Annotated in this window: 52 protein-coding genes and 1 tRNA gene (1 of these 53 only partly in view); 10 read left to right on the top strand and 43 right to left on the bottom strand. The window is 38.8% G+C overall.

Translation table 11 applies throughout. The features are described from left to right. Nucleotides 1–111: 111 nt before the first annotated feature. The 22 genes from ATS74_RS02855 to ATS74_RS02750 all read right to left on the bottom strand — a co-directional run bounded on the left by ATS74_RS02855 (nucleotide 112) and on the right by ATS74_RS02750 (nucleotide 23,210). Nucleotides 112–324, bottom strand: coding sequence for an EF-hand domain-containing protein (locus ATS74_RS02855; protein ID WP_058547421.1), 213 nt, complete (start codon nucleotides 322–324; stop codon nucleotides 112–114). A 622-nt stretch (nucleotides 325–946) separates the two neighbouring features. Then, nucleotides 947–1,162: a TIGR02450 family Trp-rich protein gene (locus ATS74_RS02850; protein ID WP_058547420.1), complete on the bottom strand. Its 216-nt coding sequence runs from the start codon at nucleotides 1,160–1,162 to the stop codon at nucleotides 947–949. Nucleotides 1,163–1,258: 96 nt separating this feature from the next. Then, nucleotides 1,259–1,612 carry a cupredoxin domain-containing protein gene (locus ATS74_RS02845; RefSeq protein WP_058547419.1) on the bottom strand — a complete coding sequence of 118 codons (354 nt, stop codon included), beginning with the start codon at nucleotides 1,610–1,612 and terminating at the stop codon, nucleotides 1,259–1,261. A 10-nt stretch (nucleotides 1,613–1,622) separates the two neighbouring features. Continuing rightward, nucleotides 1,623–3,866: a heavy metal translocating P-type ATPase gene (locus ATS74_RS02840; RefSeq protein WP_058547418.1), complete on the bottom strand. Its 2,244-nt coding sequence runs from the start codon at nucleotides 3,864–3,866 to the stop codon at nucleotides 1,623–1,625. After that, entirely contained in the window at nucleotides 3,859–4,299 is a 441-nt protein-coding gene (locus ATS74_RS02835; protein ID WP_058547417.1) for a MerR family transcriptional regulator, read from the bottom strand. Before ATS74_RS02835 ends, ATS74_RS02840 begins: the two co-directional genes overlap by 8 nt. Nucleotides 4,300–4,505: 206 nt before the next feature. Beyond that, a complete protein-coding gene (locus tag ATS74_RS02830) occupies nucleotides 4,506–5,003 on the bottom strand; it encodes a DUF2059 domain-containing protein (RefSeq protein WP_058547416.1) in 498 nt (165 codons plus the stop codon). Nucleotides 5,004–5,130: 127 nt separating this feature from the next. Then, nucleotides 5,131–5,463, bottom strand: coding sequence for a Na+/H+ antiporter subunit G (locus ATS74_RS02825; protein WP_058547415.1), 333 nt, complete (start codon nucleotides 5,461–5,463; stop codon nucleotides 5,131–5,133). A gap of 9 nt (nucleotides 5,464–5,472) precedes the next feature. After that, nucleotides 5,473–5,742: a K+/H+ antiporter subunit F gene (locus tag ATS74_RS02820; RefSeq protein WP_013464545.1), complete on the bottom strand. Its 270-nt coding sequence runs from the start codon at nucleotides 5,740–5,742 to the stop codon at nucleotides 5,473–5,475. Beyond that, entirely contained in the window at nucleotides 5,736–6,272 is a 537-nt protein-coding gene (locus tag ATS74_RS02815) for a Na+/H+ antiporter subunit E (RefSeq protein ID WP_058547414.1), read from the bottom strand. The genes ATS74_RS02820 and ATS74_RS02815 overlap by 7 nt, the downstream gene beginning before the upstream one ends. Then, on the bottom strand, nucleotides 6,272–7,789 hold the full coding sequence (locus ATS74_RS02810; protein ID WP_058547413.1) for a monovalent cation/H+ antiporter subunit D: 1,518 nt from the start codon (nucleotides 7,787–7,789) through the stop codon (nucleotides 6,272–6,274). Before ATS74_RS02810 ends, ATS74_RS02815 begins: the two co-directional genes overlap by 1 nt. Then, nucleotides 7,786–8,139 (bottom strand): Na+/H+ antiporter subunit C, encoded by a 354-nt coding sequence (locus ATS74_RS02805; RefSeq protein ID WP_058547412.1) that lies wholly within the window; start codon nucleotides 8,137–8,139, stop codon nucleotides 7,786–7,788. The genes ATS74_RS02810 and ATS74_RS02805 overlap by 4 nt, the downstream gene beginning before the upstream one ends. Next, nucleotides 8,139–10,931, bottom strand: coding sequence for a monovalent cation/H+ antiporter subunit A (locus ATS74_RS02800; RefSeq protein ID WP_058547411.1), 2,793 nt, complete (start codon nucleotides 10,929–10,931; stop codon nucleotides 8,139–8,141). The genes ATS74_RS02805 and ATS74_RS02800 overlap by 1 nt, the downstream gene beginning before the upstream one ends. A 218-nt stretch (nucleotides 10,932–11,149) precedes the next feature. After that, nucleotides 11,150–12,325 carry a hypothetical protein gene (locus ATS74_RS02795; protein ID WP_058547410.1) on the bottom strand — a complete coding sequence of 392 codons (1,176 nt, stop codon included), beginning with the start codon at nucleotides 12,323–12,325 and terminating at the stop codon, nucleotides 11,150–11,152. After that, a complete protein-coding gene (gene nlpI, locus ATS74_RS02790) occupies nucleotides 12,312–13,190 on the bottom strand; it encodes a lipoprotein NlpI (protein ID WP_058547409.1) in 879 nt (292 codons plus the stop codon). Before nlpI ends, ATS74_RS02795 begins: the two co-directional genes overlap by 14 nt. Before the next feature lie 141 nt (nucleotides 13,191–13,331). After that, on the bottom strand, nucleotides 13,332–15,458 hold the full coding sequence (pnp, locus tag ATS74_RS02785; protein WP_058547408.1) for a polyribonucleotide nucleotidyltransferase: 2,127 nt from the start codon (nucleotides 15,456–15,458) through the stop codon (nucleotides 13,332–13,334). An 824-nt stretch (nucleotides 15,459–16,282) separates the two neighbouring features. Further along, the gene (gene rpsO, locus ATS74_RS02780) at nucleotides 16,283–16,552 is read right to left on the bottom strand and encodes a 30S ribosomal protein S15 (RefSeq protein ID WP_004585888.1); all 270 of its coding nucleotides are present in this window, start codon (nucleotides 16,550–16,552) and stop codon (nucleotides 16,283–16,285) included. Between the two features lie 144 nt (nucleotides 16,553–16,696). After that, nucleotides 16,697–17,656, bottom strand: a complete 960-nt coding sequence (gene truB, locus ATS74_RS02775; RefSeq protein WP_058547407.1) for a tRNA pseudouridine(55) synthase TruB — start codon at nucleotides 17,654–17,656, stop codon at nucleotides 16,697–16,699. Further along, nucleotides 17,656–18,063, bottom strand: a complete 408-nt coding sequence (gene rbfA / locus ATS74_RS02770) for a 30S ribosome-binding factor RbfA (RefSeq protein WP_008467148.1) — start codon at nucleotides 18,061–18,063, stop codon at nucleotides 17,656–17,658. Before rbfA ends, truB begins: the two co-directional genes overlap by 1 nt. A gap of 109 nt (nucleotides 18,064–18,172) precedes the next feature. Beyond that, nucleotides 18,173–20,833 (bottom strand): translation initiation factor IF-2, encoded by a 2,661-nt coding sequence (gene infB, locus ATS74_RS02765; protein ID WP_058547406.1) that lies wholly within the window; start codon nucleotides 20,831–20,833, stop codon nucleotides 18,173–18,175. Between the two features lie 25 nt (nucleotides 20,834–20,858). Further along, nucleotides 20,859–22,358, bottom strand: coding sequence for a transcription termination factor NusA (gene nusA / locus ATS74_RS02760; protein WP_058547405.1), 1,500 nt, complete (start codon nucleotides 22,356–22,358; stop codon nucleotides 20,859–20,861). A 38-nt stretch (nucleotides 22,359–22,396) separates the two neighbouring features. Next, nucleotides 22,397–22,852, bottom strand: a complete 456-nt coding sequence (rimP, locus tag ATS74_RS02755) for a ribosome maturation factor RimP (RefSeq protein ID WP_058547404.1) — start codon at nucleotides 22,850–22,852, stop codon at nucleotides 22,397–22,399. A gap of 281 nt (nucleotides 22,853–23,133) precedes the next feature. Further along, nucleotides 23,134–23,210, bottom strand: a tRNA-Met gene (locus ATS74_RS02750). Nucleotides 23,211–23,616: 406 nt separating this feature from the next. Between ATS74_RS02750 and ATS74_RS02745 the strand changes: the two genes are divergently transcribed. Both ATS74_RS02745 and ATS74_RS02740 read left to right on the top strand, forming a co-directional pair. Continuing rightward, nucleotides 23,617–24,078: a globin domain-containing protein gene (locus ATS74_RS02745; RefSeq protein WP_058547403.1), complete on the top strand. Its 462-nt coding sequence runs from the start codon at nucleotides 23,617–23,619 to the stop codon at nucleotides 24,076–24,078. Between the two features lie 261 nt (nucleotides 24,079–24,339). Further along, nucleotides 24,340–25,896, top strand: coding sequence for a cryptochrome/photolyase family protein (locus ATS74_RS02740; protein ID WP_058547402.1), 1,557 nt, complete (start codon nucleotides 24,340–24,342; stop codon nucleotides 25,894–25,896). 60 nt (nucleotides 25,897–25,956) lie between these two features. Here the strand turns inward: ATS74_RS02740 and ATS74_RS02735 are convergent, their stop codons facing one another. From ATS74_RS02735 to ATS74_RS02695, 9 genes are all read right to left on the bottom strand, one after another. Next, entirely contained in the window at nucleotides 25,957–26,403 is a 447-nt protein-coding gene (locus ATS74_RS02735; RefSeq protein WP_058547401.1) for an Hsp20 family protein, read from the bottom strand. Between the two features lie 235 nt (nucleotides 26,404–26,638). Next, entirely contained in the window at nucleotides 26,639–27,169 is a 531-nt protein-coding gene (locus tag ATS74_RS02730; protein ID WP_058547400.1) for a redoxin domain-containing protein, read from the bottom strand. A gap of 110 nt (nucleotides 27,170–27,279) precedes the next feature. Beyond that, nucleotides 27,280–28,677: a sigma-54-dependent transcriptional regulator gene (locus ATS74_RS02725; protein WP_058547399.1), complete on the bottom strand. Its 1,398-nt coding sequence runs from the start codon at nucleotides 28,675–28,677 to the stop codon at nucleotides 27,280–27,282. Between the two features lie 9 nt (nucleotides 28,678–28,686). Then, the gene (locus ATS74_RS02720) at nucleotides 28,687–29,061 is read right to left on the bottom strand and encodes an Hpt domain-containing protein (protein WP_058547398.1); all 375 of its coding nucleotides are present in this window, start codon (nucleotides 29,059–29,061) and stop codon (nucleotides 28,687–28,689) included. Between the two features lie 127 nt (nucleotides 29,062–29,188). Further along, nucleotides 29,189–30,001: a putative bifunctional diguanylate cyclase/phosphodiesterase gene (locus ATS74_RS02715; protein ID WP_227006918.1), complete on the bottom strand. Its 813-nt coding sequence runs from the start codon at nucleotides 29,999–30,001 to the stop codon at nucleotides 29,189–29,191. A 540-nt stretch (nucleotides 30,002–30,541) separates the two neighbouring features. Next, the gene (locus ATS74_RS02710) at nucleotides 30,542–30,832 is read right to left on the bottom strand and encodes a hypothetical protein (protein WP_058547397.1); all 291 of its coding nucleotides are present in this window, start codon (nucleotides 30,830–30,832) and stop codon (nucleotides 30,542–30,544) included. Between the two features lie 335 nt (nucleotides 30,833–31,167). After that, the gene (locus ATS74_RS02705) at nucleotides 31,168–33,978 is read right to left on the bottom strand and encodes a PAS domain S-box protein (protein ID WP_058547396.1); all 2,811 of its coding nucleotides are present in this window, start codon (nucleotides 33,976–33,978) and stop codon (nucleotides 31,168–31,170) included. Between the two features lie 10 nt (nucleotides 33,979–33,988). Then, the gene (locus ATS74_RS02700; RefSeq protein ID WP_058547395.1) at nucleotides 33,989–34,582 is read right to left on the bottom strand and encodes a cysteine hydrolase family protein; all 594 of its coding nucleotides are present in this window, start codon (nucleotides 34,580–34,582) and stop codon (nucleotides 33,989–33,991) included. Between the two features lie 22 nt (nucleotides 34,583–34,604). Further along, nucleotides 34,605–35,642: a response regulator gene (locus ATS74_RS02695; protein ID WP_058547394.1), complete on the bottom strand. Its 1,038-nt coding sequence runs from the start codon at nucleotides 35,640–35,642 to the stop codon at nucleotides 34,605–34,607. A gap of 256 nt (nucleotides 35,643–35,898) precedes the next feature. Between ATS74_RS02695 and ATS74_RS02690 the strand changes: the two genes are divergently transcribed. The 3 genes from ATS74_RS02690 (at nucleotide 35,899) to ATS74_RS02680 (ending at nucleotide 38,885) form a co-directional block, all read left to right on the top strand. Then, nucleotides 35,899–36,162 carry a GrxA family glutaredoxin gene (locus tag ATS74_RS02690; RefSeq protein WP_004587283.1) on the top strand — a complete coding sequence of 88 codons (264 nt, stop codon included), beginning with the start codon at nucleotides 35,899–35,901 and terminating at the stop codon, nucleotides 36,160–36,162. 161 nt (nucleotides 36,163–36,323) lie between these two features. Further along, nucleotides 36,324–38,165 carry a DEAD/DEAH box helicase gene (locus ATS74_RS02685; RefSeq protein WP_058547393.1) on the top strand — a complete coding sequence of 614 codons (1,842 nt, stop codon included), beginning with the start codon at nucleotides 36,324–36,326 and terminating at the stop codon, nucleotides 38,163–38,165. 129 nt (nucleotides 38,166–38,294) lie between these two features. Beyond that, nucleotides 38,295–38,885 (top strand): hypothetical protein, encoded by a 591-nt coding sequence (locus tag ATS74_RS02680; protein WP_058547392.1) that lies wholly within the window; start codon nucleotides 38,295–38,297, stop codon nucleotides 38,883–38,885. A gap of 80 nt (nucleotides 38,886–38,965) precedes the next feature. Here the strand turns inward: ATS74_RS02680 and ATS74_RS02675 are convergent, their stop codons facing one another. The 8 genes from ATS74_RS02675 to prmB all read right to left on the bottom strand — a co-directional run bounded on the left by ATS74_RS02675 (nucleotide 38,966) and on the right by prmB (nucleotide 46,083). Then, nucleotides 38,966–40,522 (bottom strand): AbgT family transporter, encoded by a 1,557-nt coding sequence (locus ATS74_RS02675; protein ID WP_058547391.1) that lies wholly within the window; start codon nucleotides 40,520–40,522, stop codon nucleotides 38,966–38,968. Between the two features lie 145 nt (nucleotides 40,523–40,667). Next, nucleotides 40,668–40,943 carry a YfcL family protein gene (locus ATS74_RS02670; protein ID WP_058547390.1) on the bottom strand — a complete coding sequence of 92 codons (276 nt, stop codon included), beginning with the start codon at nucleotides 40,941–40,943 and terminating at the stop codon, nucleotides 40,668–40,670. 4 nt (nucleotides 40,944–40,947) lie between these two features. Next, nucleotides 40,948–42,078 carry an ATP-NAD kinase family protein gene (locus ATS74_RS02665; protein WP_058547389.1) on the bottom strand — a complete coding sequence of 377 codons (1,131 nt, stop codon included), beginning with the start codon at nucleotides 42,076–42,078 and terminating at the stop codon, nucleotides 40,948–40,950. Continuing rightward, a complete protein-coding gene (locus ATS74_RS02660; protein ID WP_058547388.1) occupies nucleotides 42,068–42,622 on the bottom strand; it encodes an elongation factor P hydroxylase in 555 nt (184 codons plus the stop codon). Before ATS74_RS02660 ends, ATS74_RS02665 begins: the two co-directional genes overlap by 11 nt. A gap of 101 nt (nucleotides 42,623–42,723) precedes the next feature. Further along, nucleotides 42,724–43,371, bottom strand: coding sequence for a glutathione S-transferase family protein (locus ATS74_RS02655; protein WP_058547387.1), 648 nt, complete (start codon nucleotides 43,369–43,371; stop codon nucleotides 42,724–42,726). A 117-nt stretch (nucleotides 43,372–43,488) separates the two neighbouring features. Continuing rightward, the gene (locus tag ATS74_RS02650; RefSeq protein ID WP_058547386.1) at nucleotides 43,489–43,866 is read right to left on the bottom strand and encodes a DUF4112 domain-containing protein; all 378 of its coding nucleotides are present in this window, start codon (nucleotides 43,864–43,866) and stop codon (nucleotides 43,489–43,491) included. 121 nt (nucleotides 43,867–43,987) lie between these two features. Further along, on the bottom strand, nucleotides 43,988–45,085 hold the full coding sequence (gene aroC / locus ATS74_RS02645) for a chorismate synthase (protein ID WP_058547385.1): 1,098 nt from the start codon (nucleotides 45,083–45,085) through the stop codon (nucleotides 43,988–43,990). 62 nt (nucleotides 45,086–45,147) lie between these two features. Continuing rightward, nucleotides 45,148–46,083, bottom strand: a complete 936-nt coding sequence (gene prmB, locus ATS74_RS02640; protein ID WP_058547384.1) for a 50S ribosomal protein L3 N(5)-glutamine methyltransferase — start codon at nucleotides 46,081–46,083, stop codon at nucleotides 45,148–45,150. A 149-nt stretch (nucleotides 46,084–46,232) separates the two neighbouring features. On the opposite strand from prmB, the gene smrB reads away from it, so the two are divergent. Together smrB and ATS74_RS02630 are read left to right on the top strand one after the other, a co-directional pair. Further along, on the top strand, nucleotides 46,233–46,790 hold the full coding sequence (smrB, locus tag ATS74_RS02635) for an endonuclease SmrB (RefSeq protein WP_058547383.1): 558 nt from the start codon (nucleotides 46,233–46,235) through the stop codon (nucleotides 46,788–46,790). A gap of 16 nt (nucleotides 46,791–46,806) precedes the next feature. After that, the gene (locus ATS74_RS02630; RefSeq protein ID WP_058547382.1) at nucleotides 46,807–47,748 is read left to right on the top strand and encodes an AEC family transporter; all 942 of its coding nucleotides are present in this window, start codon (nucleotides 46,807–46,809) and stop codon (nucleotides 47,746–47,748) included. Between the two features lie 2 nt (nucleotides 47,749–47,750). Here the strand turns inward: ATS74_RS02630 and ATS74_RS02625 are convergent, their stop codons facing one another. From ATS74_RS02625 to sixA, 3 genes are read right to left on the bottom strand one after another with little or no spacing between them, the layout of a single operon-like run. After that, complete coding sequence (locus ATS74_RS02625) at nucleotides 47,751–48,488, bottom strand: SDR family oxidoreductase (protein ID WP_058547381.1); 738 nt, start codon at nucleotides 48,486–48,488, stop codon at nucleotides 47,751–47,753. Between the two features lie 5 nt (nucleotides 48,489–48,493). Beyond that, nucleotides 48,494–48,847, bottom strand: coding sequence for a RidA family protein (locus ATS74_RS02620; protein WP_058547380.1), 354 nt, complete (start codon nucleotides 48,845–48,847; stop codon nucleotides 48,494–48,496). A gap of 19 nt (nucleotides 48,848–48,866) precedes the next feature. Then, nucleotides 48,867–49,337 (bottom strand): phosphohistidine phosphatase SixA, encoded by a 471-nt coding sequence (sixA, locus tag ATS74_RS02615; protein ID WP_058547379.1) that lies wholly within the window; start codon nucleotides 49,335–49,337, stop codon nucleotides 48,867–48,869. A gap of 192 nt (nucleotides 49,338–49,529) precedes the next feature. Here sixA and ATS74_RS02610 point away from each other — a divergent pair, with 192 nt between their 5' ends. Both ATS74_RS02610 and ATS74_RS02605 read left to right on the top strand, forming a co-directional pair. Beyond that, on the top strand, nucleotides 49,530–52,253 hold the full coding sequence (locus ATS74_RS02610; RefSeq protein ID WP_058547378.1) for an insulinase family protein: 2,724 nt from the start codon (nucleotides 49,530–49,532) through the stop codon (nucleotides 52,251–52,253). A gap of 55 nt (nucleotides 52,254–52,308) precedes the next feature. After that, nucleotides 52,309–54,567, top strand: coding sequence for a sensor domain-containing protein (locus tag ATS74_RS02605; RefSeq protein WP_058547377.1), 2,259 nt, complete (start codon nucleotides 52,309–52,311; stop codon nucleotides 54,565–54,567). A 690-nt stretch (nucleotides 54,568–55,257) separates the two neighbouring features. Here the strand turns inward: ATS74_RS02605 and putP are convergent. Next, nucleotides 55,258–56,733 (bottom strand): sodium/proline symporter PutP, encoded by a 1,476-nt coding sequence (gene putP / locus ATS74_RS02595; RefSeq protein ID WP_058547375.1) that lies wholly within the window; start codon nucleotides 56,731–56,733, stop codon nucleotides 55,258–55,260. 333 nt (nucleotides 56,734–57,066) lie between these two features. On the opposite strand from putP, the gene ATS74_RS02590 reads away from it, so the two are divergent. Next, nucleotides 57,067–57,671, top strand: the 5' portion of a protein-coding gene (locus ATS74_RS02590) for an EAL and HDOD domain-containing protein (RefSeq protein WP_058547374.1). The gene runs 619 nt beyond the window's last position; only the first 605 of its 1,224 coding nucleotides appear in the window; it begins with the start codon at nucleotides 57,067–57,069; its stop codon lies beyond the right edge, outside the window.

Raw genomic sequence — 57,671 nt, 5'->3', positions numbered from 1 at the left:
GGTCACTATTCACTTCCTGGTTATTCTTTTTAATAGGCTCCCTTGCCTATTTAGGTTGTCTTTGGCAACTCAGAATTTAGATCGCATCATAGAGCATTAGCTGGTTTTAACTTATGCCTTAGAAAACTCATCTTGTGATAACTCACCGTCTTGGTTTGTATCAAGTTCTTCAAATTGGCCTAAAAGTTCTGCATCTACTGATGCTTCGGCTAGGCTAACTGCGCCATTACCATCTGTGTCTAACGTATCAAAATCTGTTGCTGCAAAAGCCGCTGATGAAGAAGCTAAAGCCATTAGTACTAATGTTGACTGAAATGTTTTCATAATCGTATTCCTTCATTGGGTTGTTGCGATTAAGGCCAGAGGCTTTCATCACGTTTTGCTAATTACATTTAAGGTATTACAACTTCGATGCCATTTTTTATTTTTTATTTAAAAACATACAGTTAAGCTAAAAACGTATCGAAAAAGCATTACGATGGGAGTAATTTTGTTGCTTTTTAGCAACAGCATTCAGTAGGGTTATAAATACATCAATTTAATCAATAAGTTATGATTAATAAAAAAGACACAATAAAGCTAATTACTAACTAGAATAGATAATTTAATGGTTATGAGAATAAACTTACTATGAACAGAAAAGTAAACGGAATTTAAAGCGTAAAGTTAATATACTTAAGCTATTGAAATATAGTGCTTTATAAATAATTTAAAAATAATTTATCGAGATTTTAAGAAATATTTAGAAAAATATGGTTTTGTTGCCAAATGGCGAATTTTATTTGGGCCGCTGTATTTAAAAAAGAAATTTGCAAAGCCTAAGACCTATTAAATCCTCTTTAACATTATGTTTTTTGTAGGGAGTTTAAAATGCAGTACCACCGGTAAAAGCCTTTACTCCGTGGCTTTGCTTATACAATAAATGTAAAGGTTGAATGCATGGAAGCTATTTCCAGCCTTGGCACCACTTTTGAGGGTCTTTTAAATCGCGCCAACTAATTGGGTATTGGTTTTTAGAAAATACCGACTCAGTAACACACGCAATTACATTAGCATCTTCGTCGTATTCAACTTCGACAATAATAAAGTGTTTTTCTTTATTAATGGCTGGTGTTGCGGTCCACTTACTATTAAGTAGTTTTTTTGGGTTTAATTTATTCATCATTTTAAATAATCGTTTTTTTAGTAATACGGCCTAATCCATTGTTTAGCTCAACAAACAGCTAGGCCGTATATATATTACTTAGCTAAGCTTAAGTTACAGAGCAATCAACTTACCTTTATACATTTGCATTTGGCAATGAAAGTCGTATTCGCCAGCTTTTAGTGCAGGCAAGGTGATTTTATTATCATCTCCCATTGCCAAGCTTTTGCTTATATCAAGCGCTGGAAATACAACGGTTTCGGCGCATGGCGCACTGTCTTTTCTATTAAAAGTAAGCGTGACTTGTTTATTGGCCGCAACTTTTATATTACCAGGCTGGTACACGCCGTTATCTACCACTATGGTGACTGTATTGTCATCAGTTTGAATTTGCTTTGGTTTATATAACCAAAACCAGTAAATAATGGCAGCTATTACAATGGCGCCGAGTATATTAATCATCAACATAATTTACTCCCTAGAATTTATTAGGCTTAAAAAAGCGTAAGCGGTTAGCGTTAGTAACCACCGTTAACGATGAAAGCGCCATAGCGGCTCCCGCTACCACAGGGTTTAATAACAAGCCAAAAAATGGATAAAGCACGCCTGCCGCAATAGGAATACCCGCTACGTTATATATAAAAGCACCAAACAGGTTTTGCTTAATGTTACCAATAGTTGCACTGCTTATCGCTATTGCATCAGCTAGGCCATGGAGTGAGCCTCGCATTAACGTTATATCTGCACTTTCTATAGCTACATCTGTGCCAGTACCAATTGCAAAGCCTACATCCGCCTTAGCAAGCGCAGGAGCATCGTTAATACCATCGCCAGTCATACCAACAATCTCGCCCTGCTGCTGACGTTTACTCACTTCGTTTACTTTGTCCTGTGGCAAAACTTCAGCTATAAAATCATCTATTCCTACTTTTTTGGCAACCGCTTGTGCTGTCGCTTTGTTATCACCTGTTAGCATAACAAGGTGAACACCTTTATGTTGTAGACGTTTTATTGCCTCAGCAGAGTCTTCTTTTATCGGATCGGCCACCGCAATTAGCGCCATTAGCTGGTTATCACAAGCAAAATACATGGGCGTTTTAGCCTCTTTTGCAAAGCTGTGTGCTTGCTCAGTAGCCTCACCAACAGCAATCTCGTACTTATCCATAAGTCCTTTATTACCAAATAACAAAGGTTGCCCATTTACCTTACCGCTTACACCTTTACCGGTAATGGCGTCAAAGTCAGTAACCTTACTCAACGTTACGTTTTGTTTTTTAGCATGCTGCATAATAGCCTCTGCCAGAGGGTGCTCAGAGCTACTCTCAAGGCTTGCAACTAGCTGCATAACGTTGTTTTCATCTGCGCTATTAAATGTAACAACATCTGTTACTTGTGGTGCACCTTGCGTGATAGTGCCGGTTTTATCTAAAATCATGGTGGTTATTTTAGAGGTGGTTTGCAATGACTCGCCATTACGAATCAAAATACCCGACTCAGCCGCTTTACCAACGCCTACCATTACCGACATAGGCGTTGCTAAACCAAGCGCACACGGGCAAGCAATTATAAGCACAGTGGTAAGCGCGACCACTGCATAAGCAATCGAAGGCTCTGGGCCAAAGTTTAGCCATGCGAGCGCAGCTAATATGGCAATAATCATCACTGTGGGTACAAATATACCCGAAATAACATCGGCTAAGCGCCCTATTGAAGGCTTTGAGTTTTGTGCCCGTTTTACCATATTAATAATATTAGCAAGGGTGGTTTCGTGGCCAACATGCGTGGCTTCAAATAATAAAGTGCCACTTTTATTTATGCTACCAGCAACAACTTTATCATCGGCTTGTTTGCTTACAGGCATAGGTTCACCTGTAAGCATTGACTCGTCAACACGGCTACTACCTTCAAGTACATTGCCATCTACCGGTATTTTTTCGCCAGGGCGTACGCGCACGTGATCGTTTTTTTGCACATCATTTATATCAATATCTTGCTCTTGCCCCTTGCGTACAACACGCGCAGTTTTAGCTTGCAGACCAATTAAGCGCTTGATTGCCTGCGAAGTGCGCCCGCGAGCTTTTACTTCAAAGGCAAGGCCTAAACTAATTAAACCGATGATCATCGATGATGCTTCAAAATATACGTGTCTTGCCACTTCAGGTAATAAACTAGGTGCAATTACCACAAACATTGAATATAACCACGCAGTACCTGTACCAAGTGCTATTAACGTATCCATATTTGCAGCATGGTTTTTAAATGCCTGCCATGCACCTCTATAAAACTGCTTGCCCGATATCGCCATTACCACAAGGGTAATAATGCCTACAACAAACCATGCAATACGCTGCGTTGTTGTCGATACACTCATATCAAAAATAAGGCCGTAAACCATTAAAGGTACACCTAAACCTAAGGCAAGCATCATATTTCGCATGAGTTTTTTGTAATGCGCATCATCCGATTTAGCTTTTTCGTCAAGAGCGTCTTGATCAGATTTATTACTCATAGGTTTTGCGCCATAGCCTATGTTTTCAACCGCTTTTATTAGTGTGTTTTGCTCCGCGCTTCCCTCTACTCTTACTGTACGCTCTGCAAAGTTCATTTCTACATTGTTTGCGCCTTGCACACTTTTTAGGGCTTTTTCTATTTTAGCAACACAGCTGCCACAATTAGCACCTTCAATCATAAAGTTAAGTTCGGTGTTTTTGCTGCTACTCATCACGCACCTCTATTTTTACAGGCTTTGGAATAGGATCGACAAATGTTTCTATTAAACTGCATACATCACTTGAAACAGCACCATCGGCAGATGCATCCCATTGTTTTAGTGCCGATTGCATACGCGTACGTAATTTAAGCGTTTCTTGAAACAGCACTTCTGTTTCTTCTAAACGCTTGGCTATAATCTTACGCGTAAGTGGGCATGGGCAATTGCCTTGCACTGACTCACCAATAATATGTTGCACATCTTTTATAGAAAACCCCAATTGGCGAGCGCTTATAATAAATTGTAACCGCTGTTTGTCTGCCTTGGTATATTGCTGGTATCCATTGTTTTCACTGCGTATTGGGTTTAAAAGACCCACACGGGTGTAATGACGAACGGTATCAGGCGTCACATCCATTAATTTGGCTAATTGTTTTACATACATAATTTAGCTCCGTGGAATTTCAATAGATCAATAATAAACCTATGTGCAACACATAGGTCAATAGAGGGAGCATTAAAGCATAATTTAAATTTACTGAAGCTGATTTAGCGCAAAAGTAAAAGCGCTCTGACTAGAGCGCTCAAATAAGAGGGATAAAAGTATTAGGGGCTATTGTTCTTTAATACTTTAATTTAAATTAACAGCCTCTAGTTAGCTTGCTCGCGAGAGGCTTTTAGCTCTTCACTTAGCTTGCCTGCTATATCTTGAATTTTTGGCATTGCATCTTGTATTAGACTTTGCGACATTTGCATCGATTCTTGCATTACTACAGGCATTTTTTTAAGAATTTTTTGCCCTGTTTCTGTCTTATAAAACGCGAGCATGTCGGCAATTTCTTGCTCATTGAAGTGCTTGTCGTAAACATTTACCATCATAGGCTGCATTTTTTCCCAACTCATTTCAGATTTAAGCACATTAGTCATATCTGCATAGTATTTATCAAAAATAGCTTGCTCAGAAGGTTTAACGCCCATTTGAGCAGACATATTTTTCATCATGCCCTCAACTTGCCCATACATAGAATCAACCATCGCATCCATGTTCATTACGTTAATTAGCTCATCTATTTTTTGCTGCTTAGTGTTTTGCTCTGCATATAAGCTGCTTGAGAAAATCAACAAAGACAAAAGTAGTGCTTTACCCATAATAATATCCTTTAATTAAATAGTGAGTTTATAGTCACATGATTATTTAGCATTGTAAATGATACTAACAATTACAAAAAAGGCCGAATAAATACAATTTATTCGGCCTTTTTAATACATTACTACCCTAATTATCTTCTATGTTATCAAGCCCTTTTGTGCCTTCTTTAGCTTCAAGTTTATGATGAATAGCCGATTTTATTAGCATATAGCCACTGATTGGTGCGGTAATTAATAAAAATATGGTAATAAGTATTTCTTTAACGCTTAGCCCATGTGCTGAGCTTGCAAAATAAACCATTGCGGCAATTAAAATGCTTGCCATACCTAGCGTTGTAGCTTTAGTTGGCCCATGTAAGCGCATAAAAAAGTCAGGTAGTTTAACTAAGCCTACTGAGCCAATTAAAATAAATACACCACCAAATAACAATAATATTGATACAATCCATTCGCTGATCATGTTTTTACCCTATTCAATTATATCGCCACGAAGTAAATACTTACACACCGCAACCGTACTTATAAAACCTAGCATTGCTATCAGTAATGCAGCCTCAAAGTAAAGTCCTGTTCCCATGCTTATACTATACAAAATAATTAGTGCTATTACGTTTATATACATAGTATCGAGCGCTAAAATACGATCGGGCACTGATGGGCCAATTATAAGGCGCCATAAGTTAAGCAATAGCGATAAACCAATCATTGAAAAAACAATGAGTAATACGGTGTCTAACATTTAAATATCTCCTTTAATGGAGCTTCATAGCGTTGTTTAATTTGTTTGATAAGTGCTTCTTCATCTTTTAAGTCGAGCACATGTATCAGTAAATAGCGCTGAGTTGGCTCTTCACCTTCTGCAAGTGATTCAGGTATAGGATACACTTCGGCGCTTACCGTACCTGGCGTTAATGAAACACAGCTAGCAAGTATAGTAATTGGCATATCGTGCATTAAATCTATAGGCACTTTCACAAAAGCTGGGCGTAACTTTTTAGCTGGGCCCATTATTAATAATGCCACTTGTAAGTTAGCCACAACAATATCGTATAAAACTATAAGCAATTGTTTCAACGCAAGACCAGGCTTCAAAATAAGAGGCTGAGGGTCACGCAAAGAAAAGCTAAGCAGCGGTATAAATATGGCAAAAAGAGTTGCCAGTACCAAATGCCCTGCCGATACACTGTTATTTAGTAACAACCATATTAAAAATAAAAATAAACTACGAAAAGGCGTTGGTAGCCAACGATAACGGGCTTGTAATCTCATTACGCACCTCCTCTAATTACAGCGTTAATACCACCGCTAATATCGTGCAATTGCGCAGCCGCGCCAAGCATGTAATCGGTAATAGGGCCACCAAATATAACCATTAATGGTGAACACGCTAATAGGCTTACAATTATTATTACTTGCAATGGATGTGCATTTTCTCCATCTGTATTTTCATTTTTTTTGTCTTTACGCTCCCAAAACATGGTGGTTCCGGCACGCGAAAGTGCAACTAATAATACAAAACTCGCAAATAAATAAACAGGCCAAAACAGCCACGCTTGTTGAGCATTTAAAGTTGTTTTAAGGATCCACACTTTTCCAACAAAACCCGAAAGAGGTGGCATTCCAACAACCGTGAGTACTGCAATTATAAAGCAGCCGCCTAATAAGTAAGGCTGTGTTACAGCTCGACCAGCAACGAGCCTGTCGCCCACTTTACCGCGTTGTGTAGCTATTAAATCGGCTAATAAAAATAAAGCGGCACATACAAGTGTTGAGTGTACTAAGTAATACAGTAATGCAGCTGTTGCGGTTACGTTTTGCAGCGCAATAAGAGCGACTAACGTACCAACCGATACAACCACTAAGTTTGCAGTTAACTTTCGTAAATCTTGAGCAGCCATTACACCAATTGCACCAACAATTATGGTCGCAATGGCCAAGCCCCACAGCCACGGTTGTGCCATATGCTCGAGCTGTCCAGCTTGTTCGCCAAATATTACGGTGTAAACACGCAACATGGCATATACACCTACCTTGGTCATAATCGCAAATAATGCAGCTACAACAGGCTTTGCGCTAGCATAAGTATTTGGTAACCATAAATGTAGTGGCAGTAACGCTCCTTTTAAACCAAATACAATAAGTAGTAATAATCCCCCTGCTTTAGCTAAATAAACATCATCGCCCGACAGTTGCGATACTTTTAAAGCCATATCAGCAATATTTAATGTACCAAGTACACCGTATAAAATACCTAAGCCAATTAAAAATACACTTGAGCCAACTAAATTTAATATTACATATTGCAAAGCCGCACGGGTATTTTGTTTGTCACCGGCATGCATCAGCAAAGAGTACGAAGCAATAAGTAGTACTTCAAAAAATACAAATACGTTAAATAAATCACCGGTTAAAAATGCACCATTAACACCTAATACTAAAAAGTGAACCAATGGGTGAAAAAAGTTACCTTTAGCATCATCGCCAGCACAACTATATAAAATAACGCCTAAGCCTAGTAGCGATGTAAGTGCTACCAACAATGTAGAAAGCATGTCGGCTACAAGTACAATACCAAATGGTGCAGACCAGTTACCGATAGCGTATACGTTTATCCCTGTATTATGTACATGCAGTAAAAGCAGTACACTAACAGCAAATGTAATAATAGCCATAATAGACGAGGCTATGCGACGAATTGGTAAGCTTTTACCACATGGAGGCAAAAGTAATATAACCGCTGCCAGCATAGGTAATAAAATAGGTAAAGAAGCTAAATGTTGAATCATTTTTGCTCCTTAGTATCTGCCGGGCTTTTAACTATGTGACCATCTACGTGATCACTTCCTAAATCTGCACGACCACGAATAGCTAAAATAACCACAAATGCAGTCATTGCAAAGCCAATTACTATGGCCGTAAGTACTAACGCTTGAGGCAGCGGATCAGCATAATCGGCACCGGTACCCAGTACTACTGCTTTATTAATCGTTAAACGACCTGCAGAAAATAAAAATAAATTAACGGCATATGAAATCATAGTAAGCCCAAGTACTACAGGGAATGTGCGCGCTCTTAATAATAAAAAGATCCCGCAACTAACTAATACTCCAACGCAAGATGCGTACAATAATTCCATTAAATATTTACCTCTTTCTTCTGGGTCTCTGCTGTCATGTTCCCAAGGCTTGCCAAAATCATTAATGTAGCGCCTACAACGGTTAGATAAACACCTAGGTCAAATACAATCGCGCTTGCGAGTTCTGTTTTCCCAATAAATGGAATATCAAAGTAGTCAAACCAAGTAGTTAAAAATGGTTTGTCGAAGAACCAGCTGCCCACGCCTGTAAATAAAGCAATACCAATACCAGAAGCAATAATTTTACGGTAGTTAACCCCAAATCGCTCGCTGATCCACGCAGAGCCATGTGCCATGTACTGTAAAATAAAGGCAATTGATGTCACTAACCCAGCAATAAAACCACCACCAGGTAAGTTATGACCACGTAAGAAAATATACGCTGAAACCAGTAATGCAAGTGGTAATAAACTGTGTGAAATACTGGCAAGCAATATAGGGTGACGTTCTCGTGCCCAAGGGCGTCCTTCACCGTCACTCGCTGGCATAAATAATGGAATTCTAGACAGAACTTTAAATATCCCGAGTGCAGCAATACCTAACACTGTAATCTCACCAAGCGTATCAAAGCCCCTAAAATCCACCAAAATAACGTTTACTACATTGGTACCACCACCGCCGGTTTTAGCGTTGGCGATAAAAAAGTCTGAAATAGATTCTAATGGGCGCGTAAGCAACGCATAACAAATACTCGCAATCACCACACCTAATGTAGAGGCTATTCCTAAATCACGTAAAACACGCAGTGAGCTTGACTCTTTAGGCGTATATTGCGGTAAAAAGAATAGCGCCAGCATAAGTAAAATAACGGTTGCTACTTCCACTGTTAATTGGGTTAGGGCTAAATCTGGCGCCGAAAAGCGCGTAAACGCAACCGATACCATTAACCCCACAATAGAAATCATTAATAACGCAACTACTCGAGAGCGGTGCCAAATAACAGTAGCCAATGCACCAATAATTAGTAAAGCAGCCCCTATCGCATTGTGAACATCAACAGGGGTTAGCGCCATTGTTCCGGCTAACTCTTGCATTTCAAATAGTGGCCAGCCAGCGCACAGTAATACTACGCCCAACATAACAACTAAATAACGCTGTAGTGAGCCGTTTTCTATGTGATTAATTTTAGATTGGCTCCAAGCAATGACCGACAGCACTGCGCGCTCAAAGGTTTTTTTAGCATTAAGCGGAGGTAATGAGGCCTGAAACTGGAACAAGTATTTGCGATTGATATAAATAAATAAACCGCCAGCCACTGCCATTGCACTCATCAGTAGAGGTAAATTAAAGCCATGCCATAAAGCAACTTCGTAATCTGGCATCGCTTTGCCTAATACCGCTGAAGATGCCGCAGATAAAATACCGCCAACAATAAAGTGCGGGAACATACCAACAAGTAAACAAATTACAACAAGGATTTCTATAGGTACACGCATATAACGTGGCGGCTCATGTGGCATACGAGGTAAATCAATTGGGTCGCCGTTAAAAAACACATCATGAATAAAGCGCGCAGAATACGCGACCGAAAACGCACCAGCAATTGTCGCAAGCACAGGAATTAGCCAAGACATTGAGCCTAATACTTGTTGATGTAATGTTTCGGCAAAAAACATTTCTTTTGATAAAAAGCCGTTAAGTAAAGGTACACCAGCCATTGATGCAGCTGCGACCATTGCGAGTGTGGCTGTATAGGGTAAAAATCGCCACATACCATTGAGCTTACGCATATCGCGCGTGCCGGTTTCGTGGTCGATAATACCGGTTGCCATAAATAGCGACGCTTTAAAGGTCGCATGATTTATAATATGAAAAATTGCAGCAACCGTTGCAAGCTCAGTATCAAGCCCTAGTAAGAGTGTAATTAAACCAAGGTGGCTAATTGTTGAATAGGCCAGCAGCCCTTTTAAATCGTGTTTGAATAGCGCTATGTAAGCGCCAAATAATAAAGTAGTTAACCCTGTTAAGCCCACCAAAATAAACCAAGTGTCAGTACCAGCTAACGCAGGGTAAAAACGTGCTAACAAAAATATACCGGCTTTAACCATTGTTGCCGAGTGTAAATAAGCACTAACAGGCGTCGGCGCAGCCATGGCATGAGGGAGCCAAAAATGAAACGGAAATTGCGCAGATTTAGTAAACGCACCAAGTAATACGAGTACTAAGGCAACTTCGTATAAGTCGTGCGATTGAATAATGGCCTTACTTGCTAGAATAACATCAAGGTCGTAACTTCCAACTATATCTGCTATTAGCATTAAACCAGCTAGTAACGCTAAACCGCCGGCTCCTGTTACAGCCAGTGCCATGCGCGCGCCCTTTCGCGCTTCTGACTTATGCCACCAATAACTGATCAACAAAAATGAACTTATGCTGGTTAATTCCCAAAATAACCAGAGCTGAATTACATTGTTAGACATTACAATGCCTAGCATAGCGGTCATAAACAACATTAAATAGCTATATAGTTTAGCCATTGAGTCATTAGCGCTGAGGTAGTAACGCGCGTATAAAATAACGAGCAAGCCAATGCCTAAAATCATAAACATAAACAATAAGCTAAGGCCGTCTAATCGAAGGGATAGATCAAGCCCTATAGTAGGGATCCAAGACAATGAGTAACGGATAGTTTCACCCGCTAAAACTGCTGGTGCATGATATAAAGTAATTCCCAATGCAGTCAAAGGTGCCAAAACCGTTAAGCCAGCGCTTTGATTACGAGATAATTTACCTGTGCATGCAGAAATAACGCTGCCAATTAAGGATAGCAAGGGTATCCAGAGCAAAGTCATAGTGTAGGGCCTTTTATTATCATAAGTTTATCAGGGCATCCCTTTTTTGGTGACTTAAAGATGCTTTTACTGCCTGTTTTTAAACGACATTAATAACTATAGTTATACTGAAAAACACTGATTTTGTCTACGAAAAGCGACTTTACATGGCTATTTTTCAAACAAGTTAAAACAATTTATTTAGCTATTTAAAACACTAAATTAATAACCCGAGATAGTTAATTCAGTATTTCTTTATTTGCAAATGTAAGAGCACTGGAGCGACTATTAATCTGGTTACTGGTCATATCTAAATGTTTTAACCAAATCGCCCTATATTGCGCTGACAGCCCTAATTGCTGATACTGCATAATAGACCAATTTTCGCTGGGTTTATAAGCCACTCCCCCTTTTTGACAACTTTTTGCTTTATGCCAGCCTATTGGTGCATCGTTATTTTGAGAAATATATAAATTAGGAGCAACGTAACCACTTTGCGCACATAGCCACGCTTGTTTAGATTTAGGTAGAACGTATTCATCTTCAAAGCCGCTAAAATGCATTAATTCATGTAAAAACACGTTGTAATTTGCCGTTGAATTAACGAGCATGGTGCCTTTACTTACATTTGCCATACCCTGCTCTGGCATCATAATAATAAAATCAAAGTTTTTAGGAAGTTGTTTTTTAAGTTCAGATCTTTCCCAATAACACTTTGCTGCTTGATTAACACTGTTGCTGCATTCAATAGTCCCCGCAACATAAATAGGTTTAGAAAAACAAAAAATATTATGCTTTGGCTCTGGCTGTTTATTATAAGTATTAATAAGCTCAGAAAGCTTATATAAACCACTACGATGATCGCTCATCGCTAATACGTTAAACATACATTGCGCATCAGGCTTAAGGTGATCTTGTAGCGATGCAAAACCAAGCTTACTTATAAATGCGCTAGAGATATTATTATGCGGCGTTTTTATTTCAATTTTAAGATGATTTAGTACCTCCCCTGCCGGTAAAGAATTTATGCTCGCAAGTAATTTTAAATCGCTCCACCTTGCTTGCTCTAGCAAGTGTGTAGCTAATGTTTTACGCTGAGAAATAGTTAACTCATTTATGCTCGCAAACCAAAACTTTTTTGCGGTATCCCCTTGGTTATCATTTAAAAGCCTTAGTGAATATGTATATTGAGCGTTAGGTATTGAATGACGTGCAAGTTTTGCCAGGAGGGTATTAGGTAGGGTTGTTAAATGATGCGAAAAATAAGTGGGAAAGCGCCAATAATTTTGCAGCACATTAGCTTTGGTGCTTAAAGCATGCCAATAGCCAATAGCATTAAGGTGATTACTTGAGCCTGAAAGTATCAGGCAACACAGTAATACACCTATTAGTTTAATACGTTTAACTTGCGTCAACACCCGCCATCAACTCAAGTTCTAAACGAGCGTATTTATACTCAATAAACTCATGTACATTGGTTGCAAGTGCGAGCCTAAAATAATCTGCAGCTAAGTACTCTTCACCCGCCGCCTGATGCATTTTAGCTAAGTAAAAATAAGCTTCACATAAACGTTGAGCATATTCCTGCTCAGTTTTAACGCCATCACTAATACCTGATAAAAAAGCATGTTCGCTCATATCACCGCTATAAAGTGATATTAATTGATATGCCCATTGTGACTCATCAAGTGCTGTTGCATTGGTTTTAAGTGATTCCAATGCCTTAACTTTATCTTCTTGCGCGCTTGCTAAGTAAACCCATAAAACACGGTATGGATCATTTGGAGAGCGCGCTAAAAACTCATCAAAATCGTTTTTAGCAAGGCCTGCTCTATCACCGTAATATAGGGCAATACCTCTATTTAAATAGGCATATTCGTGCTCTTCGTCTAGTTCAAGCGCTGAATCAAAAAACTCATAGGCTTTCTCATATTGCTGCATAAGCGTATGTTGAATACCTAAAAAGTTATACACCTCAGCTAAATCGGGCTTAAGTTTAACTGCGCGGTTAAAATCTATGCGTGAAAGAGTGGTCATGCCTAGGCTATCAAAAAGTACACCACGGTCGTAGTAAAGCTTAGCTTGCTGCTCTTCACTTAAGTCGGCTCTGTTTAATAGCTCAGAGTAACGAGCTATGGCAATTTCGCTTCTAAAGTCTGAGGCTAAAGGTGCTGTGAAAGGCACATTAACAATAGGTGTAGGCTCTGTTTCAGTTGTAGTTTGGCAAGCGCTTAAAGACAAAATAGCAAAAGATGCCAAAGCTAAATGTTTGAGTATCATTAAAATCCTTAATACCAAGATATATCGCGATAAATATAAGACAGACCTTGTCTAGTAAGGTTTCATTAAAGCATAAAAAAAGGGGCTAAACAGCCCCTTTTTTACTATCTAGCTAATATAGCTAGATTAATAAGTTAGCAATTATGCGTCTTTTGACTCATCAGCTGCTGGTGCTGCTGATTCCATTGCTTCTTTAATACTTAGACGTACACGACCTTGACGGTCAACTTCTAGTACTTTAACTTTAACTTCTTGACCTTCACTTAGGTGGTCAGAAACATTGTTAACACGCTCAGTACTGATTTGAGAGATGTGCACTAAGCCATCTTTACCAGGAAGAATGTTTACAAACGCACCAAAGTCTACGATACGTACAACTTTACCTTCGTAGATAGTACCTACTTCAAGTTCAGCTGTTAATTGCTCAATACGACTAATTGCATTAGCTGCACTTTCACCATCTGTAGCGGCAATTTTAATTGTACCGTCATCACCGATTTCAATCGTTGTACCAGTTTCTTCAGTAAGTTGACGAATAGTAGCGCCACCTTTACCAATTACTTCTGCGATTTTCTTCTGTGGAATTTGCATTGTGTAAATACGTGGTGCAAACATAGATAGTTCTTCAGAAGGAGCAGAAATCGCTTCGTCCATCACATTTAGAATGTGTAAACGTGCAGCTTTTGCTTGTTTAAGCGCAATTTGCATGATTTCTTGAGTGATACCTTCAATCTTGATATCCATTTGAAGTGCAGTGATACCGTTTGAAGTACCTGCAACTTTAAAGTCCATGTCGCCTAAGTGATCTTCATCACCTAAGATATCAGAAAGTACTACAAAGTTTTCTTCTTCTTTAACTAAGCCCATTGCGATACCCGCAACAGATGCTTTAATTGGTACACCCGCGTTCATAAGTGCTAGTGAAGTACCACATACAGACGCCATTGAAGATGAACCGTTTGATTCAGTGATTTCAGATACTACACGGATTGAGTAAGGGAACTCAGTAAGTGTAGGCATTACAGCTGAAATGCCACGCTTAGCTAGGTTACCGTGGCCGATTTCACGACGCTTAGGAGAACCTACAAAACCAGTTTCACCAACACAGAATGGAGGGAAGTTATAGTTAAGCATAAAGTGGTTTTTGTGTGTGCCAGTTAAATCATCGATTAACTGTGAATCACGTTCTGTACCAAGTGTAGCTGTAACTAATGCTTGAGTTTCACCACGTGTAAAGATAGCAGAACCGTGAGTACGCGGTAATACGCCAGTCATTACGTCTAGCGCACGAATCATATCTGGTTCACGACCATCAATACGTTTTTCGCCGGCAGCGATACGGCCACGAACGATCTTCTTCTCAAGAGAACCGAATACTTTACCAACTTCTTGCTTATCAAGCGTTTCGCCTTCAGCAAGTTCGCTTGTAAGTACAGTAACAACTTCGTCTTTAGCTACACCAAGTGCTTCTTTACGCGCTACTTTATCAGTAATACGGTAAGCTTCACCTACTTTATCAGCAGCGATAGCAGCAACTTTTTCTTCAAGTGCTACGTTTTTCTCAGGTGCTGACCAATCCCATGTAGGCTTGCCCGCTTCTGCTTTAAATTCGTTGATAGCTGTGATGATAGCTTGAGATTGCTCATGGCCATAAACAACAGCACCAAGCATAACGTCTTCTGCAAGTACGTCAGCTTCTGATTCAACCATTAGTACTGCGTTATCAGTACCCGCTACAACTAAATCAAGTTGGCTTTCTTCAAGCTCTTTTAGTGTAGGGTTAAGTACGTATTCACCGTTGATGTAACCAACACGTGATGCGCCAATTGGACCGCTGAACGGGATGCCAGAGATAGCAAGTGCAGCTGATGTACCAATCATCGCAACCATATCTGGTTGGATTTCAGGGTTTACAGAAACAACAGTTGCAATAACTTGTACTTCGTTAACAAAACCGCTTGGGAAAAGTGGACGAATTGGACGGTCAATAAGACGTGCAATTAGTGTTTCACCGTCGTTAGGACGACCTTCACGCTTAAGGAAACCACCTGGGATACGACCAGCAGCGTACATACGCTCTTGGTAGTTAACAGTAAGTGGGAAAAAGTCTTGGCCAGGTTGAGCTTCACGCTTACCAACAACAGTTACTAAAACTGAAGTGTCGCCAATGCTTGCTAGTACTGCGCCGTCTGCTTGACGTGCGATTGCACCAGTTTCTAGGGTTACAGTGTGTTGACCTAGTTGAAATTCTTTAATAATTGCTTGCACTTAAAATATTCCTTAAATGTTTTTATATTTCATTAATAAGTGTCATTAAAAGGGCCAATTACAGTACATAATTGTATTCAGTTGGAAATCAATTAAGTACTACAATTGGCAAAATTTTTAATGACTGCAGATAACCTATTTATCTACGCGCACAGTATATACTAAAGCGACGTAAAATTGCGAGTCTACCCCGAGATAAAAGTAATCGCTTTTATCTTATTATTTATCAATTGCTTCATGACACAGGGCTTATACCAATGAGCTTAATTAAGTGATCTATTTTGAGGTAATGGGATCGTGTGAATAACTAGGGCGTGTTGATCTTTTGTGGTTGAATTTGCAGCAGTATGTTTGGTTTTTAGGCAAGGCAGAGCCTATGAAGTGTGGTTACTCCCCATAAATAGGCGATAACGCAGCATAAATGCCAAGCATGCGCTGCCCTTCGGGTTCTGCCTAGGGGCGATAAACTCTTTGTTGCCTACATGGATGTAGGTAAGGGGCGTGAGCAGGACGCGGAAGCTTTACTCGGTTTTTACTTAGCCCACTAGGTTACAAACCTCGCGCCGCGATTTAATCGCCCCTAGATTGAACAAATTTCAATCCGCAAAGTTCAACACGCCCGAGGAGAAATCTCGTTATTTAATCGCTCTAATCATGGACATTTTAACGCAGCTAGCGCCAAATTTAGTTTCTAAAATTATTAGGTTTTATTGCAGATGTGTATTATTGATTTTCAAGGGCTGAGATTAGATAAGTGTTTTTAAAGCGTAAATTTTAGGCACAAAAAAAGGAGCTATAAAGCTCCTTTTCTCGTAATCAAGTTCTTAGCGACGTAGGCCAAGCTCTTGGATTAACGCAGTATAACGCGAGATATCTTTACCTTTAAGGTAATCAAGCAATTTACGGCGAGTACTTACTTTACGAAGCAGACCACGACGTGAGTGGAAGTCATGCTTGTGGTCAGCAAAGTGACCTTGAAGCTTGTTGATATCAAAAGTAAGTAATGCTACTTGTACTTCAGGTGAACCAGTGTCGCCTTCTGCACGTGCAAATTTAGCAATGATATCGATTTTTTCTTGATTGCTTAGTGACATAGTAACTCCAAAAATTAAATTTAAAAGGTGTCTTAGCCGATCACTAATTCAGCCAAAACGATTAAGCGGGCGTATTCTACCAACTATGAGAATAACTACAAGCTAATTATACTAAAGATACCCTTAGGGCATTCAGCACAGTGCTTATTCAGGCTTTTTGTAGTCATCTTGTTGGCTTGCAAGTCCACGTTTAGACTTTAACTGCCCATTTGAATTACGCTCGCCAGTGCCGATAAACACACCATCGGCAAGTACTTTTATTGGACCATCAGGTAAATCTGTTGCTGTATCTACAGCTTGCCCATGACTAAACACCGACCCTTGTTCTTTTGTTATTTCTACAACAGGAAGACCAACTAAAGCAGTGTCCATAGGTAGCAATAACTCATCAAGATAAGTAGATGGTGCTATTTCTTCATCTTTCGCTTTATCTAACAAGGCTTGCACTTCATCAAGCGTTACCATTTTATCTGTTGGGTAGTGCCCTACAGCTGAGCGATGAAGCATAATGACATGTGCGCCACACCCTAGGTTTTCGCCTAAATCATCAACAATAGTACGAATATACGTACCCTTTGACACATGCGCAGTCATTTGTACTTCGTTAGTTTGCTCATCAAACTCATCTAGCGTTAAACTAAATACGTTAATTTTTCTGCATTTACGAGGTACTTCAATGCCTTCTCGTGCGTACTTATATAAAGGTTTACCCTCATACTTAAGCGCTGAATACATTGATGGATACTGATCTGATTCACCTAAAAAGGCCGCAATTTCACGCTCTAGCTGTTCATACGTTACGTTTACGTCTTTAGTACTAACAATTTCCCCATCAGAGTCTGATGTTGTTGTACGTTCACCTAATTTAGCGCGTACTACATAGGTTTTGTCTATATCGAGTAAAAACTGAGTGAACTTGGTCGCTTCACCAAAACAAATGGGAAGCATACCTGTTGCTAGTGGGTCGAGTGCACCGGTATGCCCTGCTTTTTGAGCAAAATAAATACCTTTCGCTCGTTGCAGCGCTTTGTTAGACGAAATACCTTCTGGTTTGTTTAACAACAAAATACCGTCAACCGGACGGCCTTTACTGCGTCTTGCCATTAGTCTTTAGTGCCTTCTTCGCTATCTGTCTCGTCATCTACATGCTTAGCGTTATCTTCACGAATAATCGAATCTACTAAGTTAGAAATACGCATACCTTCCATAAGTGAGTTGTCTACAACAAACTTAAGCTCTGGCATTATGCGTGCACGAATACGTTTACCTAATAACGAACGGATATAACCCGTAGCTTCGTTAAGTACTTTTGCGCTTTGCTTCGCTGCATTTTCATCTTCAGTGTTAAATACTGTGATAAATACTTTAGCGTAAGATAAGTCGCGCGATACTTCTACCGCAGACACTGTCACCATACCTAAGCGTGGATCTTTAATTTCGCGTTGTAAAATTACAGCAATTTCTTTTTGAATTTGCTGAGCAACACGATCAGTGCGAGAAAACTCTCTCATTGCATTTGTCCTAAAATAATAACTTATTGAAATTTAATAATAAGATAATTTAATAATGGATACACAAATGGGGGCTAAGCCCCCATTTACAATCTTAGCTCACGAGCAATTAAAGTGTACGTTGTACTTCAACTGTTTCGAATACTTCGATTTGGTCACCAACGCGAACGTCATTGTAGTTCTTAACGCCGATACCACATTCCATGCCGTTACGAACATCAGCAACATCGTCTTTAAAGCGACGAAGTGACTCAAGCTCACCTTCGTAAATAACAACGTTATCACGAAGTACACGAATTGGCGCACTACGTTTAACAACACCTTCAGTAACCATACAACCAGCGATAGCGCCAATTTTTGGAGACTTAAATACGTCACGCACTTCAGCAAGACCAATGATCTCTTGCTTAAATTCTGGTGCTAACATACCTGACATTGCTTGTTTAACTTCGTCAATTAAGCTGTAGATTACGCTGTAGTAACGTAGGTCTAAATTTTCAGTCTCAATTACTTTACGTGCTGATGCATCAGCACGAACGTTAAAGCCAACTACGATTGCGTTAGACGCTGCAGCAAGTGTTGCATCAGTTTCAGTGATACCACCAACACCTGAACCTACAATCTTCACTTTTACTTCATCAGTAGAAAGTTTAGTTAGTGAGTCAGAAATCGCTTCGATTGAACCTTGAACGTCTGCTTTAAGTACCACGTTAACTTCAGAAACATCGCCTTCAGCCATGTTAGTGAACATGTTTTCAAGCTTCGCTTTTTGTTGGCGAGCAAGTTTAACATCGCGGAATTTACCTTGACGGTATAAAGCAACTTCACGCGCTTTACGCTCATCTTTAACTACAGTCGCTTCATCACCCGCAGCTGGAATACCAGAAAGACCTAAAATCTCAACTGGAATAGAAGGACCAGCCGATTTGATATCTTTACCGTTTTCATCGCGCATTGCACGAACACGGCCATACTCAAGACCACATAATACAATGTCACCTTGGTTAAGCGTACCAGATTGAACTAGGATAGATGCAACTGGACCACGGCCTTTATCAAGACGAGATTCAATTACAACACCTGCAGCCATACCTGTAGAAGGAGCTGTAAGCTCTAAAAGCTCAGATTGCATAAGTACAGCTTCTAGAAGGTCATCAATACCTAAACCAGTTTTAGCTGAGATATGAACATACTGCGTATCGCCGCCCCAATCTTCAGGGATAACGTCTAACTGAGCTAGTTCGTTTTTAACGCGATCTGGATCTGCGCCTTCTTTATCCATTTTGTTTACTGCAATGATTAAAGGAACGCCAGCTGCACGAGCATGCTGAACCGCTTCTTTAGTTTGTGGCATTACGCCATCATCTGCTGCAACTACTAGGATTACGATATCAGTCGCTTTAGCACCACGAGCACGCATTGATGTAAACGCGGCGTGACCAGGAGTATCTAAGAACGTGATCATGCTGCCGTTTGTCTCAACGTGGTATGCACCAATGTGCTGTGTAATACCACCTGCTTCGCCAGATGCAACTTTCGCTGAACGAATGTAATCTAGTGTAGATGTTTTACCATGGTCAACGTGACCCATTACAGTTACTACTGGAGCGCGCGGCTCAGACTTACCATCTTCATGGCGGTCATTTAGTACTGTTTGCTCTAATTCGTTTTCTTTAACGATGATAACCTTGTGACCCATTTCTTCAGCAACAAGTTGTGCTGCTTCTTGGTCAATTACTTGGTTAATGGTAACCATGTCACCCATTTTCATCATTGTTTTCACAACTTCAGCGCCTTTAACAGCCATGCGTGATGCAAGCTCGGCAACTGTAATTGTTTCGCTAATACGCACTTCGTTTTTAACGTCAGCTGTTGGTTTTTGGAAACCATGCTGCAGCGATGCTGGTGCTTTTAACTTAGACTTGTTACGGCCTCTAGACGCAGCAAACTTATCTTTTGCTGGCGCTTTTTTCTTTTTCTTCGCACGGCGTGTACCTTGCTCATCACGAGCATCGGCAACATCTTCTGCTTCACGTGCGTAAGTTGAAGTCGTAAGGTGATGATCCGCGGTTTCTTCGCGCTTCTTACGTTCTTCTTCTTCTTTCTTCCAGCGTGCTGAATTCTCTTCAGCTAGCTTTCTTGCCTCTTCTGCTTGACGTTTCGCTTCTTCTTCAGCTTTCTTCAATGCGGCCTCTTCTGCTTCTTTTTGCAGACGCTCAGCTTCGATGCGATCTTTCTCAGACTTAGCACTTTGCTCAGGGGTCATCTGCTGTTGTTTAGCTTTACGCTCTGCATCTGCTTTGCGTTTAGCTTCTTCTTTGGCTTTACGATCAGCGTCTTCTTTCGCTTTACGTTCTGCCTCTTGTTTCGCTTTTAATTCAGCGGCTTCTTGTGCAGCTTTTTGCTGCTCTTCAAGACGCGCTTTCTCTTCTGCGGCTAGGCGTTGTTGCTCTTGTTCTTGCTCCATTGCGCTTTTTTTCACGTATGTACGTGTTTTGCGAACTTCAACTTGAACATCTTTTGCTTTACCCGTAGAACCAGTAACACTTAACGTGCTTTTGCTCTTACGTTGTAAAGTCATACGCGCTGGGCCATCTGAGCCAGTACCGCCATGTTGCTTGCTTAAATGATCAAGTAATGTCGCTTTTTCAGCTTCAGTTACATTATCAGTTGCCTGCTTAGTGATACCCGCTTGTGAAAACTGCTGTAGCAATTTATCAACAGTTGTACCTATATCGCCGGCTAGTTTTTCAACATTTACTTCTGCCATAGTGTGTAATACCTCCGTTAATAAATTACTCGTCTGCAAACCAACAAATATTACGTGCAGCCATAATTAATTCACCTGCTTTTTCAGGTGATAGCTCTGTAATATCAACTAGTTCGTCGATGCCTTGCTCAGCTAAGTCTTCAAGTGTAACTACACCTTTACTTGCCATAACAAATGCTAAATGACGTTCTAAGCCTTCAAGCGCAAGTAAGTCTTCAGCTGGCTCTACACCATCTAAGCTTTCTTCCGTTTTAAGCGCTTTAGTCGTTAACGCGTCTTTTGCACGTGAACGTAAAACGTCTACTGTTTCTTCATCTAAGCCATCAATTTCTAAAAACTCTGATGCAGGTACATACGCCACTTCTTCAAGTGTCGAGAAACCTTCGTTGATAAGTAGTGATGCAAACTCATCATCGATATCTAAGTTTTCAGTAAATAAGTTAATTAACTTATCTGACTCAGCTTCATTTTTAGTACGCATGTCTTCAACAGTCATTACGTTTAGTTCCCAGCCAGTTAATTGGCTTGCTAAACGCACGTTTTGACCATTACGACCAATTGCTTGTGCTAGGTTATCTGCTTCAACAGCGATATCCATTGAGTGAGTGTCTTCATCCATTACGATTGAAGCTACTTCTGCAGGTGCCATTGCGTTAATAACAAACTGCGCCGGGTTGTCATCGTAAAGAACGATATCAACACGCTCACCGCCAAGTTCTGACGATACAGCTTGAACACGTGCGCCACGCATACCAACACACGCACCCACTGGGTCAATACGTTTGTCGTTAGATTTAACGGCGATTTTAGCACGAGAACCTGGATCACGTGCTGCGGCACGTAATTCAATCATTTCTTCGCCAATTTCTGGCACCTCAATGCGGAATAATTCCATCAGCATTTCTGGTTTTGAACGCGTAACAAATAATTGTGCGCCACGTGCTTCTGGTTTAACTTCGTAAAGAAGACCACGAATACGATCCCCTGGACGGAAGTTTTCACGTGGAAGCATATCGTCACGGTAAATAACAGCTTCTGCGTTATTACCTAAATCAAGTACGATTGCATCACGGGTCGCTTTTTTAACTACACCTGTAACAAGCTCGCCTTCTTGATCTTTATAAGCTTCTACAACTAAAGCACGTTCAGCTTCACGCACTTTTTGTACGATAACTTGTTTTGCCATCTGTGTAGTTATGCGGTCAAATTTGATAGATTCAATCTGTTCTTCAACGTAATCGCCCATTTGCAAATCAGGTTCTTCAACTTGAGCTGCTTCTAGTGTGATTTCGCTGTAAGGGTTTTCTAATGAACCATCTTCTTGTACTGCTGCAATTTGCCAACGACGGAACGTATCGTAATCGCCCGTTTTACGGTCAATTGCTACACGCACTTCAATTTCGCCATCGTGTTTTTTCTTTGTTGCTGTTGCTAGAGCGAACTCTAAAGCTTCAAAAATCTTTTCTTTTGGAACCGCTTTCTCATTGGAAACGGCTTCAGCAACCAATAATATCTCTTTTGCCATGGGTAATGCCTCGCTTGCCCTATTCCTTCGCACTCGAATTAAAACTTTGCGATTAAATTCGCACGTTCGATGTTACTAAGCATGATTAAATACTCTGCACCATCACTAGATAGTGTGATCATATCGCTGCTAACAGCTACTAAGTCGCCTTTAAAATTACGACGACCGTCTTGTGGAAGTTTAGTACGCACGCGTACTTCCTCTCCTTGCGCCTGCTCGTAGTGATCTTGTTTGAATAATGGACGATCAACACCAGGAGACGATACTTCCAAATCATATTCGTTTGTAATTGGGTCTTCGACGTCTAAAATCGCACTAATTTGACGACTCGCGTCCGCACAGTTATCAACTGAGATCCCATCCTCATGAGCAATATATACTCTTAAGGTAGAATGGCGACCCGCTTGCACAAACTCAAGACCATGTAATTCAAAGCCTAACATTTCTACCGCAGGCGTTAACATGGTTACTAAATCTTGTTCAAGTTTTGTCACGAAAATCCTCCATACAAACAAAAAAAGGGCTTATAGCCCTAAAATACTGAGTTTAAGTTTTGATTTGATGACAATTGCCATAAATCGTAAGGTGCAGATACAACAACGCCCCGAACCAAGCGGGGCGTCACACCAATAAAGCATAAAACTGTGTGGCCGAGGGCCAAGCTTGGTTGCGAGTCAGTAACTGACCTAATTTAAACTACATAGCTTAAAACGCAAAACGCGCATTACTTAGAATGCGCGATATAAATTAGTAAGGTAATACCTACTAGTAGAATTGGTTGCGGGAGCCGGATTTGAACCGACGACCTTCGGGTTATGAGCCCGACGAGCTACCAGGCTGCTCCATCCCGCGCCAATAGATATCAAACCTTAAATTTAATATCGCTGTTAGCTGTTTTACAACACGCTAAACAATGGCCGCTATTATAAGGATGTGTGGGGTAATTAGCAACCATAATAAATAATTAGTTTATAAAAATATCAATTCGTCAAGATGCTAATTTTATGTAGATATTAGGATCATAAGCTTCACAAAACACAGCCACTTTGTATACTTGTTTAATTAAGCTACATTTAAAGTGTGCATACAAACTGACTTTAAAAGAGCTTTTGTATATACGCAATGACTAGAAAAACCAAAGCAAAAACTAAAACTCATACTTTAACACTAAAAAAACGTGCAGTATTTGCACACCCCGCTATAATAAAGCGTAACCAGATTGAGAATAATAATTATAATCTACTGCGAAGAGATAAAAATGAATACACAACAAACAGCATTGTTAAATAATTTAAAGATTATTAAACCAAACTTTCATGCATTTACTGCTCGGTTTCATAATAAATTAGCTGAGTCTGATATCAAGATGGATTACCCAGCAGCGTCATATTTTAACGAAAAAAGCTTTACTTTGTTTTGTGTGCTCGAGCGAATTATTAAACATTTAAACAAGCCTTCATCGGTTGCGCCTTTTCTAGTACATCATCTAGCGTATTTAAAAAACTCTGGAGCAACTCAAAATGATATAACTATTTTATCAGATGCGTTTTACGAAACTCTTAAAGAACACCTTGGCACATATTTTACTCATGAAAGTCAACTAGCTTGGAGAGATGCTCTCAATTTTTTTGAGAAATTTGCTAATAACACTCTGTTTAATGTTTCAAATGTAATTTCGTTACAACAAAAAATACAGCAAAAACAGAGCAACAATATTTAACCCTCGATAGACTTAAAAGGTAAGGAAATTTATTAGATTTTTATACTTTAGCTTTTTAAATACACGTCAAACTTATTTTTCTCTAAACTTATAAAGTACCTATTTAGCAGTCAAACTCGCACTTACGTGTGGCATACTTATGAACGGTTATGATGCCTGTTAGGCCCCATAATACAAGATTGCTAGTCCTCTTCTAAACTACTTTAAATCGTCACGATCGATAATTAATGTTATGCCGTATAAAATTTGTTTGGGTATGCTATGACAAACTATAAAACAGTAAGGCTTATATTGGGCGACCAACTCAACCCATCTCACTCATGGTTTAAGCATAAAGATAATGACACTTTATACCTAATTGCGGAACTAAAACAAGAAACTAATTACGTAAAACATCATATACAAAAATTATGCGCTTTTTTTAGTGCTATGGCTAATTTTGCAAGCGCGCTTAAAGAAGCCGGATTTAATGTACTTCATTTAACACTAGATGAAACACACGGCGATGCAAACCTCCCCGGTTTACTTACCCGCATAGCAACTCAATATAATTGCTCGGCAATAGAGTATCAGTACCCTGATGAGTTTCGTTTAAAGCAACAACTTAATAATTTTAAAAAAAAGAGTGCATTTAATATAAACGCAGTTGATACAGAACACTTTTTATTACAGTTTGAACAAATAAATGAACGGTTCACTAAAAACAAACATGCGACGATGGAACACTTTTACCGTGCAATGAGAAAGCAATACAATATATTGATGGATGGTGCAAAGCCACAAGGTGGAAAGTGGAACTATGACAGTAATAACCGTAATAAATTTTCAAAAAGTGACTTAGCTGATATCCCTGTTCCAAAAATGTTCGATAATGATGTAAGCAGTATTATTTCTCGTTTAAACAAACATAATGTGAGCTATTTTGGAGAAATCAAAGATGAGTTACTTCAGTGGCCAACCACCAGAAAGCAAGCTATTGATTGCTTAGAATACTTTTGTAAAAATTTACTGAGCCGGTTTGGGCAATTTCAAGATGCGATGACAGATCAATGTAATCATAATATCAGCTTGTATCACAGCCGTTTATCGTTCGCATTAAATGCAAAACTACTTAACCCACTTTATGTAATTAAACGTGTGATAAACGAATATGAACAAAATCCTCAGCAAATAACAATTTCACAAGTAGAGGGGTTTACCAGGCAAATTTTAGGCTGGAGAGAATATGTAAGAGCTATTTATTGGGTGAATATGCCCGACTACGCTAATAAAAACCAGCTGGATGCAAAACAAAAAATGCCTCATTATTTTTGGAATGGGGATACAAAAATGAACTGTTTAAGCCACGCCCTTACCCAAAGCCTCGAAACGGCTTATGCGCATCATATACAACGCCTAATGGTCATAGGGAACTTTTGCTTATTAACAGGCATAAATCCGAACGAAGTAGATAATTGGTATTTAGGCGTTTATATAGACGCCATAGAATGGGTGGAAATGCCAAACACACGAGGAATGAGTCAGTTTGCAGATGACGGCATTATTGCAACCAAGCCCTATTCAGCAAGTGGCAATTACATTAATAAGATGAGTGATTACTGCAAAAACTGTCGATACGATGTAAAGCAAAAAATAGGTGATAATGCGTGTCCGCTCAACAGTTTATATTGGCATTTTATGGATAAACATCGAGATAAACTACAGTCTAACCCCAGAATAGGCATGGTTTATAAGAATTGGGATAAACAGTCATCCGATCTTCAAACACAAACCCTTGAGCAAGCAAAGCACCATATCAAAAATATAGATTCTTTATAATGTAAAAAGCCGCCTCAAACGAGGCGGCTAAATAATCAGGGAAAAATGTAATTCAGAAGATTATTTACCTTCTATTAAATTGCTGCTACCAATTTCAATTTTACGTGGTTTTAGTGCTTCAGGGATTTCACGTTCTAAGTCAATACTTAGTAAGCCGTTGGCTAAATCTGCGCCAAGTACTTTTACATGATCTCCTAACTGGAATTTACGTTCAAAGTTACGCTCAGCAATACCTTGATGAATAAATTTACGCTCTGCGTTTTCATCTTTATTTGCTTTAGTACCTGCAACTTTAAGCGTGTTATTTTCTGACTCAATGGTTAACTCGCTTTCACTAAAGCCTGCTACGGCCATTGTGATACGATATTTATCTTTATCGAGTGCTTCTATGTTGTACGGAGGAAAGCTTGGTTGCTTGTCTGTACGTGCTGCTGCGTCCATTAAAGATGCTAAGTGATCAAAGCCAATGAATGAACGGTATAATGGTGATAAGTCTACTGTACGCATAATAATATCCTCATATTTAAGCGATATAATGTTGCTACTTTTCTTTTGAACAAGTACAACACAATTAAATAATAATATAAATTTCAATTACTTCTGTTAAATAAAGACCCATCAGGCGTCTTCACATAACTATTTATGGGCAGTAATTTTGTTTTCAAGTAATTAAATAAAAAATTTAAAATAAAAATAAAAAAAGGCACAAAACTGTGCCTTTTTAAATCATTTATAAATAATATTATTTAATAAATGTGCCACGAATTGGATAGTCGTTTTCTCTTGAAAACTTAATTCCACCTAATAACTGTTCTAAATCGGGGCGAACGAATGGGCTGTTTGATATATCGAGCATCTGAAGCTGATTTTTTTCGTTAAGTACAAAAATGCCAGGTTCTGCAAATGGATGATCAGTTTCTGCATCACTTCGTGGCTCACTGATATGTAGCCCTAAGTCGGTCATTTGCTTGATGGTTAAACCGGAGTAAATTGGGAAATTAATGTCTATTTTTTCAAAATGCTTAGTAAGCTGCTCATGGCTATCACCGCTAACAGCAACAACTTCAACGCCAGCCTCCTTGAAGTCTTTATGTATTTTAGCAAGCTCATTAAGTTGTGCAGTACATTTAGGGCAATGTTGACCTCTATAAACAACAATCATTTTCCATGGGGAGTCACTTACTCTGTCTACTAAGTCTATTTTTTTCTCGTCCACATCACTCACTATTAGTGATGGCATAATATCCGCAGGTTTTAAACTAGTGTTACTCATTGCGATCTCCTTTTACTGTTTCAGATAAAATTAACTTTGCTCTCACCTACAGAGCTTAGGGTAACTTTTATTAATTCAACCTGAAAATGTAATTAGAAATCTATTAATATTTAAGACCAGCCCTTTATTTTTCTATAAATGGTAGAAGCACTAACTCCTAAATAAGCTGCTGCAAGTGGAATATTATCGTCGCACACCTGAATTGCATTCTCGATAGCCCTTTTTTCTACCTGCCACAACGGTTCTATATCATGCACAGACATTGGCGAGGGCATAGAGCTTGAAGCATTCATATTAACTGATGATATTGATTTATTTGATGACACTGACGCCGTTAAACCAAAGGAGCTTGGTAGCATTTCTCTTTCAATTATTTGAGCATCATTTATTACAACCGTGTTTTCTATTACATTTTGTAGCTCTCGGATATTCCCTGGCCAATCATAATTACAAAAAAGAGATTTAACGTCCTCTGAAAAGTCGGTAAAGCTTTTACCATTACTGTCGCTCTTTTGTTTAAGTATGTAATCAGCTAAAAGTAATATATCGTTGCCACGCTCTCGCAGTGGTGGCAGTTTTACAGGTATAACGTTTAGACGATAATACAAATCCTCTCTAAAACGCCCCTCAGCCACTTCAATAATTGGGTTTCTATTTGTAGCACACACTAAACGCACATCACTGTGTAATATTTCGCTGCTACCTACACGGCTAAAAATACCTGTCTGTAAAAAACGTAATAATTTAGCTTGTAAATTGAGCTCCATTTCACAAAGTTCATCTAAAAATAAAGTCCCTCCATTAGCAACTTCTACAGCCCCTTTCCTATCACTTAAAGCACCACTAAAGGCCCCTTTTACATGACCAAAAAACTCAGATTCAAATAATTCAGCAGGAATTGCCGCACAGTTAATTGCAATAAAAGGTCCCTTACTCCGGGGGCTTGCGTCATGAAGAGTCTGCGCACATACTTCTTTACCTGTACCACTTTCACCCGTTATAAATACACACGCTTTACTTCTTGCTGCGCTGTCAAGCAGCCTAAACACCGTTTTCATTGCGAGTGACTCACCAACAAAATCTTGGTTCTGAGTGTTTTTATCAACTAATGGTTTTGCTGTTACTTGCTCTTTTGGTGTAAGCGCACTCTCTACAGAGCTAATTAGTCGTTGGCTTGTGAAAGGTTTTTCTAAAAAATCAAAACCACCTAGTCGCATAGCTTCTACGGCCACATCAATAGAGCTATTTGAAGTGATCATTACTACATTAGCTGGATTTTTTTGTTTATTTACAAATTGAAGTACTTCTAAACCACTAATATCGGGTAAGCAGACGTCTTGTACAATCACCGTAGGCATTTTTTCTTTTATACCAACTAAAGCTGAGTAGCCATCAGTGAAGTGTCTACATTCGTACCCTGCTTGTTCAAGCTGGCTGGCGTATAGAGCTCCACTGGCGATGCTATCTTCAACAATATATACAAGCCCTTTATCATGTGTATTTTTCATGGTGGCACCTTAAATTGCTATATTATTAATGATGACTTGATAAGCATCGCGGGTTTTATCCAAATTGTGCTGAATGATAAGTGCTAAGTGAATATTTTCTGACGTTGTTGCGGGTGGAGAGTCATGAAGCTGTGTTGCCAGTGCAGCTAAAGGGGCTGCACCATACAAAGCAGCCGAATTTTTTAATACATGTGTTATTTCTTTAACCTTAACCGTGTCTTCATTATCAATTGCTGTTTTTATTTGGTCTCTCATGGTGACTAGCTCGTCAATAAATAGTTTTATTAACTTTGCTAATACTTCAATCCCAACATCTTTTTCAAGCTGAGCTAATACATGGAGCTCTGTTATACTTTTATCAACAAATTTCTCTGATATGGGCATAAAAGTCCTTTATTTTTTATTGTAATAAGCCTAACTAATACGCCACTATTAGCTGATATATTGAGATATTTATAATATAAGAGTAATTCGTTTTTCGCATTTTGCAAACCATAATAAACGCTATGTGCTACGGCGCCCAAATTTCAATACTTTTAGATAATGTTTGTGGCTTATCAAGCAGATAGCCTTGAGCAATATCACACCCTAACTGCTCTAGTATTTGAAGTTGTTCATTTTCCTCAATTCCCTCTGCAACGGTTTCTAAACCGAGTCTTTGTGCCATCGCAATGATTGCACTGCATAAGGTAAAGTCTTCATTATTACTAGCAATACCACTTACAAAACTACGATCTATTTTTAGACCATCAATATCAAATTGACGAAGCAAACCAAGCGAGGCATAACCAGTACCAAAGTCATCTATCCACACTTTTACACCTTCTTTATGAAAGTTCTCAAACGCTTTTGCTATTTTTGCAGGGCTATGAATTAGCGCTGTTTCTGTTAATTCTACTTTTACTGCATGAGGCGGGATATCATGCTTTTCGAGTAACCCCATAACTTTTGAAAATACATCGCCATCTAAAATTTGTACGGGTGAGATATTTAAAGAAATAGCTAAGTCGGTCATACCTAAGTGCCTCATCTGCTTTAAATCAGATAAGCTTTGTTCAAAAATCCAATCACCTAAATCTAATATCATGCCAGACTGCTCTACATGAGGAATAAACTCATCGGGGCCCACAATGCCAAACCGAGGAGAATCACATCTAACTAGTGACTCAAAACCCACTAACTTACCTGATGCTAATGAAACCAAAGGCTGATACACCATTTTAAAATAATTATTTTGCATTGCGTCAGTCATGATTTGTTCAAGCTCATGCCACCTGGCTAAGTTTACCGAGTTTGAGGATTCTAAGGTATTAAATGCATTCATTATTTGCTCCGTGGCTTTATCAGATGGTCTCCTTTACATATAGCAATTTACAGACCATTTTTAAAATCGAAAAGAGCAACAATAAGATAATAAATTCAGTATGTTAAAACGATATAATTTACCTTTACTCACCTCCTAAAGCATTTGCATTTTGCAATTCAGATTGCAACGCACTAACTCATGAGTTTTATACAACCTGCTTATATATGGGTTTATATAACGTTAAGAAAAATACGCTAAAACTAGACAAAAGTTTTTGTATCTATGTTCTAAATAAAGAATTTTTAACTATCTTATAGTGCAATCTAATTCGTTAAATTGAGCGATATTTATACAGGTTGGTATTACTTTAATTTTTAGCTATCTAAAAAGTGTGTGCTTTAAACAACGGCTTACTAAGTAGCCGCAAAAATGATTTAGGAATAAACATTAAGTATTATTAATAGAGGGAGAAGCATTGCTAAATATTTCTAATTGAAAATTAAGGAAGTTTGATGGGCGTAAAAAACGCAGGCAACATGGTTACCTGCGCAAAAGTCTCTAGTTTGAAAATGTTGTGATTTCTTCACTTTTTGATGTATCTAAATGCTGTGCGTAATTTGGATTTTTAGAGTCAAAAGTATCATTCATTAATTGGGCGTCTTCTAAATCAGTTTGTGAGAATGACATTGGCTTAATATCAGCTAAAGGTTCAAGAGAGCTTGTATCTCTTAATACCGTAATACTAATAACTAAGGCAGCTACAAGCAAAATAGATAAAGCCATAATTTCCGGGGTTAAAACCCAGCTAATACTCTTTGTTTGTGGTTTAGCTTTTGTATTTGTTTGCATTGTGCACCTCTTAAAATGTAAGACATTTAAACTATATTCGTTTAACTTAATGAGTATATTGCGAAAGCCGTGCCAACTAACCGAGTCTAGATCAAAAAATAAAATACATAATAAGATCAAGCAATTAAAACGAACGAAATATCTAGTTAGCTAGTATTACCAATTCTTACCGAATTAAATTTTCATATTGAATTGCAATATGCGATTCAATATGAAAAAACACGCTAAAAACAACCTTTAAATATTACAAATAAAATATAACTTACCCCTAAAAGATTAGATTAATTTGATGTTTAATCAAATATTCTCATAGATATTTAACTATAATTTTGATTTTAAGATAGCTTTTCCCATACTTCAGCTAAGCGAATAAGCTTTAAATGTTTAGATTCAGTTACTTGGTGAGGAGTGTATTTTTCGAGTAAAGAATAAAGAGTATTATTTACTATTGGCTTAGCTAAATAGTCATTCATACCCGCATCAATAAAGCGCTCCTTATCTCCATGAATCGCATTTGCAGTAAGCGCTATGATGGGTGTTAAAATACCGAGTTCTCTAATGGCCTTCGTGGCAGAAATACCGTCTAAAATAGGCATTTGTATATCCATAAAAATAAGATCTATTTTTTTACTCTTAGCCATCGTAATTGCTTCTTGACCATCATTTGCAATGTCTACTTGGCAACCTTTTTGCTCTAAAAACTGCCTAATTACAACCTGATTATTTTTATTATCCTCAGCTACAAGTACATTGAGACCATTGAGATGGGCCGGCTTATCACTAAAAGTGACAACTTCCTTTTCGTCGCGATTTGTATATATTATATCTAAGTGAAATAGCTGCTCTTCGAGTAAACTCATAGCTCGTGGCAAGTGCGATACTTTAAATGGCCCGTTTATTGTTAGCTCATTCTCACTTGAGTTTTTTGGTAATAGGCTTTTACCTTTCAAATCAATATTTAATAAGCATGGAGTATTAAGAAACTTGTAAGTATCTATGAATTGGCGTGTTTGAGCTAAAAGTTGTGGATCTGTTAATACTATTGCGTCAGGTGGGTTGTCAAATGTAGGCGTACTAGGACATAACTCATAACAATCAAAAGATATTGAGTATCGAGTAAGTGTATGTTCAAGAGCTGTTTTTAATATTTTATTACTTCCAATAATCCACACTTTTGGTTTTTTGCTTCTAGCTGCAAACCCTTCCCTTAAAATAGAATCGGTTGTATCAATTTTTAATGGGTAGTTAACCACAAACTCACTACCTTTTGTCAGCTCAGAGCTAACAGATATATCACCTTTGACCACATCACAAATTTGTTTACAAATAGCGAGCCCTAAACCACTCCCTCCATGTTGCCTTGTAATTGAGTTATCGGATTGAATAAATGGCATAAACATACTTTCTATCTTACTTTTAGCTATGCCTATCCCAGTATCTTTAACCGATAGCTGAAGAGTTAGATCTTCGCCTGCTATTTTTATACATTTAACCGTAACCGTAATTACCCCCTGCTCTGTAAACTTAATCGCATTAGCTAATAAATTAATCGCTATTTGCCTTATACGAGCATGGTCACCAACGACTTGTGTAGGTACATCAGGGTAAAAATTAAAAATAACTTCAAGCCCTTTTTGTAAGGCACTCTCGGTAACAATATCAATCGCTTCTTCTATACATGTATCAACACTAAAAGGTCGGTTATCTAAAGAAATTGCTTGTGCTTCAAATCGTGAATAAGTCAATACATCATCAAGCACGCTCAGTAGAGCGTCAGAACTTGTCTTAATCATTTGCGTGTAACGCATTTGTTCAGTTGTTAGGCCTGTATGATGCAAAATATCAGCTGAGCCAATAACTGCATTCAATGGTGTACGTATTTCATGGCTAATATTAGCCATAAAGCGGCTCTTAGATTCCGCGAGTATTTCAGCTTGATGCTTAGCCTCAAGCAGAATCTTCTCACCTTCAATTCGCTCTTGAATATCAACAAGGGTTGCAGCTATAGAAGACAAGCTATTATCATAATCATTGAATATAGGTGTCAGTGTTATCTCTACCCAATTATCAAAGCCTTGGGCATTAATTAACCGAACATCAAAGCGACTAATATCACGCTTGCCCGTTTTGTAGTTAAGTAAAGTACTGGTTACTTTTTCAACATCATCTTTAGCAATAAACTTAATAAGCGCTAAGCCAATACTCTGTTCTACTTGAGAGTTTAAAACTCTTTGCCAAGCTTGATTTATAAATAGTAATTTCCCATTTGTATCAAGTCGCAAAACAATATCAGGTATATTATCAACAACAGAATGGTAGTTATATTCTGTCTCTGCCATAGCTTGCTCAGCTTTTACGCGTTGCGTGATATTGGTTTCAATAGCAATAAAATGCTTCACCTCGCCCACATCATCCCGAACGGGATTCGCATCAATAGCAACCCAGTATAGATTCCCGTTTTTATCGTAATTAACTGTTTCAACCTGAAACGGTAATCCATTTTTTATCGCATTAGACATTACTTTACAGGTTTCCTTACAGGTTTTTGGGCCCTGTAATAGTTTACCTGGAGAAGTCCCGATAACTTCATCGCAAGTGTAACCCGTAAGCGTTTCAAAGCTGTTATTAACCCATTCTATTAGGCCGAACTTGTCAGTAATTATAACTAAATTATTAGTATGGCTTGCTACGAGGGATAAACGCTTTACATATTTTTGTTGCTGGGTAAGTAAAAGTTGAAAGTCTTTGTGGCGCTGAATATCATATAACGAACCAATAAATCCGCTTGTTTCATCATAAACTAATCTAAGTTCGAACCAGTTTGTTAAACCGGCTTTATTTTTAAGCTGTATTTCTGTACTTGGTGGCAACTTCCCTTCAAGTAGGCTGCAACTATAGGCAACAAAATGCATAATATCATCGCAGTTCATTAGCTTAGTAATATTTGAGCCAACTAATTCATTACTCGAATAACCAAGTTTGTTTTGCCATGCTTCGTTTATATAAGTAAGGTTTAGATGTTTATCACACTCAAATATGCACTCATCTAGTATTGCCAATAGTTTTGCTTGTCGGCGATTACTATTAGAAAGCTTCTCTACTAATGCGTACTGAATTTGTACCTGGAGTTCGTCGTTATTATCCATACTTCCTCCATTATTTTGTAAAAATATTACTGCTAATTACACGCGCATACAGAGGAAATACCTCTTCACAGTAAAATGTTTGCTCAAATGGAGTTCTACTCGATGTACAATCACTCAAAATAGTAACGTCAAAGCCTAAATCAACTGCAGAACGTGCGGTAGAGTCTATACAAATAGAGGTAACGGTTCCTGCTAATACAATCTCACTCACATTGTTATTTTTAAGTGTTTGAGCTAAATGCGTATGAGTAAAAGCGTTGAGTCCACGCTTCCCTGGGATCTCATCAATAACATGCTTAAATTGATATAACTGATCAATAGTTTGAGCACCATACGACCCTGATTTAAACGCTCCAGCATCAGCAATTGATTTTAGTATGCCAATAGGATTTTTAAGCTCGCTATAATTTTGCGTGAAATGAATTGGGGTATTAATTACTAACGCGAACTTTTCTGCGCAATGAGTAAGTAACGAGAGCGTATTTTTTACCACGCCAGTAACTCTTGATGACTCTTCAACCACATCATATAAAACACCTTGAGGTGAAAAGTAATCGTTTTGAAAACCAATTAAAATAAGCGCAGTTTTAGATAAATCACACATAGTCATCTCCTTATGGAGCTATTTAAGACGCAAGCTGCCAAGGTTTAATAAACTTCTCAAGTACCGCTTTTGTTACTGGTTTTTGTAAGTAGTGGGTTATTCCTTTTTTAAATAACTCAGCTATTTGTTCATCACCAGTGATCCCCGTTAAAATAACTTTAGGTGTATTATTATTAGGTGTATTTTGACTAATTAACTGCTGCGCTACGTCACTGCCAAACATACCAGGCATACGTTCATCTAAAAGCAGCAAATCAAATGTTTCGCTTTGTGCTAGCGACAAAGCACTCGCACCATTTTCAGCACACGTTACTGCGCAACCCAGCATTTCAAGCATTACTTTAGTTGCTACCTGACTTGGCAGGCTATCATCAGCAACTAAAATTGATAAACGAGTTTGAGTATGTAATGTTGCTAAAATAGCGATTAAATCAGTATCAAAAAAAGGCCAGCCCAAAACTCTTTTCGAAAATTTATGAGCTTGGCTTAATTGATTGATATCGTTGATAGAGCAAAGTTTTATGTGGGTGTTTAGGCTGTCATTATCTAACTTGCTTTTTAAAGTATCTGCGCTTAAATGCCTTAAATCTTCAAGTTGTACCGACTCTCTGATTGTACTGTTAAATAATTTAAAATTTAAACCGAACCGATCATGTGTGTGTGCAGACATCTTTAGACAGCTTTTAAATAACGATTCGCAATCAGTTAAAACATCTACATTTTGGTTAATATCAAGTGCTAAATTTACTGACTCTTTAGTCGCTAAAAGGCCATTTACATCTAATGACTTTACCTGCTCAGAATCATCAACCCAATAATGAAAACTAACACCTTGGATATTAGCTTCTACTGTAAGTAAAAAACTATTTTTTACCGACGCTAAACCTGGTGTTAAAAACTCTTCACATTGCGCTATTATTTGCTCAGGAGAAACTTGCAAGCATACATAATTGCATTGTAACTTATTGATTAGAGTCACCGAAAAATCGCGATTGCGGGTTTCACAGTATTTACCTATTACCGCTTGGATAATCTCTAAAACGTGACTGTTATTATTCATAAAGTGCTCTAATTAACCCAGTGTATGAATATTAATCATCAAGTTATGTGCCATAAATATGCTTTTGTAAAAATGCTAATTTTCATAGACTTAAGTATTAGTATATTAAGCAACATCCATTTATTTGCATTTTGCAAATCATATTGCGAAGCATTCTCTGATTTATAAATTTATTAGAATGGTGTAATCGCTTTTTTTATCTTTAAATAATTTTTTAATCGCTTAATATGATATTAATTAAATTGAGGAGATAACTATGCTTACAGTAATTTTTGGCCGTGAAGGCTGCCCATTTTGTGTACGAGCTAAAGATGTTGCCGAGCAACTATCAAATGAACGTGACGATTTTAAATTTCGTTATATCGATATCATCAAAGAAGGTATCAGCAAAGCTGACCTTGAAAAATCAGCAGGCAAACCTTGCCCAACTGTTCCACAGATTTTTGTAGACCAAACTCACATCGGTGGATTTACAGAATTTGAAGCATACGCTAAAGAAAACCTAGGACTTTATAAATAAGGTTTGTAGCCAATCTGTTAACCAGTTTAATAAATCAAAAAATTAAACTGGTTAAATTTCGACCAACATCAATCACATACAAATTAGTTGTAATTTATACAAGCATTTGCCTCGTGAATCCTATATAATGCGCGCCTCTTTAAATTCGTTGAGGCGTATTAATGTCAGAACCAGTCACGTTTGAATCTCTAAATCTTTCTCCTGCAATTTTGAAGGCAGTTGAAGAGTTGGGTTACAAGACACCATCTGAAATCCAAGCTCAATGTATACCGTTATTGCTAGAAAGAAAGGACGTACTGGGACTAGCACAAACGGGTACAGGTAAAACAGCAGCATTTGCACTGCCATTACTAAACAATATTGACCCGTCTGTGAAACAGCCACAGATCCTTGTACTCACACCAACACGTGAGCTTGCGATCCAAGTTGCTGAGGCATTTGAACAATATGCAAAACACACTCGTGGTGTAGAAGTATTGGCACTTTATGGTGGCCAAAGCTACAGCATTCAATTAAGCGCACTTCGTCGTGGCGCACAAATTATTGTTGCGACTCCTGGTCGCTTAATTGATCACATTAACCGTGGCACTATCAAGTTTGATGCTTTACAAGCACTTGTACTTGATGAAGCCGATGAAATGTTACGTATGGGCTTTATCGATGATGTTGAAAACATCATGGAAAAAACACCGCGTGAAAAGCAAACATGTCTTTTCTCTGCGACTATGCCTAAGCAAATTCAAAACATCAGCAGCAAATATATGAATAACCCTGAACAGGTTCATATTTCTGCGCGTAACTCTACAGTATCATCTGTTGAGCAAGTGTTTTGGAACGCACACGTACACAAAAACAAAGCGATTGTTCGTTTCTTAGAAGCTGAGCAATATGAAGGTGCTATTGTTTTCGTACGTACTCGTAACGACACAGTTCAACTTGCTGAATTATTAGAGCGCGAAGGTTTCTCTGCTGCTCCACTTAACGGTGACATGAACCAGCAAGCACGTGAGCGCACTGTAGATCGCTTAAAAAATGGCATGCTAAACGTTGTTATTGCAACAGACGTTGCAGCACGTGGTCTTGATGTAGACCGCTTGAGCCTAGTTATCAACTACGATATTCCACAAGATTCTGAAGCCTACGTTCACCGTATTGGCCGTACAGGTCGTGCTGGTCGTACTGGTAAAGCTATTTTATTCGTAAAACATAACGAGCGTTATTTACTTAAAAATATCATTCGTCATACTAAGTCTGAAATTGCACAGGTTGAACTACCTACAGCTAAAATCGTAGAAGAAAAACGTATCAATGCGTTACAAGAAAAGCTTACGCTTGCACTTGAAAACAAAGATATTACGTTCTTCAATGAAGTGGCTGCCAATATGGCGCAAAAGCTTGAACTAGCTCCTGAAGACTTAGCGGGTGCGTTATTGTGTTTAGCACAGCAACAATCACCAATTAAAGTTGAAGAAGTTAAAATTCAACCTCGTGAACGTAACGAACGTAATGACCGCAACTCACGCAATGACCGTGGTGATCGCGGACGTCGTAACGAGCGCGGTGGCGAACGTGGCGGTGAGCGTGCAGAACGTAAACCTCGTGAACGCAACAGCCGTGATGCTGGACCAATGGATACTTACCGTATCGAAGTGGGTCGTGAGCATGGTGTACAGGTTAAAAACATTGTTGGCGCTATTGCTAACGAAGCTGACATCTCAAGCAAGTTTATTGGTGACATTCGTCTTCACGACAGTCACAGTACGGTACAATTACCGCAAAACATGCCTAAAGATGTACTTGATCACTTCCAAAAAGTGTTTATTTGTAAACGCCCAATGGGTATGACAATTACACAAGATCAAGGCCCTGCTGAGCCACGTGGCGAGCGTTCTGAGCGCCCAAGTGGTGATAAAAAGCGTAGCTTTAACAAAGACAACCAACGCGGTGATAAGCGTGGCGGTCCTCGTAAAGAACGTCGCCCAGTAAGCTTCACATCTAACTAAGCTTTAGCTTACGTTATAAAAAACCTTGTCACGAAAGTGCCAAGGTTTTTTTGTTTTAAGGCCACTGCTTCAGTAATAACAAAAATCCTGTAAACTAAGCAAATGCTATAATTCACGGACGAATTAAAATTGAAAAAGATTTACGACAACTTGCTCTTTGTAGCAATAGTACTCCCCATTTTATTATGCATCACTATACCTATTTTAATGGACTTTACAGATCCGCCATTTATCTCAAATAAGCTCTACAACGTTGTTTGCTTTATAGCCTTCCCTGTTATGTCTGGTGCTGTATTTATCTACTTAAATATACTTATATTCAATAAATATAGACGCTGCAGTACATACAAAGAGCATCTTAAATATAGTTTTTCAGATACAAAAACAAAGTTATCATTAATCTTCATGTATCCATTATTCCCTTTGTTAATCTATGCAAGTCTCTATTTTTTATTCTCTGCTCCTATTAAATTATGGGCTTACTACACGCAAGGAGACTATTGGTATAAAGAATACATCCTGACCGATGTACAAGAATGTGGCACTGAGTATGAAGATAGTTGTACTCGTTTATACTTTAAAGATCCTAAAACGAATGAAACTCACGATTTTAGATGGTACGACGATAAATCTACAATAATGAATAACAAAAACGATTATGTGTATATTGTTGGTGAGGCCAGTTTGTTTGGCTATATAGTGAGAAATTTAGAAAGGTAATTAAAACTTCTTTTTACATTGCAGCAATTTTATATAAAAACCTCACTCAAGTGAGTGAGGTTCATAAATTAAGGTTTAAGTTAAGGTAACGCCGGATAAACGTAACTCGCATCTAACCCTAACGGAATACCGAGTGCCCAATACCCTAGCAAGAAAATACTCCAACCAATCATAAACGCGATTGAGTAAGGGATCATAAGCGCGATAAGCGTGCCTATACCGGTGTCTTTTACATACTTTTGGCAGTACACCACAACCAATGGGAAGTAAGGCATGAGTGGCGTAATTATGTTTGAGCTAGAATCCCCTATTCTGTAAGCAGCTTGGGTTAAATCGGGTGATATACCTAGTTGCATAAGCATCGGCACAAAAATAGGCCCGAGTAACGCCCACTTAGCTGAACTTGAGCCAACAAACAAATTTACAAAGCCGGTTAAAAATATAATACCCACAACAGTTACGGCACTTGGAAACTCCATTGCTTTTAAAAGCTGCGCCCCTTCAATAGCCATTAATGCCCCTAAGTTAGACTTAGAAAACGCAGCAATAAACAGCGCACAAAAGAACGCCATAACAATGTAATAAGCCATACCACTCATCGCGGTGCTCATGGCGTCTATCATATCTTTTGAGGTTTTAAAGGTACCGACTGTAAAACCATACACGGCACCAGGTATCCAAAATAATAAAAAGATTAGCGGCACAATAGATTGCATAAGGGGAGATCTAAAATTAGTTAGTGAGCCATCGGCACTGCGCATTGCTGAATCGGCAGGGGCAGATACAAATGCAAGTAATACAAGCCCTGCGATCATTACGCTACTGGCTATAAAAAAAGCGCGCCTTTCATCACTTTTTGCTTCATCAAACGCAGGTAAGTTTTGGGTGTCTTCATTAAGCGGTGTATTTTTTAAACGTGGCTCAATTATTTTGTCAGTGATATACCAGCCTAATAACACAATAAATAAACTCGAAGCCGAAGTGAACGCCCAATTATTAAGTGGGTTAATCGACATATCGGGGTTAATAATTTGCGCCGCGCTTTGCGTAAAGCTTTGCAGTAATGGGTCTATCCCTGAGGGAATAAAGTTAGCACCAAACCCGCCGCTTACGCCGGCAAATGCGGCAGCAATACCCACTAATGGGTGCCGCCCGGCGGCAAAAAATATAACTCCCGCTAAAGGGATCACTAAAACATAGCCTGCATCGGTTGCTGTATGGCTTACAATAGCGACTAAAATTACTGACGGTGTTAGTAACTGTTTAGGCGTTACCTTTAGCATGAGCTTAAGGCCTGTATTGATATAACCCGAGTGCTCAGCTACACCAACACCTAACATAGCAACCAGTACCACGCCTAATGGGGCAAAGCCTGTAAATGTTTTTACCATAGAGGATAAAAACGAAGCGAGTGAATCGCCCTCTAATAAGTTATTTACAACAATGGCTTGGCCTGTACGTGGATCAATGGCTTCAAAACTAACTCCCGATAACCACCACGAACACACCCAAATAAGTAACATCGCAAATAAAAAGATAATGGCAGGATCGGGGAGCTTATTACCAATACGCTCCACAAAATTTAAAAAGCGAGCAATAGGCCCCGAAGGTACTCCAGCTTGATTATTGTTATTCATTAAAAGCTCCCTAAATAGATTTCAGTAACAATATACCATTAATATGCAACAGTAAATTAACCAATAAATCTATTTTAGGCACAAAATAGACATAAAAAAACGGCTTAATATATTAAGCCGCTTTTTTATGTATTTGGTGGGTTAGTTAAGCAAGTGCTTTAACTTCTTCCCATAGGCGCACAACCAGTGTTTTATCTTCTTCGTTTAGTTCGCCATTGCGATAAGCTTTAACTAAGCTTTGCTCTACGGTTTCGTTTAGCTCATCAATAGAAATTGTCAGCTCTTCTACTTCTGCATAACCTACAGCAAGGTCAAAATGACCTCGTAAATAACCACCAGCAAACAACTCGTCATCGGTTGCTTTTACTACTAAATCATCAAAGTATTGCTGGGCTGCATCAATATAATTCACTAAACTCATTGTGTTACTTCTCCTGGTTATCATAACCGACAGCATACATAATATGGTCGTTATAGCCGGTGGTTACTTTAATGTAACCTGTTAATTCGTCGTCTAAAGTGCTGTCGCCTGTATCACAAATAAGTGGGCGGCCATCCAGCGCTTGTAATTTAGTTTTAGTTGCCACTACGATAATATTGTCTTTACCAATAGCGCGGATAAGCTCAGGGCTTAATTGCTGATTACCTCGTCCAAAAATATGGCCTTGCCCGCCAATGAGCGTAATAACGAGTTGAGTTGCGTGGCCGCGAGTGTAATCAAGTAGTTGATTGGCCGTTAAGTCTTGCGCTATAAGGGTTTGAGCTTTAATTAAATCTACACCTAATAATGTGTTCTCAAGCCCCATTTCTTGCATTATGGCTTCAACGGTTGAGCCGCTCCCCATGATATAAAAAGTGTCTTCGTCCATTTCGCTCACTACGTGGGCGGCTATATCTGCAAGCACTAATTCGTCGGTTTCTTTTCCGCCATTTTTAACAGCTTGTACATAACGTACTTCGCTTGGTATTTGCATTTCGCCGTAACGCTTAGCTTTTACCGTACCTTGTCTAAAGGCTTCTTCGTCTATATCCATTACATCAGCATCAGCTACAGTAACAAGCTCACCTTTTACTAGCATTTCTACAACGCGGCCAGCAGCTTTAGGTGTAATAGCATATACCCCAGAGTGAATTTTACAGCCTGCGGGAATTCCAAGCACTGGGATGGTATCTTCTATGGCATGGCAAATATTGCGTGCAGTACCATCTCCACCAGCAAAAAGCACTAAATCTACGCCTAAGCTTTTAAGTACTTTGGCAGCGGCTTCAGTGTCGTTAGGTGTTGTTAGCGTATTTGCGCTATAAACAACTTCAACATTAAAACCCAGCGCTTTTGCTGCGTGTTCGCCCATATCGCCGTTTACGGTGTAAATGGTTAGTTGGCTTTTATAAGGTAATAGCACTTCAAGCGCAGCTTGAGTACGGCTGTTGGCCTTAGCTTGTGCGCCTAACTCAATGGCCTTTGCAGCTGTATTTTCACCATCACTGCCTTTTAAGGCAACACTGCCGCCAAGCCCTGCTACAGGGTTGATAATTAAGCCTAACTTAAACTGCATTTTGTAACTCCTGAGGGTGATGCCAATTAAATTGCTGAGCAGTTAATGGCCACGGCGTGTTATAAAAATTACTTAGCGCTTTTAATAGTGTATGTGTACGTGCGTTAACACCCTGCTCTATTAATATTAAAACGTGCTGGTGAACCCTAGCCTGAAAATCAAATCGGCAAGTTTGCTCACCATTTAAATTATCTACCGATACATTAAATTCAAACCCTGCGGCCTTACTGAGTAACCATTCAATGGCTTGTGGTTTAACTTCTACATTTTCAAACTCAGCCTGCTTTTGCTTATCTCGCCCATCTGGGCAGTACCAATAACCATAATCTTCACACTTTCTTCGCTCGGCTCCGGCGATAAGCCAATGGGCTATTTCATGTAAAGCACTTGCGTAAAAGCCATGGGCAAACACCACCTGATTAAATATAATTGTATTATTGGCAGGTAAATAAATAGGCTCATCATCGCCTTTAACTAAGCGTGTGTTTTGGCTTTGGTAAAAAGCAGAATCAAAAATTGAAATGAGGTCAGCTATTTGATGCATAAAAATTGATTAATTCGTCTCGGTTGCAGCGCCGCATTAGCGCACTAAAAACGAGACGAATTGTACGGGCTTTTACCTTTAAAGTAAAAGTGATGAGGGTGTTAAACGTCTTTTCCTGCTTCGTCGCACTCTACTATATCGGTCTCGGTTAACGCCTGAGTAATCCATGTTTGCAATACGGGGCAGCGCATCACAAAATCACAGTATTGCTGCGCCTCTGGTGATAGCGTAATTTGGTAGGTTTTTAAGCGCAGTACAATAGGCACATACATAGCATCTGCAATGCTAAAGTCGCCAAAAAACCATTCATTGGGAAACACATCTTGTTGCTGTGCAAATATCTCATCTATGCGAGCGATGTCTTTTAGTGCTTCGCTTGATGGTTCTACTTTACGGGTTGCGCGTATGTTCATTGGCATTTCATTACGAAGCGCCATAAAGCCTGAATGCATTTCAGCACTTAACGCGCGTGCTTTAGCTCTTTGGGTAATGTATTTTGGCCAGGCAGCACCAGATAAGTATGCATCATTAATATATTCACAAATTGCTAGCGAATCCCATACCTGTAAATCACCATCAATTAGCGCTGGCACTTTTTGTACAGCAAATATATTTTTTAGTTCATTGTAAAAATCAGGCGTGTCGAGTACGAGTTGGGTTTCACTAAATTCAACATCAAATTTACTCATTAAATACCATGCGCGTAATGACCAGCTAGAGTAGTTTTTATTACCGATAAATAATTGCATATTGTAAATACCAAAGTGAATAGACGCTCCTACCTTACTAGGTGATTAAACAACCAACAACACTTTGTTTTTCATTTTTGATGCTAAAACTTAAATTACTAAAAAATATGTTTAGTATCAGTTAGCTAACTGGCTATTCAAGTATTTTTTTAAAAGCCGCGTGTTACGGGTATTGGCTTTAAAAAATGCATCAAATATATCGCCAAAAAATGGCACTAAGCCACCTATAAAATCAATGAGCATATTAATAATCATTTTACTCTTTATACGTTTACTCACGCCTAAGCGCTGCGCTTCTATTAGCACATAGCTTGATAAAATAAGTCCTGCAGCATCCCCTATTACGGGTATTAAGCCAATCACCGCCTCTAGCCCTATGTTAAATTTAGTAAAAGGGATGCCAATGCTGCTATCGGTTAATTTACTAAAGCGCTCTAATCGGGCTATTGCAGCTTGAGTTTTTAGCTGTGAATGTTCATTAATATTATCGTTCATGATTACTCCTCTCCTTTTTTACAGTATATAGGGCTTACTTGAACAACTCCTGAAAGACTTTTAAGCAAATTACAGGCACAAAAAAACGCGGTAGTCCGCGCTTCTTTGTAATTATAAACGGTTAAACAGAGCCGTTTATCGGCCCATGCTCGTGGTTTACATGCGGGTTTTGTCCGCGTTGACGCAGTAAATGGTCCATTAATGTAATAGCCATCATTGCCTCAGCAATAGGGATTGCACGAATACCAACACACGGGTCATGACGACCTTTGGTGATCATCTCAACCGCTTCGTTGCTTGTATTAATGCTCTTACCTGGAATAGTAATACTTGATGTTGGTTTAAGCGCAATAGAGGCAATAATATCTTGCCCTGTAGAAATACCCGCTAAAACACCACCCGCATGGTTTGATGTAAAACCTTCTGGGGTTAACTCATCGCGATGCTCTGAGCCTTTTTGCTCTACTACATCAAAGCCATCACCAATTTCAACGCCTTTAACGGCGTTAATGCTCATTAGTGAATGCGCAATTTCAGCATCTAATCGGTCAAATACAGGTTCGCCTAACCCTACAGGTACATTGCTCGCCACTACCTTAACTTTAGCGCCTACAGAGTCACCTTGTTTTTTTAGGTCACGCATGTACTCGTCAAGTGCTTCTAGTTTGCTTGCGTCAGGGAAAAAGAATAAGTTGTTTTCAACTTCATCCCAATCGTAACTTTCGGCTTTTATTGGGCCAAGCTGACTTAAGCATGCTTTAACTTCAATACCATGAAACTGCTTTAAGTATTTTTTAGCAATTGCGCCTGCTGCTACACGGATTGCCGTTTCGCGAGCAGAAGAACGACCACCACCGCGATAATCTCGCAGGCCGTATTTATGCCAATAGGTGTAATCGCCGTGACCTGGGCGAAATACGTCTTTAATTTTGCCGTAATCTTGTGAGCGTTGATCGGTATTTTCAATCAATAAACCAATACTAGTGCCTGTGGTTTTACCTTCAAAAACGCCTGCTAAAATTTTTATTTGATCGCTCTCACGGCGCTGCGTTGTATAACGGCTTTGCCCTGGCTTTCTGCGATCTAAATCAATTTGTAAATCAGCCTCTGTGATCTCAAGGCCTGCGGGAGTACCATCAACTACGCCGCCTAATGCAACGCCGTGGCTCTCACCAAAGGTGGACACTTTAAATAACTGCCCTATGCTATTACCTGCCATTAACTTTCCTCATTCCTAATGACTACCAAAGTAGCCGAGCACATTTGGCTCGGCCTTAAAGTTTATTTTGCAAAATACGCGTCAAGCTGTGCTTTACTAATTACAAAAACACCTAACCCACCTTGTTCAAACTCAACCCACTCAAACGGTGCGCCCGGATATAGTGCATCCATATGTACCATAGAGTTACCAACTTCTACAAATAACAAACCGTTATCAGTTAGATGCTCGCTTGCTTCGCTTAAAATTGTGCGAGTAACATCGAGGCCATCGTGCCCCGATGCTAAACCAAGCTCTGGCTCATGATGAAATTCACGCGGTAAATCAGCCATATCTTCGGCATCAACATACGGTGGGTTTGCCACTATCAGGTCATATTTTTGACCTGGTACGCCGCTAAATACATCGGATTGAATAGGTAATACGCGTTCACTTAACATGTAATCGCTAATATTTATATCAGCTACCTCAAGTGCTTCATACGAAATATCTACTGCATCTACTTGCGCGTCTTCAAATGCTTGTGCAAGCGCAATAGCAATACATGCAGAGCCCGTACATAAATCTAAAATTCTATTTACCGATTGCGGCTCTTCAAGCCATGGTGCAAATCTGTTAGCAATTAATTCTGCAAAGGGTGAGCGAGGGATCAATACACGTTCATCAACATAAAACGGCATACCAGCAAACCATGCTATGTTTGTTAAATAAGGTACTGGGGTACAATCGTTAATACGCTCAGCTATTAGCCCTGCAAGTTGGTTTTTTTCTGTACTTGTTAAGCGCGCGTGCATTAATTCTTTTGGCGCATCCACAGGTAAACTAAGCGCAGGAAGTAACAAGCTTACGGCTTCATCCCATGCGTTATCGGTACCATGTCCAAAAAATATACCACTACTTGCAAATTGGCTTGTAGTCCAACGTAACCAGTCATGTAAAGTTGACAGTTCTGCAACAGCTTCTTCAAGTGTTGCTTCTTCTATTTGTAAATCACTCATATATTTTACCTGTATTAGCTTACTGACTGTTTTAATCTTTAAGACGATTGCATTGCCTATATTGGCTGGGCAAATTACAATTGCACTTCATTTGATATTGTACCGCCTTTTGCGCTGCGTTTTTACGTTTTTTTGTTTAGGTAATAGTTATGAAAAAAGACACACCATCACAATCTTCCCTAAGCAACGACGACATAGACTTATTTCGTCAAACAATCACAGGCGCTAAGGTATTTAAACAAGATACTCATCGTTTTGATACAAAGCCTAAGGTGTCACAAGCAAAGCAATTTGCCCAGCAAAAAAAGCAGGCACAATCTGAATTTTATTTTTCAGATGAGTATATTCCCGATATTGACACCCATGGCACCGTAAATTACGTAAAAGAAGGTGAAGATACCTTTTTACCAAAGCAGTTGCGCCGTGGTGATTTTGCACCCGATTTAACCCTGGATTTACATGGATTAAATAAAGAAATAGCCAAAGATGAACTGGCTGGGTTAATACACGAATGTAAAAAGCGCCATTATTACTGCGCTTGTGTAGTGCACGGTATTGGAGGCGGTATACTAAAGCATAAAATTCCTCAATATTTAGTGCAGCACCCAGACGTAATTGCAATGCACCAAGCCCCATTAGAATATGGCGGTAAAGGCGCGGTGCTTATTTTAATTAATTTACCGCAAAGCGATGAATTTAGACGCTAAATAAGGACATAAACCAGTGCATATTTTTTCAATTATATTCCCGCTAATTTTTATAGTTGCACTGGGTTATGGCTGTTGCCGAGTTAAGTTTTTTACCGAGCAACACATAGCAGGACTAAGTAAATTTACTTTTTATGTCAGTTTACCTGCTTTTTTAATACTCAATATGTCGCAAATAAACCTGCAGCAAAGCATTAGTTCTGGGGCATTTTTAAGTTTTTATATCCCGGTATTATGCGTATTTGGGCTCGGTATTTTAATTGATCGTTTTTATTTAAATAAGCCATACCCAAATAAAAAAGTCATAAACTATCAACAGCATAGCGTATTTGGTTTAGCCGGTAGTTATTCAAATATGGTATTGGTAGGCATTCCCATTGTAATAGCATCGCTTGGTAAAGAGATGATAGCGATTGCATTTATGATCATCACTTTTCACAGCACATTATTATTTGCACTCACCTTTTTAATTGGCGCAAAGGGAAATGCTAAAGACTTCTCGTGGTATAACTTTGCAAAAAGTATGGTGTTAAACCCAATTGTATTGAGTATTGGCTGTGGTTTAATTATTAATGTATCGGGGGTAACGCTGTTTGATGATCTAGCCAAGGGCATCGATTTATTGGCAAAACCAGCTATTCCATGTGCTTTATTTGTATTAGGTGCCAATTTAGTATTTTATAAAATTGCCTCAAATTGGCTGCCTGCGCTTGTATCTTCCATATTAAAAATACTTATTTTGCCTGCTGGTGTATTTTTTGCCGCAACATATATTTTTCAATTAGATGAACAAATAAGAAATGTACTTGTGCTACTTAGCGCATCACCCGTTGGGGTTAACGCATACCTTATTGCGAGTCAATTAAAGCAGCACCAAGCGACACTTGCAGGAACCGTAGTGCTATCTACTATATTATGTATGCTAAGCTTCACCTTTTGGCTAGCTATACTCTTGTAGCGTTACAAGCCGCCTGAAACATCAATAAAACTTCCCGTAGTGAATGAAGCATCACTAGAGGCTAAAAAGTAGATTGCTTTAGCAACTTCCTCTGCCTTACCACCTCTACCAAGCGGTAGCTTATGCTTTAAATTATCAACCCTGTTGGGCTCACCGCCATCTGCGTGCATATCTGTATAAATCAGCCCTGGGCGAACGCAATTAACTCTTATGTTACGCGTAGCAACTTCTTTTGCTAAACCAATTGTTAATGTGTCTATGGCCCCTTTTGAAGCGGCATAATCTATATACTCGTAAGGCGCACCTGTTTTAGCAGCTCCCGATGATACATTTACTATACTAGCACCACTTAACATTCTTTTTAGCGCTTCTCGACTACATAAAAATGCGCTTGTTATGTTTGTACTCAGAATATGGTTTATACGCTCTGCGTCCATTTCTAGTAACGTCATTTGACCTTTTAATATACCTGCATTGTTTACCAATACATCGAGGCGGCCAAAGGTTTCATCTATAAATAAGAATAAAGCCAACACATCAGGCTCATACGATACGTCAGCTTTAAATATCTCAGCTTTTACGCCAAACATCCTTATTTTTTCTGCCACTAATTGTGCACTTGCTTCGTCAGCTTTATAGTTTATACAAACACTATACCCTTGCTCTGCAAAATATAATGCTGTTGCAGCACCTATCCCACGACTTGCTCCAGTTATAAGTACTACAGGAGGTTTAGTCATTTAGGCTAAGCTTTTAAGGCCGCTACAACAGAAATCTCAACTAGTAATGCGTCGCGTGCCATTTTAGCCTCTACACATGCTCGTGCTGGTGCATGTCCCTCCGGTACCCACGCATCCCAAACAGCGTTCATATCGGCAAAATATTCCATGCTTTTTACGTAAATAGTCGCACTTAACATATGCTCTTTTGAGCTACCTGCTTCATTTAATAATAGCTCTACTTTGTCGAGCATAGTTTGTGTTTGCTCTTTAATATCTTTTTGCGCATCTGCACATACTTGACCGCACAAATATACAGTTCCATTATGTTTTACAATGCGGCTCATACGCGCACCTGTTTGAAGGCGTTCAATAGTCATTTTTACTTCACTCAGTTATTTAGACGTTTGCAGGGGCATTAATACTTAAATAACTACTGCGCTGAGTTTGCTCATCGTAGTTAATTACAGCAACTGCACCTGTATTAAAAATTGGCATATTGCCTGGGCTCAACTGGTCAACTAAATAGCTAACAATTGGCATATGAGAAACTACAAGCCACGTATTACACTCGGGATGTGTAGCGATAAGGGTTTCGAGATAATCTGCGGCAACTTGCGGCTTCCCTTGTGGAATAACATCAGGCGTTGTTTCGCTAAATGTAAAAGCATTATTTTTAGCTACGCCATTTGCCGTTTGTTGTGCGCGAATGTAAGGGCTAACTAATAGCGCATCTGGGTGAAAATTTTTATTGAGCCAAATACCCATTTTTTCGGCTTCGTCATGCCCTATTTGGGTTAAATTTCTAGCCGCATCATCAGCCTGCATTGGAGCAGCTTCGCCGTGGCGCATTATTAGGATTGTTTTCATAAAAAATCAACCGATTAAAGAATATAAAACAGTAGCCAGTTTGCCCATTTGTCCGCTATATTAACAACATAAACCTATTTATTTCTTAAATAGTTCTTTCATGAGATTCAGGTAATTCTTTAAGCTGCATTTCGCTTTCCTGAAGCCATCATCTGTTGTTAACAAGTAAACGTTTAGTTTCAGGAGCATCATTTGAATATCAGTCGCAATGATAACAGAGCATACCGCGCCATTACACTGGACAATGGTCTAAAAGTACTATTAGTGCAAGATAAAGATTCAACAAAAGCGGCTGCATCTATGGCAGTAAATGCAGGACATTTTGACGATCCCCTTGATAGGCAAGGCTTAGCACACTTTTTAGAGCATATGCTTTTTTTAGGCACAGACCAATATCCTGATTCAGGCAGTTTTAATAATTTTGTCTCGCAAGCTGGCGGCAACACAAATGCGTGGACCGGCACAGAGCACACCTGTTACTTTTTCGATATTAACAACCAAGAATTTGAAGAGGCTCTTGCACAATTTAGCCGCTTTTTTATTGCGCCTTTATTAAACCCCGCAGAAACAGAAAAAGAACGCAACGCAATTGAGGCCGAGTTTAAGCTAAAAATAAAAGATGATGGCCGCCGCATTTACCAAGCACATAAAGAAACAGTCAACCCTGCACATCCATTTGCTAAATTTTCGGTCGGTAACCTGCAAACCTTAGCAGATCGAGAACGTTGTATTAGCGATGAGCTGCGTGACTTTTTTAATAATCATTATCAAGCACAGTGGATGACATTGGTCATATGTGCAAATGAAGAACTGGACACGCTACAGAGTTGGACTCAGACCTATTTTACCGCGATCAATGGTAATAAAAAGCTTAAAAAGCCCGAAATAAGCGAGCCACTTTATCGAAAACAAGATTTAGGTAAGGTATTACACATTGAACCTCACAAACATATGCAAAAGCTTATTGTTAGTTTTGCTATGCCAAATATTGATGACTTTTATCGCCATAAAACAGTGAGCTTTATTGCCCACTTATTGGGCTATGAAGGCGCTGGTTCGCTTTATTCAATTTTAAAAGAGCAAGGCTGGATCAATGCGCTTTCTGCTGGTGGTGGTATTAATGGCAGCAACTTTAAAGATTTTAATATTAGTTTAGCCCTAACTGATGAAGGAATTGAATACTTTGAAGACATTATTGAAATGGTATTTGAATACATTTGCCTAATTAATAATAACACTGAAAAGCTACCGCGTTTATACCAAGACAAAAAAAACCTTTTACAAATTGCATTCGATAACCAAGAAAAATCGCGCTTAATTGATTGGGTAAGTAACTTAAGCATTAACATGCAACATTATGACGAAGCCAATTACGTGCAAGGCGATTACCTAATGGAAGGCTTTAAAAAGGCCACCCACGAAATGGCTATGCAATGGTTAACGCCGCATAATATGCGTATTGTGCTAATACATCCAGATGTAGAGCCAGAGCACAAAACGGCTTGGTATAATACTCCTTACAAAGTTGAACAAGTATCGCAAAGCTGGCTTGACGCGCTGAGCGATATTAATAAGCCTTTGGCCGAAATGCTACTGCCTACTGCCAACCCTTATTTAACAAAAGAAGTCATACTATACGATGTTGAAAAACCTCAAACAAAACCTGAGTTACTTGTTAAAGAACCTGGTTTTGATTTTTGGTTTAAACAAGACAACACCTTTCGCGTAGCTAAGGGCCATTTTTATTTAGCCATGGACTCTGACTTTGCCGTTAAAGACGTAAAACACATGGCACTAACTCGGCTATTCACCGATTTATTTATGGATAGTGTTGGTGAGCAGTTTTACCCGGCAGAATTAGCCGGCCTTAGTTACCATTTAACATCGCATCAAGGCGGGTTGACACTTCATACAGCTGGGCTTTCATCTAGCCAACTAGAGCTTGTTGATCAATTAATCGATGCTTTATTTAATGTAGAAATTTGTGCAAAACGTTTTGCTGAATATAAAAAGCAGTTAGTAAGACATTGGCGTAACAGTAATCAAAATAAACCGGTGAGTGAGCTATTCAGTATTTTAGGCGCTAAAATAATGCCATGGAACCCAAGACCAAGTGAACTCGCATCGGCTTTAAAAAACACATGTTTTCAGCAATTTAATGAATTTAGAACAGACTTTTTTAAAGCACTGCACGTAGAGTCATTCTTACATGGTAACTGGCAGCAAAATGACGCCATTGCATTTCAAAAGAAAGTAGCTGATCACTTAAAGCATGCCACCATAATTGAAGATTTGCGCCGCCCACTATTTGAAATTCAAAAAGTGACACGTTACGAGCTAGAACTCCCGTGCAGCGACCACGCAATGGTTATTTATTACCAAGCGCAAACAGACAGCGTGACCGAAAAAGTAAAGATGATGGCACTTAATCACTTAATTAATCAAGATTACTTTAATGAACTACGAACAACACAGCAGCTCGGTTATTTAGTAGGTGCAGGTTATGCCCCTTTTAACACTCGAGCTGGTATGGCGTTTTACATTCAGTCACCTAAATTTGATGCCAAAACTTTATTGCGTCGACATAATAGTTTCATTAACAATTACCTTGAAAATATTGACGCGCTTGACGAGCAAAACTGGCAACAACAAAAGCACGGGTTAAGTACGCATATTGCCGAAAAAGATAAAAACCTACGTCTTCGTTCACAGCGTTTATGGTTAGCTATTGGTAATAGAGATCATGAGTTTCATATGCAGCAACGACTCTTAGAGGCACTAAATGCACTGACTCTAAAAGATTTAAAAGCATATGCGCTTACATTATTTAATGAAGATAGACCAAGGTATGAGCTATTAAGCTCGGCAAAAGTGAATAAATCTCAAAATATGCCCCTTTGCTCGCAATCTCTTTGACTCTAGGTTGGGCTTGTTTTAAATTATCATTTGTAAATTAGAAGTAATAAAACAAATGATAAAAACAACAATAATAAAATTAAGCATGCTTGTAGTACTTGCTTACTCATTTAAGCTTTTTGCTTTTGAGTCTTCATTTAATTACAACTCAGACAATATCCTCATACTAGCAAGCGCTATTATAGCGCTTGCTTTGCCGTACCTGTTATTTGTTATTTATAAGCTTAGACGTTCACGCCGTCAACTTCGCCTCTCTGAAAAACGCCTTAAAAGCACCGTTGAAGGCAGCGGTGATACACTTTGGGACTGGAATATTAAAACAGGCGAAGTTATTCGAATTAACGACAAATACTTAATGGACTCAACAACCTTGATGGGCTTTCCGCCAAATAAAGGTCTTATACACCCTCACGACATAAACAACGTTGAACATTTATTAAAAGTCCATTTTGCTGAGCAATCTGCTTTTTTTGAAGCAACCTATCGAATTAAAGATACATTTGGTCGCTGGCATTGGGTTCTTGACCGCGGGAAAATAATTGAAAAAGATGCCAATTTATCTCCCCTAAGAATGACCGGCACTGTACGCGATATTTCACAGCTAAAATCGACTGAAGAGCGCTTAAACCTTTTTGCTAAATGCGTAGAGTCGCTCACTGATGCACTCGCTATTTACGACAAAAACTTTAAATTAGTTGATATAAATCCCAGCTTTTTAACTTTATTTGGTGGCGTGCGCGAGCAATACTTAGGCAAAGACTTCAGTCTATCTGGGTATGAGCAAAGCTATACAGATAAAATTATTGACATTGTTAAAGAGCACGAACACATTCAACAAGAAGTAAAACTACGTAATAGCGAGCGAGTTTTATTGCCAATCGAAATTTCGATAGATGAAATTAAAAACGATCAAAACCAAATAACTAACTATGTAATTGTTTACTCGGATCTAACTGAGCGAAAAAAAGCTGAGTCGCAACTGCATAATTTATCAAACCGAGACCGTACAACGAGTCTCCCTAACCGAAACTTATTTTTTACTGACCTACAAAAGCTTGTAAAACTAAATTCTCATCATGCTCTTTTAGTGTTTGATTTAGATAACTTTAAAAAAATAAACGACTCGTTAGGCCACCAACTTGGTGACAGTTTGTTAGCTAAATTAGCAATGCGTTTAAACAAATTAACACGCGAAAACGATGTATTTTATCGTTTAGGTGGGGATGAGTTTGCACTCGTTATGTCAGACACCAACGACATACATGTCATCACCCGTATGGCAAAACAGTTTTTAGCAGCTATTGCCACCCCATTTAAAATGGCTGGTCACGAACTTGCAATTACCTCTAGTGTTGGCATTGTGTTATTCCCCGAAGATGGCAATACGCCAGAGCTTTTATTAAAAAATGCCGATACCGCGATGTATCACGCTAAAAAGAAAGGTAATAGCTACTTATTTTTTAACGACACCATGAACCGCCAAGCAGTTAAGCGCCTACAAATAGAAAACTTAATGCGATTTGGTTTAAAAGAAGATCACTTTGAAGTGTATTACCAACCCAAAATGAATATTCGAACCGGAAAACTAACCGGTATGGAAGCATTGGTGCGCTTTATCACACCTAAAAAAGGTATTATTAGCCCAGGTGTATTTATACCTATAGCCGAAGAAACCGGGCAAATAATTGAAATTGGTGAAGTCGTTTTAAATAAAGCCTGCCGAGATGTAAAAAAGTGGCTAGATGATGGCTTATTTAGTGGCCGAGTGGCTGTTAACTTATCAGCAAAGCAATTTAGCTTACCTGATTTAACCTCGCGTATTGATGTCATTTTACAAAAAAATGAACTGCCTTCTTATTTTTTAGAACTAGAGATAACCGAAGGCACTGTAATGGATGATCCTAAAGATGCTATAGCTATTATGCGCTCTTTAAGCGCGCGAGGCATTCATTTGGCAATGGATGACTTTGGCACGGGTTATTCATCTTTAGCGTATTTAAAGCAATTTCCGCTTAATACTTTAAAAGTAGACAAAGCATTTATTGATGACATGAAAACTGAGCGTGGCCGCAATATGGTCGACTCAATCGTCACCATTGCACATAACTTAGACTTACATGTTGTTGCCGAGGGTGTTGAGCAGGCAGATCAAATAGAAATACTTAAAAAACTAAACTGTGAAACGGTTCAAGGTTATTACTACTCTAAACCATTATCAAAAGACGAATTTACTGAGTTTTTAAAACAACAACAAACCAAAGCAGCGCCTAGTTTAATTACAAAGCAAAAAAAAGCGATTTCAATCGTTAATTAAGGTCGCCAAACACACGCACTAAAGCCTATATTGCGCAGTAAAGTTCTACGATAATGTAGGCTAAACAGACACCACGCTACAGGTCCTAAGGTCCCACCTAACAATAACCAGCGTTTTACTGGCATGCCTTTTTTAATAGCTTCAAAATACATCACAGCAATAAATAAACAGCTTATTAAAGCAAATAGCAAAGCTATCCCCCCTTATTTAATAGCTCAAAAATAAGGCAGCAGTTTAACTACAATAAAGTAAAATTTAAAGCTCTGTACAACTTAAACTCTAGTGAAGAGATTTACTAACATTTTAAAACACTCAACCATTGAATTTATTACTCTCAAGCAAGCGTTTTCAGTCAAAGAAAATAAGTTTAATACCCAACAATGCTCTATTGTAAGTAAATTAACGCAGCTGTCGGCATGCAAAGGTGTTATTTAGTCGCTCCAGGCAATTGCTCATGAATTATTCTACTTCCTGCATCCATGCAGTCGTATATCAGAGATTTTTAACGTAATTAGCGCCAGATTTAATCTTTCAGATTGACTAAATATTATTGTGGATTGGAATTAATTGAGTAAATTAGTATAAGTATTTCGCAGGTTGATATTAGCAAATTTTGAATATTAAAAAGGCCAGAAGTTTGCACCTCTGGCCTTTCGTTTCTTATAAAAAACTAAATAAATTAGCTAATTATTAAAGCTCTTTTTCAACTTCATCAAATAAAGCGGTGATGTTTTGCTCTGGCTCTTTGGTCGCTAAGCTAACAACAATCGCAATACTTGCTAAAATAAAGCCAGGTACAATTTCGTACATGTAGCTGCTCAAGCTTTGTCCATCAATAGTAAATGGAGAATATATCCAAACCAATACTGTTCCGGCACCTACTAACATACCCGCTAGCGCACCTTCAAAGTTCATACGCTTCCAGTACAGGCTAAATAACACAAGTGGACCAAATGCAGCACCAAAGCCCGCCCACGCGTTACTTACTAAGCTTAAGATTGAGCTATCCCTGTCATATGCAAGGTAAATTGCACACATAGCAACAGCTGCAACACTAATACGACCAACAGTTACAAGCTCTGTATCACTTGCTTCTTTGCGCAGAAATGTTTTGTAAAAATCCTCAGTTAAAGAGCTTGAACTAACCAGTAATTGTGAAGAAATTGTACTCATAATTGCAGCTAAAATTGCAGCTAGTAAAAAGCCAGCAATTAATGGGTGGAATAAAAGCTCTGAAAGAATTAAGAAAATTGTCTCAGGATCATCAACCACAATGTTATTTTCGTATGTATAAGCTGCACCAAATAAACCAGTGCCTACAGCTCCGATAGCGGCAACTATCATCCACGTCATACCAATACGGCGTGCTGTTGGCATATCTTTAACGCTGCGCACAGACATAAAGCGAACAATAATATGTGGCTGACCAAAGTAGCCTAAACCCCAAGCCATTGCCGAAATAATACCTAATGCAGAGCCCGCGCCTATCCAGTTAAGCATATCTGGATTTACGCTGTGTAAGGTAGACTCAAGTGGTTGTTCTAATAAAGAGTATGCAACCGTTGGCACTAAAATAAGTGCAACAAACATGATACAACCTTGCACAAAGTCAGTTAAGCTCACAGCTAAGAAGCCGCCAAATAAAGTGTACAAAACCACAACACCTGTTGTGATATAGAGGCCCATCTCGTAACTTAAACCAAATGAACTTTCAAATAATTTACCGCCGGCCACAACACCTGACGAAGTATAAAGAGTAAAGAAAACAATAATTACCACGGCAGATACAACACGTAGCAAGTTAGATTTGTCGTTAAAACGGTTTGAGAAGTAATCCGGGATGGTGATAGAGTCGTTAGCTTTTTCTGTGTATACACGCAATCTAGGTGCAACTAACAGATAGTTAAGCCAAGCGCCAATTACAAGCCCTATAGCAATCCAGGTACTGCTAAAGCCAGTAACAAACATCGCGCCAGGTAGACCCATTAAAATCCAACCACTCATGTCTGACGCACCAGCTGATAGCGCCGCAACACTTGGTGAAAGACTTCGTCCACCTAACATATAACCAGAGACATCACTTGTAGATTGTTTATATGCATATAGTCCGATACCTAACATTACAATAAAGTATAACGCTAGTGAAATAATCATTCCTGTTTCCAAATTAGCCTCCGCACAATAATTAAATAACAGGCTTTTAATCCGAATAATGACTCTTAAAGTTTTATAGTTAAGACACTATTGGGGTAAAAACCATTCTCGATGACTATATCATGCCTTTTAAGTAGATCTCCAACTAGTTACATTTTCTTGATTTAAAAATATTCATATTGCATGTTTTTACAACAAAATAACAAAAACAAATTAAAATAGGTAAATAAAACCTCTATTTATTAATGATAACTTCTTAATCCCACTAATATTAGTAATGCTATTTTGAATCTTTTGCCATATATTATTACAATACTTATAATTATAATTTCAACGGAACTGTTTATGTATTTTTACGCCGCGCGCCAACCTATCTTAAATCGAGAAAAAGAACTCATTGGTTATGAGCTTTTATTTCGTGATGGCGTTGATAACGTATTCCCAAACATAGACGGAGATGAAGCAACAACTCGATTAATTGAAGGTAGCCAATTTAACTTTGGTCTAGAAGATTTAACCGATAACAAGCCGGCTTATATTAACTTTACCTTAGAAACCCTGCTAAAAGGTTACCCTAGCATGCTAGGTAAAGATGATGTTGTAGTAGAAATACTTGAAACCATACAGCCCGGCAAACGCTTATTAGCGATTGTTAAAGACTTAAAAGATAAAGGCTATACGATTGCATTAGATGATTACATTCATCAGCCAGTTTGGCGTCATTTCTATCCGTTTATAGATATTATTAAAATAGACTTTTTATCGTGCGATGTAGATACAATAAAAACCATAATTAACGATTTAAAACCGTATCCACATATTAAGTTACTTGCCGAAAAAGTTGAAACATACGACATATATGAGCAAGCATTAGATCTAGGCTTTGACTACTTTCAAGGGTTCTTTTTTTCAAAGCCTGAAATGGTGCAAAGTAAAGCGCTGCCACCTTC

It is taken from the genome of Pseudoalteromonas sp. H103 (genome assembly GCF_001469205.1).
GTDB classification, from domain to species: Bacteria; Pseudomonadota; Gammaproteobacteria; order Enterobacterales; family Alteromonadaceae; genus Pseudoalteromonas; species Pseudoalteromonas carrageenovora.
Note: the sequence above shows the minus strand (reverse complement) of the source record. Positions and strands in the feature narration are given on the sequence as shown.

Coding starts and splice junctions, on each gene's coding strand:
- ATS74_RS02855 (WP_058547421.1), bottom strand. CDS start 324: ATGAAAACATTTCAGTCAACATTAGTACTAATGGCTTTAGCTTCTTCA.
- ATS74_RS02850 (WP_058547420.1), bottom strand. CDS start 1,162: ATGAATAAATTAAACCCAAAAAAACTACTTAATAGTAAGTGGACCGCA.
- ATS74_RS02845 (WP_058547419.1), bottom strand. CDS start 1,612: ATGTTGATGATTAATATACTCGGCGCCATTGTAATAGCTGCCATTATT.
- ATS74_RS02840 (WP_058547418.1), bottom strand. CDS start 3,866: ATGAGTAGCAGCAAAAACACCGAACTTAACTTTATGATTGAAGGTGCT.
- ATS74_RS02835 (WP_058547417.1), bottom strand. CDS start 4,299: ATGTATGTAAAACAATTAGCCAAATTAATGGATGTGACGCCTGATACC.
- ATS74_RS02830 (WP_058547416.1), bottom strand. CDS start 5,003: ATGGGTAAAGCACTACTTTTGTCTTTGTTGATTTTCTCAAGCAGCTTA.
- ATS74_RS02825 (WP_058547415.1), bottom strand. CDS start 5,463: ATGATCAGCGAATGGATTGTATCAATATTATTGTTATTTGGTGGTGTA.
- ATS74_RS02820 (WP_013464545.1), bottom strand. CDS start 5,742: ATGTTAGACACCGTATTACTCATTGTTTTTTCAATGATTGGTTTATCG.
- ATS74_RS02815 (WP_058547414.1), bottom strand. CDS start 6,272: ATGAGATTACAAGCCCGTTATCGTTGGCTACCAACGCCTTTTCGTAGT.
- ATS74_RS02810 (WP_058547413.1), bottom strand. CDS start 7,789: ATGATTCAACATTTAGCTTCTTTACCTATTTTATTACCTATGCTGGCA.
- ATS74_RS02805 (WP_058547412.1), bottom strand. CDS start 8,139: ATGGAATTATTGTACGCATCTTGCGTTGGAGTATTAGTTAGTTGCGGG.
- ATS74_RS02800 (WP_058547411.1), bottom strand. CDS start 10,931: ATGACTTTGCTCTGGATACCCTTGCTATCCTTAATTGGCAGCGTTATT.
- nlpI (WP_058547409.1), bottom strand. CDS start 13,190: ATGATACTCAAACATTTAGCTTTGGCATCTTTTGCTATTTTGTCTTTA.
- rpsO (WP_004585888.1), bottom strand. CDS start 16,552: ATGTCACTAAGCAATCAAGAAAAAATCGATATCATTGCTAAATTTGCA.
- truB (WP_058547407.1), bottom strand. CDS start 17,656: ATGGCAAGACGCAGTAAAGGCCGTCCGGTTGACGGTATTTTGTTGTTA.
- rbfA (WP_008467148.1), bottom strand. CDS start 18,063: ATGAGAGAGTTTTCTCGCACTGATCGTGTTGCTCAGCAAATTCAAAAA.
- infB (WP_058547406.1), bottom strand. CDS start 20,833: ATGGCAGAAGTAAATGTTGAAAAACTAGCCGGCGATATAGGTACAACT.
- nusA (WP_058547405.1), bottom strand. CDS start 22,358: ATGGCAAAAGAGATATTATTGGTTGCTGAAGCCGTTTCCAATGAGAAA.
- ATS74_RS02745 (WP_058547403.1), top strand. CDS start 23,617: ATGAATACACAACAAACAGCATTGTTAAATAATTTAAAGATTATTAAA.
- ATS74_RS02740 (WP_058547402.1), top strand. CDS start 24,340: ATGACAAACTATAAAACAGTAAGGCTTATATTGGGCGACCAACTCAAC.
- ATS74_RS02735 (WP_058547401.1), bottom strand. CDS start 26,403: ATGCGTACAGTAGACTTATCACCATTATACCGTTCATTCATTGGCTTT.
- ATS74_RS02730 (WP_058547400.1), bottom strand. CDS start 27,169: ATGAGTAACACTAGTTTAAAACCTGCGGATATTATGCCATCACTAATA.
- ATS74_RS02725 (WP_058547399.1), bottom strand. CDS start 28,677: ATGAAAAATACACATGATAAAGGGCTTGTATATATTGTTGAAGATAGC.
- ATS74_RS02720 (WP_058547398.1), bottom strand. CDS start 29,061: ATGCCCATATCAGAGAAATTTGTTGATAAAAGTATAACAGAGCTCCAT.
- ATS74_RS02715 (WP_227006918.1), bottom strand. CDS start 30,001: ATGAATGCATTTAATACCTTAGAATCCTCAAACTCGGTAAACTTAGCC.
- ATS74_RS02710 (WP_058547397.1), bottom strand. CDS start 30,832: ATGCAAACAAATACAAAAGCTAAACCACAAACAAAGAGTATTAGCTGG.
- ATS74_RS02705 (WP_058547396.1), bottom strand. CDS start 33,978: ATGGATAATAACGACGAACTCCAGGTACAAATTCAGTACGCATTAGTA.
- ATS74_RS02700 (WP_058547395.1), bottom strand. CDS start 34,582: ATGTGTGATTTATCTAAAACTGCGCTTATTTTAATTGGTTTTCAAAAC.
- ATS74_RS02695 (WP_058547394.1), bottom strand. CDS start 35,642: ATGAATAATAACAGTCACGTTTTAGAGATTATCCAAGCGGTAATAGGT.
- ATS74_RS02690 (WP_004587283.1), top strand. CDS start 35,899: ATGCTTACAGTAATTTTTGGCCGTGAAGGCTGCCCATTTTGTGTACGA.
- ATS74_RS02685 (WP_058547393.1), top strand. CDS start 36,324: ATGTCAGAACCAGTCACGTTTGAATCTCTAAATCTTTCTCCTGCAATT.
- ATS74_RS02675 (WP_058547391.1), bottom strand. CDS start 40,522: ATGAATAACAATAATCAAGCTGGAGTACCTTCGGGGCCTATTGCTCGC.
- ATS74_RS02670 (WP_058547390.1), bottom strand. CDS start 40,943: ATGAGTTTAGTGAATTATATTGATGCAGCCCAGCAATACTTTGATGAT.
- ATS74_RS02665 (WP_058547389.1), bottom strand. CDS start 42,078: ATGCAGTTTAAGTTAGGCTTAATTATCAACCCTGTAGCAGGGCTTGGC.
- ATS74_RS02660 (WP_058547388.1), bottom strand. CDS start 42,622: ATGCATCAAATAGCTGACCTCATTTCAATTTTTGATTCTGCTTTTTAC.
- ATS74_RS02655 (WP_058547387.1), bottom strand. CDS start 43,371: ATGCAATTATTTATCGGTAATAAAAACTACTCTAGCTGGTCATTACGC.
- ATS74_RS02650 (WP_058547386.1), bottom strand. CDS start 43,866: ATGAACGATAATATTAATGAACATTCACAGCTAAAAACTCAAGCTGCA.
- aroC (WP_058547385.1), bottom strand. CDS start 45,085: ATGGCAGGTAATAGCATAGGGCAGTTATTTAAAGTGTCCACCTTTGGT.
- prmB (WP_058547384.1), bottom strand. CDS start 46,083: ATGAGTGATTTACAAATAGAAGAAGCAACACTTGAAGAAGCTGTTGCA.
- smrB (WP_058547383.1), top strand. CDS start 46,233: ATGAAAAAAGACACACCATCACAATCTTCCCTAAGCAACGACGACATA.
- ATS74_RS02625 (WP_058547381.1), bottom strand. CDS start 48,488: ATGACTAAACCTCCTGTAGTACTTATAACTGGAGCAAGTCGTGGGATA.
- ATS74_RS02620 (WP_058547380.1), bottom strand. CDS start 48,847: ATGACTATTGAACGCCTTCAAACAGGTGCGCGTATGAGCCGCATTGTA.
- sixA (WP_058547379.1), bottom strand. CDS start 49,337: ATGAAAACAATCCTAATAATGCGCCACGGCGAAGCTGCTCCAATGCAG.
- ATS74_RS02605 (WP_058547377.1), top strand. CDS start 52,309: ATGATAAAAACAACAATAATAAAATTAAGCATGCTTGTAGTACTTGCT.